Genomic DNA, 57287 nt, shown 5'->3' on the forward strand with positions numbered 1-57287 from the left:
CCGCGACACCGCCTGCGAACGAGGCGGACATGGCGACAACGGAAAGGACCATAAGTGCGGCCAGGAACACTGCGCGTCCCTTTTCGCGGAAGTTCGTTTCGTTTGTCATGTTATGTTGTCTGTTGTTTGGTCGTATAGCTATTCTTGGGGCGGACCACCACAGCGGCCGATCACGCGATCCATACGATCACGTGATTGGAGACCTGTGATGGACTCCCGGTGTAGGGGTATCTGGTTCGTTTTGGGTTGTCTGTAATAAGTCTTCTAGTTTGATACCGGATTCGCGAAACCAAGAGAGTCCACACCACATGGCAAGTCAGTGGACGTTACAACCGTTCAACGCAACATATTAGTGAATCCACAGTGGAAGACCAGCTGTGGGTTGACCCACAGCACATGCACGCGTACTTACGCGGAATGTATATCACGTTGTCTTGTAGAAGCCGCGATGCGGGGAACGAGGCAGCACCCGGGTAGGGACTGAGTGCTTTTTATCCTCCCCCGCCGGGGCTTTTCGAAGTGAACTGCACTCTCGAAGTGAGACACATCTCCCGCGTTCCGCTACTCTGCTTTCCGAATTATTACCACGAAAATCGATTCCGAACTCGGTGCCACTCGGTGAATGCCTCTGACAAACCGGCCCTACTGGAGGGCCGGGGGGCAGATGATGGATCAGGAATCTATCCATCGAATGGCTGTCTGTGGGTGTGCAAGGGACTGGCCTGTGAACAGGCCCGGTCGTTTGTGAACGACCGATGGTGGATGTAATCCCCCGCAGTTGCCCATTTGTCCGATAACCCGTAAGTGTATCGATGAGATTGGTAATCTTCTATAGAATCGCCTTCGAAATAGAACTGTATACAAAAAGAAGAATTATATTAGATGAATACTAGTTTTCCCTATTATTGATGGATATTATTTTTGCGGTTAGTGAGTTGACGTATGTGCATACTACCTGATATACTGGCGAGGTGTCAAGGATTGTTGTTGTCATCAACGGCCGTCTGACGAGACAACTCCCTACTGTCCGATATTTTCGGACGGAGATACACGGTTGTGACTGTCTCTAGGACGTGTTATAAACCCTTCAGTTGCAGCAGTTCTCTTACTGCACTGCTGACAATCACATTCTCTGTGCACGGTTCAAAACTCGCTTGGACCGGTGAAGGGCTCACGGACGGCCGCGAATAGTAATGCAGTAGTAGTGAGGATCTGACATGGTGATAGACAAAGTGTACTCCTGTGGATTTACATGCCTCTCAAGACTATTGAGGTCAAAGTGGACAAAGATTATAATTCCACAGCTGTTGAGGTTACTGTCTTTCGTTGGCCTTAGAGAACAGTCACCTCTCGATCTTCAACGAGTATCTCATAACCACAATACTCAAATTTAACAGCAATACCCTTTGATTCCGCAAGTCTAGTAAGGGCATCCACATCAATTGAGTCGCTTAAAGGCGGTAAATCGGCAATATTGCGAGTCTCTTTCTCACCAATTTCTTCTAAGATACTGAACAGGAGTTGGGTTTCCATAGATAGATTGTCTGAACTTTCCATATGGTGGCCTGACTAACTAGTCAGTTAATGGTTTTGGACAATATCGGAAATGAATAATAACAATTACTTATGGTTGTGATGGTAGTAGGTAAACTCCGAAATCACCCCTAACCTACTAGACCTACTTCTCACGAAGGCAATCAAGTTATGTTTGTTTAGACAATAAATTTGACCAGTATACTGCACCGATGGTGAGTGGTAGTCACCATCAGACAACTCCGTTGTATCTTTCATGTAAAAATCCCCACGGTAGTAGTTGAGTACCGCCGTTGGCCGATATTTCCACCCACTCTATAATATATTTGGTGAGAAATTGGTGAACGTTTGCTCTTGTATTGAACTGTCATCCGGTGTTTCATATCTGGACTCCGTATTCGGGTTCTGGCTTTTGAAATTAAACCGTTGGGAACACATTCACGGATCTCGTCAGACGAACGTCTGCCAAAGGATTATTAGTAATCACCAATAACAACTACCTGCCCATCCAGACGAATTCGTCTGGCGGCATTCCATCCCCCATCCGCTGTCACTCCATCCCCCATCCAGTGAGACACGCGGTTGGATTCGAAATCTGCGAGAGAGACAACCCACTCTCGCGTCTCCCCCCTTCTGCTCCCGTCCAGTGTGTTGTCCGTGACCCGGTTTGGCTAGCAGTCATCTCGGGCGCTCAACCAGGCGACACCATCAGAGCAGTGCCGACACTGCGAGTACGATTGCAATTCCAAGTGCGGGCGCGTCGAGCCGCGAAAACGACAGCCGCGGCAGCGTCGGATTCCAGGCGAAACACCGCGCCTGGAGGGCGAGCGACAGCCGATCCGCCCGGTCGAACGCGCGCTCGAGTCCGAGCAGTGCGATCGTCCCGGCGCGCTCGTGGGTTGCTCGCTCGGTTCCCAGTCGGGCCGCCATCGCGTCGCTGATCGTCTTCACGTCTGCACGAAGGACCGGCAGGAACCGGAAGACCAGCGCGACGCCGATGCCGAGCAACTGTCCCGGTTTTCCGGGAATCGTCCGCTGAATCGCCGCTCGCGAGTCCCGGACCCGCGTCGAACGAACGTAGGCCGCGCTGACGAGTAAGATGAGGAGCACGCGAGAGCTCGCGAGCAGCGAGTCCACACCAGCGGAGAGATCGACCCACGGCGGCCCGAGTGTGATGGACGCCAGCAGGGGTGCACCGCCGAGGAACACGAACGCGAAGCGATACGCGTAGAGCGTCTGCAAGAGTCGCACACGAGCAGTTGCCAGAATCGCGAGCGTGATCAGCGTGAGCACGGCGAGTGCGCGCGGAGCGGTATGCGAGAGCGCCGTCGCTGCGAACCCGATCTGGATCGCGAGCTTCGAGCGCGGATCGAGTCGGTGGGCGAGCGTATCGTCTGGTTCGTAGGTGAGCATGTAGCGGTGGGGATTTGTACTCGTCTCGTGCCGGTACCGTCCGCCAGCCTCAGTCTGCGGGCTGCCGGCGAACCGAATCCGGAACCGCAATCGGCAGCTCTGAAAACGCCTCGAGTGCACGCGCTGGCGCGTCGTCCACGACGACCCGTCCGTCCTGCATCGCGATCAACCGGTCTGCAAGTTCGCAGACGTCGCGCAGGTCGTGCGTTGCGAGACAGATGCCCGTCCCCGAGTCGGAGAGTGACGCGAGTCGGTCGAGTACCGAGCGACGAGCAGGGGCGTCGAGGCCGGTAAAGGGTTCGTCGAGGACGAGGTGTACAGGGTTCATCGCGAGCGCGCCCGCGATGGCGACGCGAGCCTGCTCCCCGCCGGAGAGCGTGTCGATTCGCTCGTCCGTTCGGCCCTCGAGATTCACGGCTGCCAGCGCATCCGTCACGCGCTGGTCGATCTCGTCGCGGTCGAGTCCGAGGTTTTCGGGCCCGAAGGCGACGTCGGCACCGACCGTGGCGGCGACGAACTGATCCCGCGGGTGCTGGAAGACCATGCCGACCCGCGAGCGGGCGGCGATCAGGTTCTCCGAAACGGGTGTCCCATCGACCCGAACGGTGCCGCTGTCGGGCGAGAGCAGTCCGTTGGAGTGGCGCAACAGCGTGGTCTTACCGCTCCCGTTGGCCCCCGCGAGGACGACGAACTCACCGTCGTCGATCGTCAGCGAGAGGTCTTCGAGTACCGGCACCTCGTCGAACCCGTAGGTAACATCGTCGAATTCGATCATCGACTCGGTCACCGACCAGACTGGTGTTCCGGGGTCGGCAGCCGGCCACTTCTGACGATTGCGACCGCCGCGATGATCTTCAGAATCTCACCTGGAATGTACGGAACGACGGCAGCAGTGATCGCCTGCCACGCGGTCAACTCGAGTAGCATCGCCATGTAGGCAGACCCCATCCCGTAGATGAGTGTGGTGCCGGCGACGAGGGCGGCGACGACGAGCGGGAGCGAGGCGGTAGCGGGGTCACGAAGCCCGTGGCTGCGGTAGTCGCGGTGGACGAGGAGTCCGATCAGGGCTGCGGCGAGGGGGTACGACCAGAGGTAGCCGCCGCTCTGGCCGAACAGGATGCCGATTCCGCTCCCGAAGTTGGCGAAGATCGGGACACCGATTGCGCCGGCGGTGAGGTAGAGAATCATCGAAAATGATCCCCAAACCGGCCCGAGGATGAGGCCGGCGAGGAAGACGAACAGCACCTGGAGGGTGATCGGTGGTGATGGGCCCGGGATCGGGATGGCGATCTGTGCGGCCGCGCCGAGCAAGACGGTGAGCAGCGCCGCGCGAGCGAACTGGCTCGCGACGGTGGCGTCGACGAGCTCGACCTGTCGCTGGTCTGTTTCCATGCCAGCCGCTCGTTCGTAAACCGTGATCAAAACTTCGGTTTCCGAAGTGTGTGTTCGGTGGACAGCGTGGTCGACCCACCGACTGAACGGACAACGCGCTGACGAAATCGATCATCACCGGCCGAACGTGTGTCGAAATGAACCGCTTCCTGTCGGCGCTGGTGATCGTTCACACCCGGTTGTGACGGGCCACCTCGAAGCCCGGTCGGCGGGTCATTGTGGGTCAGTAGATCTCGCGTTCTGCCCGTCGTAACAGGTGATTGTGTCAGCACGAGCAGCGAAACGAGCGGCGCGCTTATGCGCCGATTCGGACGGGTGTCGAAAACGAATGGGAGTTAGTATCACGGATGGGGTGAGGAGGGGGTATTGGATCCGAAGTCGGTCCGTCTGGCAGCCACTGGCGCGTAGAGACGGAGAGCGGATACCGGTGGCTGGTGGCGCGCCCGATCCTCGCGGTTGCGTTGCGAGGGGGGCTGACAGTAGTCCTACCGGCACTGGCACTAGCACTGGCTGTGCCGCCAACACTACCACAGACCGTGCCATCGACGCTACCGCTGGCTGTGTCGCCGATACTATCACAGCCCGTGCCAGTGCCACCAATACTACCGCTGGCTGTGTCTACAACCGGGGTCGCCGCGACGGTGGTCGGCGATGACTCGCCGCCACCGACTGGGACCACGCACACGCGGCGCACTCATTGTCGCGCTCGTCGCCGGCGTGCTCGTCACGAGCCTGATTGCACTGCCGCTGCTCAACGGCGGCCTCTCGGGGCTCGGTGACGACTCGACACAGTCGAACCAGTACGGCGAGCAAACAGAGGCGTCACCGCCGGTTGCAGCCGCCGGTGAGACGGGAATGGCTACTCCTGGTGAAATGGGAGCGAACACCGCGCCGCTCGCGCCACTCGAGTACCCGTCTCCAGTCCAAGTCCGATCACCAGCCCCCGCCCAGGCCGATGCGGCGGCGGGGGGTGAAGGTGTGACGGACGGTGCGGCGATGGGTGATACAGAGACAAACGCTGAGTCGCCAGCGCAGGCACAGGCACAGACGCTCCAGGAGCACGAGGACGCGGTCGAAGCGGGCGTCGACCAGGGGATCGAACTCGTGCAGGCCCAGGGCGTCGAGGTGAGTCAGGAACAGCGTGCGGCCGCGGTCGAGGCGGCTAGCGAGTCGGCCGCACAGCATCAGGAAGCCGAGGTTGAACAGGTGCAGGAGGCGACGGCAGGAGCGGTTCACGGGACGCTCATCCAGGAGCAGCGCGTGAACGTGACCCAGATCCAGCACGCCGTCGGTGGCGCGACTGACGGCGCGCTCGCCCAGCACCAGACGGCGACCGCGAGCCAACTCCAGAGTGCGACCTGGGGTGCGACCCACGGTGCGATTGCCCAGGAACAGCGCGTTACCGTCGAACAGTTGCAGGTCGCCACCTTCGGCGCGGCAGCGGGTGCGGCGAGTGAGGCCGCCGAGTACGAGGTCGACGAGCAGCCAAAGATTCAGGAGGCAGCCCAGGGTGCGGCCTACGGCGTCCTGACGCAGTACCAGAAGCTCACTGCCGAACAGCGCCAGACGGTCACGATCGAGCACGTCCAGCACGCGGCCGCGGGTGCCGCCTCGGGTGCACTCGAGGGCAGCTCGGAGCTAGCACTCGAGCAGGAACAGCAGATCGACATCGAGATGGAGCAGCGCCAGGCGGTGACGATCAAGGAGATCCAGACCGCCGCGAAGGGGGCGGCGAAGGGCGCGCTGGTGCAGAAGCAGACGGTGACCGTCGAACAGACCCAGTCCGCGGCGTGGGGAGCGAGCGCGGGTGCGCTCAAACAGGTCCAGTCGGTCCACGTCGAGCAGGTCCAGCAGATTACGACGCCGAAGATCGAGGAGGCCGCGAAAGGGGCGGCGACGGGAGCGATCACGCAGTCCCAGGAGGCGACCGTCGAGCAGATTCAGGCGGCGGCTGACGGCGGCGCGCAGGGTGTGCTCGTCCAGCGCCAGGACGTGTCGGTCACGCAGATCCAGTCGGCCGCGACGGGTGCATCGAAGGGGGCAGTCGCGTCGGCGATCCAGTACCAGGTCGTCGAAATCGAGCAGATTCAGTCCGTCGCGTTCGGCGCTGGCGAGGGCGCGGTGATCCAGAAGCAGGTCGTCGACATCACGCAGGTCCAGCACCTCGCGATGGGCAGCGCAGAGGGCGCGCTCGCCCAACATCAGGAGGCAACCGTTACCCAGCTTCAGGTCGCAGCGTCGACCGCGAGCCAGGAGACCGCGCGGGCGATCCAGTACCAGCGGATCAGCGTCACGCAGCTTCAACTGTTGACCGCAGAGACCGCGGCCGACGCGACGGGGTACGCCGTCGACCAGGGTATCGACGACGGCGCACAGCTCGTCCAGTACGTCGAAATCGAACTCGTCCAGCGCATCGAACTGATCGACGAACTCGAGGGCACCGCCTCGCTCTCGTTCCCCGATCAGAACACGACCGGCGAGACGGTCGAGATAGCGAGCGTCGACCTCTCCGAAGGCGGCTTCGTCGCGGTCTACGACGATACGACCGCGGCGCTCGATCCCGAGGACGTGATCGGCGTCTCCGGCTACCTCGAGCCCGGCGAGCACGGAGACGTGGAAATCGAACTCGAGGAGCCCCTCGAAGACGACCGCTCGCTCGTCGCGGCGGTCCACCACGATACGACCGACGACGAGACGTTCCGGTACGTCGAACGCGACGGCGGCGACGACGAGCCGTACGTCACGGAAGGCGGCGCACCGGTGCTCGACATGGCCTTCGTCACGGTCGACCCCGACGAGCCTGACGAGCCCGAGGCCGACCTCTCGGTGAGCGACCAGAGCGGCGACGGCGAAACGCTTGTAGTCGACGAGGCCTCCGCTACCGTCGACTACGTCGTGAGCGCCGTCTACGACGACCAGCGGGTCGACAGCGACACAATCGAGGCCGGCGAGACTGTCTCAGAACTCGAACTCGATCTCGACCCGCCGATCGAGTCTGACGGACCGGTCTCAGTCGCGGTCCACGCCGCGGCGGACGACGAAGTGCTCGCGAGCGACACCATCGAGTACACGCTCGATGACCCGTTCGATCCCGACTCGACGCTCAGCGTCAGCGACCAGACCGGCGACGGCACCAGCGTCACCATCGACGAAGCCAACGCCTCCGTCGAGTACGCGCTCACCGTGACCGATGGCGACGGCGACGGTGACGGCGACCAGCTCACCGAAACCGAGCCGTTCGCCGCCGGCGAGGGTATCGAAAACGAATCGATCGACCTCGAGACGCCACTCGCAGAGAACGCGCTCCTCGATGTCTCACTCGTCGCCACCGAGGAAAACCAGACGCTCGAGACGGCGTCACTCGAGTACACCGTCGACGAGGAGTTCCAGGTCGAGTTCGTGGGCTGTACGCGCGCGGAGGTAACGGGCTCGTTCGAAGAGGGTGAAACAGTCGCCGCGAGCACGGGCTTCTACGACGGTGCCGGCTTCGGCAATACGATCATCGAAGACTTCGTGACGGTCGGTGATCAGGTCGAGGCACCGTTCACAGGGACGATCGTCTTCGAGATCGGTGCGGAGGACGACTTCGAGGGGGTCGAAGATGGTGAGGGCACCATCACAGTCGGTGTGCCGGATTACGGCACGTTCGGGACCTACATCTCCGGCATCAGCTCGGACGAGGCGATTCCGTTCGCCAGTATCGACCATCCGAATCCGCAGGGTCAGGAGTGCAACGAGGACGCACGGCCCGACGAGCCGTCGATCTCCGTTGCGGAGACGGAGCCGGGTGAGCCCACTGGCGACGACGGCGAGTGGGCGTGGGGCGAGGACACCATCGACGTGACGTTCAGCTCCGAGAATCCGAACGAAGAAGCACTGCCCGGCGTGAGCGAGTTCGTCGCGGGAACGACCGAGGACGAACCAATTGGCGGGCTCGAGCCCGGCAACCAGACGTTCACCGTCGAGTGGACGCCCGTAGACGAGGACGAGCAGCTCGTCTGGGAGTTCGGCCTCGTTCCGTTCGGCTACGAGGAGGCGCTGATCGCCGAGACGGATCCCGCTGGCGAAGTCGTCGACATCCCCGAGCCGGACGACCCTGCCACTTTCGAGGTCGACATCACCGACACCAACTCGCCGGTCACACAGGGTGACGCCCTCGAGGTCGAGGCGTTCGTCGAAAACGTCGGCGACGAACCCGGCGAACAGGAGATTCAACTCGCACTCGACGACACCGCAGTCGACACGGAGACACTCGAACTCGGCACGAACCCGACCGAGACGATCACGCTCGAAGCGGACACCACCGAGTTCGAGCCCGGCGAGTACACCGCGACGGTCGAAAGCGAGAACGACACCGACGAGACGCCGGTCACGATCGAGGAGCCAGCCGATCCCGCCGAGTTCGCCGTCGAAATCACCGGTACGAACTCGCCCGTCGAACAGGGCGACGAACTCGAGGTCGAGGCGCTTATCGAGAACGTCGGCGACGAGGCCGGCGAGCAGGCACTCGAGTTCACCCTCGGCGAAACGGTGGTCGACTCGGAGGCAGTGGCACTCGAGTCCGGCGCGAGCGAGACGGTTGCGTTCAGTACGCCGACCGACGAGTTGGCACCCGGCGAGTACACGGCGGTAGTCGCGAGCGAGAACGAGAGCGACGAGACGATCGTGACGGTGACCGAGCCGGCAGCCGCGGAGTTCTCGCTGGTCGATGTCTCAGCGCCACCCACTGACGTGGCCGGCCAGCAGACGACCGTCGTCGCGACGATTATGAATACGGGCGACGACGGTGGCACGCAGACGGTCACGTACAGCGTGGACGGATCAGTGATCGAAGAGCGAACCATTTCGCTCGAGCCGGGTGACACGACGGTCGAGCAGTTCACGCCGACGGTGCCGGAGGGCGAGTCGACGCATACGATTGCAACCGAGGATGCGGAGCAGACGGTGACGATCGAGGGGCTTGCAGTGCTCCCGGATGAAGCGCCAGACGAGGAGTCCCCCGAGGAGGAGCAGCCAGACGAAACGCCGGACGAACCGGAACCTGACGGCGACTCACCGGATAACGGCTCGCCGAGCGAAGAGACACCCACGGAGTCGCCAGTGAACGGAGACCAGACCGGCGATCAAGATCAGAACGGAGCCGAGACTGACGGAGCTGACAGCGAGGGAGACACCGGTGACGTCACTGCTGACGAAGACGGTGACCTCGCTGGCGATGGACCCGACGATGTCGATGAAGACGACGGAACCGCAGACTCAAATGCCGCCTCAGTTGCCGAATTTGGACTGCTGTAGCGGTGACAGCGTGACAGTAGACTGTTCTGTTGAATAGCAATCAGTCACTGCGTCAGTCCGTTGATGTACACTGGGAACACCCGTTCGCGAGCAGGAACTACCCTTCCCCTGACTGGGATCGTACTCCCCCGGATGAAATGAATACGAGATCGTTTCCACAGTAAAGACCTTCGCGTCGATGGCGTCGGCGGTTTCGGCGGTCTTCGAGGCAGTGTGGATGCGTACAGCTGAGAAATCCGCGTTCATCTGGTTCTCCATCGTCCGCTGGATCGACCGCTCGAGGGGCAGACCGCCGTTCCCGAGCACCTAGTTGGGCTCCTCGTCTTGGGTGGTGTCGGTGCGGTCCAGTGCCCGCTTGATGTGGTTCTCCTGGCCAAAAACGCCGCCGTCGTCTCGGTTAGGCACGAGGTCGTGGGGATCGTAGGCGAGTTTCGAGCCGTGTAGACTCGTCTGGACCTCACGACCACCGGAGTACCGAACCCCGGGTTCGGTCCGCTGGCGTGAGATCACCTCTCGCACTGATTTGGGTACGACCGCAACTCTCGCCCGCGGGGGATTTTGGTTCAATCTGTCGCAAGAAGACACCATGGATCGGTCACTGGAAAACCGGCTTACGAACGGGTCGGACGCCAGTTCGATGGTGATTCGGAGAAGAGATAGTACGTGTCGTACATGTCGTTAATCTGTTTCTTAACGGTCCCTCGATACGTACCAAAGCCCTGGTGCTGGAACGCTTTCGGCGACCCTTCGCCCATCATCAGGAATCGATCGCGAACCTGTGCGCTCAGATTCGTCACCAGCAGGAGTTTGAACAGGTCGAACTGCTCGAGATTCAACGGCGGGAGTTCAATCCGCGCATCCGGTTCTCGATCCAACGGTGCGTCTGGCTCCGTCGTTTGCTCGGAAAATCCGTCAGTGTGAAGGGTGTGCATTTTAGAGACGGCTTCGAGTTCAAACGACGGCAGTTTGGTCTCCAATCGGTCCTCGTGATCGAACAGAGAGAGTATCTGGTGCTCGAGGTCGTCCGATTCGTCGAAGACTGCGCCCAGATCTGTTCGGATCTCCGTCGCGAGGTCGTTGTACTGCTCGGCCAGCGGCGGGTCGACAGCAAGTGGATCGGGTGAGAGATAGAGGTCTTTGCGGTAGACGAACACGTCGTCTGAACGGGCGTCCTCGAACGGCAGTTCAAGCGCCGAATCGTCGGAGTGGCTCTCGAGTTGGCTCTCGAGGTCGCCAAAGTGTTCCTCGACAGCGTCGCCAGAGAGTGCCGACACCGCAATCATCGCCGCGACCAAACAGTCCGGATTCTCGTGGCGCGGCATCGTCTCGTAGCCCCGCTCGCGGTAGACGTGCCACTTGGCGTACCGGCGTGCCTGCCGGATGTGCTCATTTTCTTCCTGCGTGCGATCGTTCGGGTGGTCTGGGTAATCGGGTGCTTGGTGGTATACGATTTCTCCGTTATCCTTCGAGAACGATATTTCGTGTTTCACTCCAACATTGTCAATAACATCAACACCTACACCGTCATCATTTTCACCAATGATTTCACCTCGCATCAGTCACCACCTCTGACGCCAGTTGGGTCGTCACCCTCATTGATGAGATAACCATCCTCTTCGAGTTCTTTGGTGAGCTTCTTAAATCGTTCTTCGATATCGCCATCTAAGCTCCCAAACCGATTTTTGAGGCCTGCAATACCGAGTCCAGTGGCTAGCCCTGCAAGCGGACTGAGCACCACTCCCAACACCGTCGAGCCTACAGGCGTCCCGTAGTCGACCCATTCGCCGGTGTCGATACCCTGTTGGAGTTTCTGGCGCTGGTCGTCAGTCAGCGCGACATCCTCGAGTCTGTCCTCCAATTTCTCGTTGAGTTGTTGCAATTGGTCTCCGACTTCGTGTTCGATTCTGTCGACCAGCCCTTGGACTGTGCTCTGGTCGTCGACGGCATCTCTGGCCGACTCCGCTTCTGCGTAGAACTCGTTGATAATCTCTTTGAGGTAGGCAATGCGATTTGCGTTCTGGTTCTGGCGGAAGTCACTGATCCCGTCCTCGTCTTCGTTTTCGAGTTCCAGCATTGCCAGCGTCTCCAGCGCATCGCCTTTTGCTGCCCGCTGGATGTGGACGTCGGTTCCTAATCGATTGACAGTCAGTGGCTCCTCGCCAGACAATGCCTCCTTGGCAGCCTGATCTGCCGCGCGCTCTAACTGCGGATCCGGATCGATCTCGAGATCGGCCCCTTCCTGAGGCATCATGCTGATCGTCGCACCGCCATTCTGCTGTTTGACGTGCGCCAGCTCGTGGGCCAACAGATGCTGGCCCTCCGGACTTTCAGTATCGTACTCACCGGCGTTGAACACGATATCGTTCCCGCACGTGAACGCCTTCGCGTCGATCGCCTCCGCTGCCTGCGAGGCATTCCCGCCCGTGTGAACCCGCACGTTCGAGAAGTCCGCGTCCATGCGCTCCTCGAGTGCCCGTTGAATCGGGCCGTCTAACGGCTCCCCTCCCTGGCCGAGCACGTCGAGGACAGTGTTGGGTACCTCGTCCCGCGTGGTGTCGGTGCCCTCGAGTGCACGTTGAATCTGCGCGTCCGGACCAGTCGGGAGTGGTTCGAAGTCGGGCGTGTTCGACCCGGCCATCGCATCGAACCCCTCTGGTTGGCCGGTTAGGGCGTTGATATCGTTGCCGATCCCCTGATCGACTACCGCGGTTCCGGTCAGTGGGCCGCCCGTCTTCGATCGAGTCGAACTCGAGGAGTGACGCTTTGTCTGTGACTCCGATTCAGACTCGTCGGCGTCGGTCGACTTCAATGCTCGTTTGCGTGTCCGCTTCCGTCCCATCTACCGACTCACCGCGTTTGTGGTCGTGAGTTCCCGGCGTTGAGAACCAGTCCAGCGACTCATTTTGTTAGAATTGAATTCAATGGTGCTTAATAGTTACTCAGGAGATTTTGGAATAGAAGTCTGCACCTCGGCTGAGGACTGGGGCCACATACGCCGTTTACTCGAGTACACCCACAGCTACAGCAAGCCAGTACCAAGGGTCGGACAGTGGCGAATCTATCTCGACAGCGGTTTCTCCAGAGAATGCAGGGTGAACGCTCGGGATCGTTCGGAGAACGGTTCGTCTCTGCGGAACAGCATCACATCCGGTCTGCTGAAACGGTTTAGCGGAGTAACCGCGAGTCGTCCAAGGTACTCCGGAAATGACTTCCAGCAGTCCGTCTCAGTGCTGGTGACCGGTCGCCTCGCCGAACGTGACGCCGAAGCGCTCCTCGAAGAGATCCATGATGCGCGCTTCCTGCGCCTCGAGGTCCTCGTCGGACTCCTGACCGTGGTGGACGATGTGATGAGCGCGGCTGGCGAGAGAAAGCAGCGTCACGTCGCCGACGGTTTCGGCTGCGGTCTGGTCGCCCTCGGCGACGAGGTCGAGGAGGCCGGTCGGAACCGTTACCTCGTCCGTGGTGTCGTCGTCGGCGTTGATCGAGATGGTCGTCGTTTCGACGTCGTTGGAATCTGCCATACCACTACGGTCGTGGAGCGTGCCTAAAGGTGCTGTGGGTTTCGGTGCCGTCTGAGGGGCCGACACGACTATCCGACCGCTAGCCGCCCGCGAGCTTTTATCCCTCAATGTTGTGTGTATACACATGCCACAGATAGAGCTAGACGAGGAAACGATCGAACGACTCGACGGCATTCGCATCGAAGACGAGTCCTACGACGAACTGGTGATGGAACTGATCAACATCTACGAGGCCAGCGAGTTGACGCTGTTTCACGCGGGCGATTGAGCGTTGGTACTCACCGTCCGACAGTTGGGAGAAGCAACGGTCTGGGACAGACCGTCCCGTCGTGACCCGGTCAGTTCGCTGCGTCAGCCTCGTCGTCGGCCGTCTCGGCCGCAGCAGCCTCACGAACCGACTCCCAGCGACCGCTCGACTCGAGATGCGTCTGTAACTCGTCCGCGTACTCCTGAGTGAGCTGTTCAGCCGCCTCGCGCTGTTCCTCGTGGTCGTTTCCACCGCCACCCATGCCGAGTGCGCCCTTGATGGAGTCGACGAGGCCGCCGGAGCCGCCGGAACCCGAACTACCGCCTGCGCCGCCCGCACCCCCCATCGCACCCATGCCCGCGTCGACGTTCTCGAGTTCGGGGATGATCTGCTCGAGTTTCGACGTATCTGCGACCAGTTGCGCCTGCTCCGGTTCGTCGGCGTCTTCGATCTTGAACTCCGTCGCAGTCATGATCAGACTCCACTGCTGGTTCGAGAACTGCGAACTCGCGACTCGCGAGGAGAACTCCTGATCGACGGTCATCCGCTCGCCGACGATCTGGTCCGTCCACGATGACTTGCTCATGCGCGTGGCTTCGGCTGGTGGCTGTATCAGCGTTTCCCTCGTTGTCCCTCGAAACGCCCCCAAAAACTCTCGACGGGCGCACTCAAGTTCGATCCCTACCAGCCATTCACTCGAGTCGGGTCGACGTCTCGGCGTGACGCTGCGAGAGTTCGACGTACCGATCTGCGGTTCCCGCGAGGCGCGCGTCGTCGATTTCGGTCTTGGGCTCCGCAGGTGTGCCGACGACCAGCGTCGAGGGTGGGACCTCCGTTCCCTCGGTGACGACGCTGCCGGCGGCGACGACAGCTCCCTCGCCGATGTGAGCGCCGTCGAGGACCACCGCGTTCATGCCGACCAGCGCGCCCTCGGCGACGGTGGCGTTGTGGACGATGGCGCTGTGACCGACCGTCGCGCCGGACTCGAGCGTCGCGTGCTCGTGGAGGACGGCGTTGTCCTGGACGTTGGCTCGCTCGCCGACGACGATCGTGCCGTGATCGCCGCGGAGGGTGGTGTTCGGCCAGACGCTTGCCTCGGATTCGATTCGGACGTCGCCGATGACGACGGCGGCGTTATCGACGTACGCGGAGTCGGCGACCTGGGGTTCGGTTCCGTCGAACGACCGTAACATGGCTGGTGCTGTCTCGCGAGCGGTATTGAATGTGTCTTCCTCTCACGGTCTCCAACACAATTTGGCACTACGGCTAATACACAAGCGCCGGAATGTGTGAGTACAGCGGGCGAGTTGGCTTCCCCGGCCGGCGTTCCGCTGACGTGTCATCCACCATCCGACTCCACCATCCACATCACATCCACCCCTACCCACCGGGTCCACTTCCACCCACCCCACCCACCCCACTTTCAGCCATCCACTGGAACCAGGGTGTTCCCCCACTGCACCCGACGGTTCCACTCCACTTCCACCCCACCACCCACCTTTCCACCCCGGCACCGCTCACCACTGCGGTGAGCGGGCTTTTCGATTCAGCGTGATAGCTCTCTGTGAGAGCTACTGCCCCGTTCGAACTGACACCACTGAGCGCCGCTCTCAGCAAAACGCCGCTCCCTCGGAACAACACTCTCTACAGAGAAAACAAGGCGAGTGCCTCGGGGCTTGACCCCGAGGGTGAAGCCGACACTTAGACGTGTTCTGTCCGCTCGATGTACCGCTCAATCGTTTCTGTTGAGACTGTTCCTGCCGTTCCGATGTAGTACGACTGTTCCCAGAATCCACCACCCCACAGATACTCCTCCAAGAACGACTCGTGCTGTTCCCACATCTCCCGCGCCGTGATGCTCTTGACAGTTCGTACAATCTCGCTCGGGGCGTGCTTCGGATGAGCTGACAAGAACAGGTGTACGTGGTCGGGTGAGATGTGGAGCGACAGTATCTCGTAATCGTACTCGTCGCACACGTTGCGAAAACCCGCTTCCAGCGAATCCTCGATGGGTTCGAGAATCGAGTGGCGGTATTTCGGACACCACACGAAGTGGTAGTTGACGTTGTACACCGTGTGATTCGACCGCTTCTCGCCCATATCGAACCCACTCCACCAACACAGTTAAGTATATCCAAAATATATACATTGGTGTGGTGAATCGCTTTGAAATCGACGGCGAGGAAGTTCTCGACGGTGAGGTCAAACCGTTCGGGAACAGTGCCCACGTCACCGTTCCTAAACGCTGGCGTGGGGCCGACGTGAAAGTCGTCCGAACCTCAGAACCCGCCAAACAAGACGAAGAATGACAGGCTCACAGGCTCTCGTCAAGACTCTGGACTTCCAACTCAACATCCAGAGTGACAACAAGAGCCTGTTGTACGACGCCACGCTCGAAGCCCGACGAGTGTACAACGAAACCATCCGTCTCGCCAAAGAAGGTGTGGACTGGAATACGATTCCCGACCGCGTGGCAGACGACGCCAACCTTGTGAAGAACACGACTCAGCGCGTTGTCGCCAAGGCTCTCGGAGCGATGAAGAACTACTACGAGTACGACGACTTCGGGCTCCCGAGCCACACCAAGGACGGTGCGTACCCGCTTCGTGCGAACTACGAGGAGGGGTACAATTTGTCGCTCACCGACGATGGCAACGTGGCGTTCCGAATCAGCGCGAAACCGTACAACCACGTCAAGGGCGTCCTCGAAGGGAGTGACGCTCACCTCGATATTCTCAAGACTGCACTCGAAAGTGACGAGTGGAAGATTGGGACGGCGGAGGCCCTGTTCCATAACGACACTCCTGAGTTGCACGTCAACGTCACCAACACCGAACAAACAGTTCGGGACAAGCAGGACTCACGGACGGTTGTCGGCGTGGACGTGAATGAGGACAACGTGGCTCTCACCGCACTCTCCGAGGATGGCGTCGAGGACTCGTTGGTCATCGACTTCCCCGAAATCAAGTTCGAGCGCCACCGCTACTTCACGATGCGGAAGCGCGTGCAGAACGCCGGGAAAGACAGCATCCACGACACGTTGGAAGGGCGCGAAGAACGGTTTGTCCGCGACCGACTCCACAAGGTATCTCGGCACATCGTGGAGTGGAGCCAACAGTTCGAGAAGCCGTGCATCGTCTTTGAAGACCTCAAAGAGATGCGCGACAGTATCGACTACGGCACGCGAATGAACCGACGCTTGCACCACCTCCCGTTCCGCGCCCTACAGTTCTATACGTCGTACAAGGCGTCGTTCGAGGGCATCCCGACCTCGTGGATTGCCCCTGCGTACACGAGCCAGCGGTGTCCGATGTGCGGACATACGGAACGTGCGAACCGTCACAAGAAGCGGTTCAAGTGCAAAGACTGTGGGCATCAAGACCACAGCGACCGTGGTGCAAGCGTTAACATCGCCGTAAAAGGCGTGAAGAAACTCGATTGGAATGTGCCTGCTCTCAACAGCCTTCCCGTTGTTAGGAAGGTGCGACGTTCACAAGAGCGAAGCTCTTGTGCAGCCCGCAAAGTCGCGTAGCGACTTTGAGACGGCAGGCATCGGGGGCTGTGGACGCCCCGACCGTGACCCGCCCGACCGTTCGAGGCTATCAGGCCGATGATCGGATGGGAGTGTCCGACTAAACCACGGGAAGCCTCGGGGCTTGACCCCGAGGCAGTTCACGAAACACCACTCCCAGTGACAACAATTCGCTCTCGCTCCGTTACTGATCCGACAACCGCTCTGACAACTCGTCGAATCGATCCTGTGCCGTTTCGCGTCGCGCTTCCGTCTCGTCCGGTCGGTACGCGAGCGTCTCGAGTGCAGTCACCTCGCCGTCGTCGTCTCGCTCGACGGTCGCCTCGAAGACGGCTCCGTCGTGTCGGCCGTCAGCCGGCACGCGCTCGACGGCGAGTTGTATCTCGTCGCTGAGTCCGCGCTGTGTCTCTTCCCCGGTACCCGCCGTCGCCTCGTCATCGGTACGCTGCTCCTCGCCGTCGTGATCGTCCTCGAGTAGCAACACCGCTGTCTCTCCGTCGACGATTCGATCGAGCACCGCAGTCACTGTCGTCGATGATGTGTCTGCTGTCATGGGTATCCTGCTAGTGTGTCTGCACCTCCTACTGTTGCGTCTGCACCTGCCGTCGGCCCTCCTGGCTGTCCTACCTCAGCCAGATCCGTGTCCAGCCCCACGTCCAGTAGAGACGGAACACCGGGAGTCGAAGCGAGCGACGGCGATGATTGCGCAGTCTCCTCGGCTTCATCTTCATCTTCATCTTCATTTTCGTCTACATCCTCGCTCGCCTCGTGCTTCAACTCGAGTAGGGCCGCCGGATCAGTCGGTGCGTCGGCCGCGGTCGAGACGGAGATGTCCTCGCCGTCAGTCGTCATCACGATATCGCCGTGGGCCGCCGTCCAGTACGTCTCAATCTCGCGTTCGTCGAACGACTCGAGTACCTCGTCGTGTGGATGGCCGTACTGGGACTCGAGTGCACTCGAGATGACCGCAATCTCGGGTTCGACGGCGTCGAGGAACGGCGGGGTCGACGAGGTCGTCGAGCCGTGGTGGCCGGCCTGGTAGACCGTCGACGGCAGGTGGTCGGTCTGTTCGTCGACGAGGCGTTCCTCGGCATCTGCCTCGGCGTCGCCGGTGGTCAGATAGGAGAAGTCGCCGAACTCGACGGCGAGCGTGACGCTGTTGTAGTGGAGGTCGCTACCGGAGTCGCCTGCAGGCGGGCTGAGGAACGTGGCAGTGACGCCCTCGGTTTCGTTCGCAGTCTCGCTTTCCGCCTCACCAAGCGGTAGTTCGTCACCCTCGGCGACTTCGAACAGCGTCACGTCGTACTCCTCGATCGCGTCGAGGTAGTTGTCGTACGTCTGGCTCGTGTGCGCGACACCCGAATCGTAGGCTGCGCCGACGCCCTCGCCGTTCTCCTCGACGTGCTCGATGACGGCCGCGTGGCCGCCGATGTGATCGGCGTGGGCGTGCGTCGCGATCAGGTGGTCGATCCGGTCGATCCCCTGCGAGTCGAGATAGTCGATGACTTGCTGGCCGTCGGGACGCCAGTCGCCGGTGTCGATCAGAATCGTCTCACCGCCGGGCGTAACGAGCAAAGTCGCGTCTGCCTGCCCCACGTCGATGTGGTGTAACTCGAGTTCGCCGTCGGTATCAACGTCGGAACCATTCCCCTCGGAATCGTCAGCGTTCGTCCCGACGTCGAGACCGGCCCCACAGCCGGCGAGGGCCACCATTCCGACGACCGCGACGATCAGGAGCGCTCGCTTCACGAGAGAGACGATGGGGGACAGCGGCATGCATGTTCGGATTTCGGGGGTCAGTAGCACCAGGCTACCGACCGAAACATGACTCTATAGTTACTCGAGTGGGGGACAGACGAGGGCGAGCAGACGCGAGTACTGCGACGACACGAGCGGGCGTTGCCGCCTCATTCTCGGATGACAGGTAGGAAGCCGTTACGCTCGTCACTGATTTACACCGGAATGTGGAACCGCGGGACATGCACCCTGCGTCTTCACCCTCTGGCGATTCCGGTCCATCCTCCTGCAACTCCGAATCTGCCGGATCGAACGCTGGCGGCTCCAGGCGCTCGGAGTCGGCCGCAACGCGGCGCCGATACCTCGAGCTCACTGCGGGCGCCGGTTTCTTCGCAACCGTCGCCGGCTGCGCGTCTACCACCCCCGACGGATCGGCGGCGGAATCCCAACAATCGGAACCGACCGACAGGACGCCGGACGAGCCGGAGACAACCGAGGACGATATGGGGGCCGACGAAGATGAGACGGAGACTGACGAAGACGATCCCGACGCCATGGACGACATCCCGCTGTTCGACGCGCACACGCACGTGATCCCGGCGGAAGCTCGAGGTCACGACCCGCTCTTCGCCGACGACCTCGTCGACTGGATGGATACCCACGGCGTCGACCGTGCGGTCGTCCTCGCGTTCGATTCTCCCGAGGGCTACCCGGTCCAGGCGCCGAGCTGGTGGGTGCTCGACGAAGTCGAGGCGTATCCGGACCGACTCGTTCCCTTCTGTTCGGTCGATCCGCGCACCCTGGTTTACGGGGAGGACACCGCCGACGAACTCCTCGAGCGCTACATCGACCGCGGGGCGCGCGGGTTTGGCGAACTGAAAGTCGGAATGGATATCGACGACGAGCGCCTCGGGACGCTCTACGAACGCTGCGCTGACCACGACTTGCCGATCCTCTTTCACACCGATCGGCAGTCGTTGACAGACGAGGTCGGTCTCCCGCGACTCGAGAGCGTGCTGGCCTCGTATCCGGAGGTCGACTTCGTCGCTCACGCCAACGGCTGGTGGTCGCACATGGCTGCGGACGTGGAGCCGGGTGACCTCGGCAGGATTCCGGAGGGGGCGATCGAGTCCCGCGGCCGCGTCTGGGAACTGCTCGCGGAGTACGACAACATCTACGGCGATATCTCGACACTAGGGGGGTGGAACGCGCTCACCCGCGACGAATCGCTCGGACAGGAGTTTCTCGAGTCCCACCACGACCGGCTCGTGTTCGGGACTGACTACCTCTTCCCCGGTCAGGACGTCCCGCACTTCGACCTGTTCGCCCGGTTCGAACTCGATCTCGAGGCGTGGGCGAACATCCGCCATCGAAATATAGAACGTCTGCTTCGGTGACTCAACGGTCGGTCGAGACTGTTATCGATCGCCGAACGTGACGACCGCGGTCACGCACGCATCGAAGCGAGCAACGCAGAACGCGCCGCACAGTTTAACGCCTCAGAAGGCGCCGCCCTCGATACTCGCGTCCGCGTGCAGACTATCCTTCAGCGCATCGTGGACCTTACACAGCTCAAATGCGCGCTCGATAATCTCCTCGCCCGTCTCGTCGTCTATGTCTTCTTCAACCTGGATGTCGAACGAGATGGACTCGAGTTTGTCGTCGTCGTTGAGTTCTCCATCGGTGTCTATCCGAATCTTGCCGAGGTCGTCAGCGCCGCGCTGTTGCCCGCCAACGCGCAGCGCGGGCACGTAGCACGAGCCGTACGCTGCGAGCAGCGTCTCGAGTGTGTCCGGTCCCTCCTCGCCGTTCGAGTCGATCGTCGTCTCGAAATCGCGGATCTCGTTGGTCGCGCTGAACCCCTCTTCGGAGATAGTGGTCGCCTGTTTCGACATGGCAGTCGTGACGACCACAGCCGGTGCTGTAAACGTTGTTCACGGGAGCAAAAGCGTCCGGGATGGTGATACGAGTCCGTGACCCACCCGGCCGCGACGTTGTGGGACCACCCCAGAGCGGCTGTCGTCGCTCAGGACTCGAGTGTGAACGGTTCGTCTGCGGCGAGCGTGTGCACGTCGGCATCGCTCACGTCGCTCGCGAAGTCGTCGGGATCCTGTTCGATCGGCGGGAACGTATCGTAGTGCTGTGGGAACGCGTGGTCCGCGCCGGTCCAATCGACGGCAACGGCTGCCTGTGTCGGCCCCATCGTGAAGTGATCGCCGATCGGGACGATGGCCGCGTCCGGTTCCAGAATGTCGCCGATGACGTCGCGCATCTCCGAATGCAACGCGGTGTCGCCGGCGTTGTAGAGCGTCGTCGACGCTGCGTCGGTTGGCTCGCCGTCCGAAATCACGAAGCCGGCGGGCATCCCGGCGCTCGTGTCGTTCTCGGTCATGATACCGTTCGTGTGGTCCGCGCGGACCATCGTGACGAAGGCGTTACCGCATTCGACGGTGCCACCGAGGTTCATCCCCATGCCGCCGACGGCGTCCTCGAAGCCGAACTCCGCCTCACAGTAGGAAACGAGTTCGGGCGTCGCGACGAGCGTCGCCTCGGAAAACTCGCCCGCGTGGGCGATGTGATCTGCGTGCCCGTGCGTGAGCAGGACGTAGTCGGGCGTCTCGACGTCCGACGGGTCGAGGTCCGTCTTCGGGTTGTCGAAGAACGGGTCGATCAACAGGTCGGTGTCGCCGACGGTGACGTGCCAGGTCGAGTGGCCGTGCCAGGTGAGTTCCATAGCCATACCACTCGAACTGTTCGTCGTGTAGGACTTAAAATTGGGTGCGACCGACGCGTTTGCGGGAATCGGTGTAAGTGAACACGTGGTGGTAGCCAGGAGATGAGACCCTCTCTTACTCGTCTGTCTCCCCCGACGGCGAGCCGTCGGCCACTAGTCTGCGTTCCGAGCAGACAAGCGTTCCGTCCGGGGAATAAACGATCCTCACTATTTATTCAGCTGCTCTCAAACATATCGACTACCGTCTGCACGCTGACACACCGTGCAACGGTCTGGCCCTCGTTGACCCGGGGTCCGATGCGGTCGACGCCACGCCGCGAATGCCGTGGCGTTTTTTATCCGGCGTCCGTACGAGGCGTATGCTCGCACTGACTCTCGAGGAGTTCATGCTCGAGTTGAACGACGGCGCGATCAAGAACATCGGTCCGAACAACAAGGAGGCGACCGTCAAACTGTTCGACGTCGACGGCGCTGAGGCCCGTGAGTTCGGGGACAAACGCGTCAAACTCGTCTTCGACGACGAGGACGGTAACGAGGTACAGGTCTCGCTGTTCCCGGAAGACGTAGAGAAACTCGTCGGAGACATCGAGGACCTTCAGGAAAACTCCGCAGTGTTCGAGTAACGGCACCACTCCCTGTTTCCGGAGCCTATCGCCAACGACCAGCTACTGTGCCCCCCTCGGGCGAGGGCTAGCAAGCTACAACCGGTCGTGACCGGTCCTACCGTCGCGTTTCCCGGACCGTCTCGGACTGTGACAACCCGAACGCATTTCGACAACCGTTTTAGGACGAAACTGCTTGCTAGGGGTAGATGGGTAATTGTATCATCTGCGGCATACCCGTTGACGGCGAAATCTGCGAGAGCCACGAGGAGGACGCAGTCTTCGAATTCGAGGGCACGTCCGCCTCGCAGCTCTCCCCCGGCCGATACTACCGGGGCACCGTCGACGGCTACGCCGATTTCGGTGTCTTCATCGACATCGGATCACACGTTACAGGCCTGTTGCACAGAAGCGAACTCGACCAACGACTCGAAAGTCTCGACTGGGATGCCGGGGACGACGTCTACGTCCAGGTGCTCGACGTTCGAGACAACGGCAACGTCGACCTCGGATGGTCGATCCGTCAGCGCGAACGCGAGTTCCGCGGCAAGCTAATCGAGACGGCAAACGACGAGTTCCGTCCCGAAGAGTACGGTGAGGACGGATCTGACGACGATTCGTCGTCGGATGCTGGTTCTGATACTGAATCCGGCTCCGGCTCCGACGACAGTTCCAGCGCAGACACCAGCGCAGACACCATCGATTCCGCCGCCAACGAATCAGGCGATTCGAGCGGCAGCCAGCCGTCACCCGACGCACCGGATGCATCGGACACGACCGAAGCCGTCGCGAACGGCAGCGGTTCCGTCGCAACCGAGTCCGCGTCGACTGCTACGTCTGCCGGCGCTACAGAAACAGACGCAAGCGCTGACACTGCCGCCGACGCCGACGAGGAGCCCGCACTCAAGCGCACCACCGTCGACGCTATCGAAAACCAGGTCGGCAGCGTCGTCCGACTCGAGGGCGAGATCACCGGCGTCCGCCAGACCAGCGGCCCCACCGTCTTCGAACTGCGCGACGAGACCGGCACCGTCGAGTGCGCCGCATTCGAGGAAGCCGGCGTCCGCGCCTACCCCGATGTCGATGTCGACGGCGTCGTCGCAATCGAGGGCGAGGTTGAGCGCCACTACGGCGACTTGCAGGTCGAGACCGAAACGCTCGACCAGCTCGAAGACGAGGAGCGCCAGACCGTTGTCGACCGACTCGAGAACGCACTCGAGCGCGAGGCGAGCCCTGACGACGCATCGCTGCTCGCCGAGCACGACGCCGTGGCCGCCGTCGAGGACGGCCTCGTCGACGCCGCGACCGCGATCCGCCGTGCCGTCATGGAAGCACGACCGGTCGTCGTCCGTCACGGCGCGACCGCGGACGGCTACGTCGCTGGCGCTGCCATCGAGCGCGCCGTGCTCCCGCTGATCCGCGAGAAGCACACCCGCGACGACGCCGAGTACCACTACTTCGAGCGCCGACCACTCGACGGCCGCGTCTACGACATGGACGCCGCAACCGACGACGTGACCTCGATGCTCGAGGCACGCGAGCGCCACGGCGAGCAACTACCGCTCGTCGTCCTCGTCGACGCCGGCTCGACCGCCGAGTCCGTCGACGGCTACGACCTGCTCTCGCTGTACGACGCCGACGCACTCGTCGTCGACGACAGCAACGCCGACGAGGAGGTTGTCGACGCAGTCTCCGTCGCCGTCGCACCGTCGCTCGCCGGCGAGGACGTTTCGGACGTTACGTCGACCGCGCTCTCGGCGAACATCGCCGCGCTGGTCAACGACGATGTCCGCGGGGACGTCGAACACCTCCCGGCAATCAGCTACTGGGAGGACACCCCCGAGGCCTACACCGACCTCGCGACCGAGGCCGGCTTCGACGAGACGGCGCTCTCGGAGCGCCGCGAAGCCGTCGCACTCGAGTCCTACTACCAGTCCTACAAGGACAAGCGCGAGCTTATCGCCGACCTGCTGTTCGATCACGACGGCGACCTCGCAGCCCACGTCTCCGAGCAGTTCCGCTCGAAGCTCGACACCGGACTCGAGACGGCACGGGAGAACCTGACGACCGAATCCGTCGACGGGAACACCGTCGCCGTGCTCGACACGGCGGCGTTCACCCACCGCTACAACTTCCCGACGACGACGCTCCTGCTCGATGCGCTGCACCGACGCGAGCGCGAGGACGACTCGTTCGTTACCATCGGCCTCGGTGACGACGAACTGCACGTCCGCGCGACCGAGTCGCTGAACGTTCGCGACCTTGGCGACGCGATCGCCGAGGCAGTCCCCGACGCCGGCGTGCAGGTCGTTGGCGGCCAGGACGGTCACGTCGAGTTCCTCCCCGGCGAGCGCGACGCCGTGCGCCAGGCCGCACTCGAGGCGCTCGACGACACGCTCGCATAGAGCTCTCGCGGCGCGACACAACGCAGCCTCGTTCTCCGACCACCCTGATACTAGATACCCGATTCCGAAGTGGCAACGCTGAGAACTGCCCAGTTTCGGCATGATCCCACACAGCGGTCACGGACCGAAACCGAAGCCCATCGGGCATGTGAGTGCAGAAACAGCTTTCTGGTCGGGAGCATAAACTGTACACCAACCGATGGCCGACGACGCCGTCACCCGTCTGCGAGAACACGTCGTCGAAGTGGTGACGCTGGGGCTTACCGGGCTCTGGTTGTTCGGACTGTTTATCGGTGCGTCGTGGTGGCTTCCCGTGTTGCTCGTGAGCTACACTGCCGTGATTCCGATCGTCGCGCTGCTGTTCGGCGACGACGAGGATCGCGCAGAGTGGTGGGACGAGTCGACAGCGGAGGAGTCAGCGAGGGTCGACAGCACGACAGACCCGACACCGGAAGCTTCTCAGTCCTCACGTCACTCCGCAGCTCATCACTCCGAACCACACACCCACACGACCGCCAGCAACGACACCACCAGCGACACATCGGCCGGCGACGCACTCGAGACACTCCGCCAGCGATACGCCGCCGGCAAACTCACCGACGCCCAGTTCGAGGCAAAACTCGAGCGGCTACTCGAGACGGAGACGATCGAAGCGGCAGACCAATGGCGTAAAGAGCCCAGTAGTGATGGGAGCTACGTGACTGAGGAGCGTCGGCGGTCTGCCGATACTGGGGATGGCCACCGCGACCGCGGTCACGACCACGGCCGCGACCGCAAGCACAATCGCGACACGGAGTGGGAGCAAGAGCGCGAACACAACCGGACGTAGCCACCTACCAGACAGTCCAGTGGGGTGCAGTCGAGTTTCTGATTCTGACTTTCTGGCAGCCGTTTACCCAGCTTCCTGACTACCCGACTACCAGACCTCATGGCTACCGGCTCCCCGAATGCCAGACAATCCCACACCCCAACCAGCCACCCAACCCCTGAGAACACGACTACCCACATCGTTGACAGCCACCCCGCTCACTTATCCTCGGCCGTCTGTTTTGTCACCCATGAGCGTCATCGCCGAGTTCACGATTCCCGCCGACGCCTTCGCTCTCGGAGACACGTTCGACCGCATCGGCGAGGCGACCATCGAGGTCGAGCGACTCGCAACCCACAGCCGCGAGTGGATCATGCCCTTCCTCTGGGTCTCCGACTGTGACATCGATGCGATGGCTGCTGCACTCGAGTCCGACTCGAGCGTCCAGGAGTTTGACCTCCTCGACCAGGAGGGAGCTGTCGGCTATCTCAACATCCACTGGGCCGAACCAGTCCAGCAACTGGTCGACGAAATCGTCAACCAACACGGAATTATGCAGGAGGCACAGGCGACCGACGGTCGCTGGTTTCTCAAACTCAAATTCGTAAATCAGACCGCAGTCAAGGCGTTCCAGCGCTACTTCCAGGAGAAAGAGTACACCTTCGAACTCCAGCGCATCTACGACGGCACCGCTCCGAGAGAACGCGAGTACGACCTGACGAAAGAACAACGCGAGGCACTCGTCGTCGGACTCGATCTGGGCTACTTCGCCGTCCCTCGAGACGCCCAGATTGGCGACCTGGCCGACGAACTCGGCATTTCGACGAACGCCGTCTCACAGCGACTGCGCCGCGCGACGGCGAATCTCACGCAGAATACGCTGGTCGTCTCGGGAGAGCGTGCAGAGACGGCGTCCGTTGAGAGTGATGAGCAAGAGTGAGAGGGAGGGGTGGGATGGCAACCGATACCGGAGGGCTGCGTGGTCTGGCCCGTCCTGACGAACGGAGACGGAGCCGCGAAGTCAGAGCCGACGTGATATAAAGAGACTCACGTTCAAAGGGATAGCCGGATGCCCGTCCAGGCCCCCGCTGTTACTGTGCCATCCAGATCGCCATCGGAGTCCACGTCTGCGTCTGCGTCCGACTCAGACCAACAGGACGCGGAACAGACGAACTCGCAGGAGCGAGCGCGTTCGGCGAAACAGGGTGAGAGCAAGTCACAGGTCAACTCGATGCCTGAAATCGAGGTACAAACGGAGGACCAAACGGAGACGGGAAAGCGGAAAGTTGCGGTCGTCTGTGCTGACTGCCAGACGGCGTACGCGGCCGAGAAGTGGCCCGACGGCAAGACGCGCCTGATCGGCCGACCGGCGGGCTGTCAGTGTGGGTCCACGGAGTTCGACGAAATCTCAGACTGAGCCGCAATTCGAAACAGGGACTGTCAACCGCGAGCGCGTGGTAGGGAGTCCGACACGCTTATTCACGCTGCGGGACGAAGGTCGTGTAGTGAGTACCGAGACGCCCGACCACGAGCCGACCGAAACCGAGGCGTTCCAGCAGGTCTGTGAGACGCTCGTCGAGCGAATTCTCGCCGGCGAGGTCGAACGCGACGAGGTCGAGAAGGCCAAACTCGAGGCCTGTTCGGAACACTCCGCGCCGAAGGTGCCGAAGAACTCGGAGCTGCTTGATCACGCGCCACAGGAACACCGCGAGGACTTAGAGGCGGTGCTCCAGCGCAAGCCCGTTCGCACCGCCTCGGGCGTCTCACCGGTTGCAATCATGACGTCGCCCGAGCGGTGTCCCCACGGGAAGTGTCTCTACTGTCCCGGCGGCCCCGACTCGGAGTTTTCCTCCTCCCAGAGCTACACCGGAAACGAGCCCGCCGCCGCCCGCGGCGTCCAGAACGACTACGACCCGTACGGCCAGGTGACGCTGCGACTCGAGCAACTCCGGGAGATCGGCCACCCGATCGACAAGGTCGAACTCATCCTGATGGGCGGGACGATGACCGCCCGGAGCCACGACTACCAGGAGTGGTTCGTCAAGCGCGCCCTGGAGGCGATGAACGACTACGACGTCGACAAGGAGCCCGAACCGGCGGAGGGCGTTAGCTTCGCGGAGGACCCCGAGGAGTACGAGTGGCAGTACCTCGAGGACGTGATCGCGGAGAATGAAACCGGCACCGTCCGCAACATCGGGACGACGTTCGAGACGAAGCCTGACTGGTGTGACCCCGAGCAGATCGACCGCATGCTCGACCTCGGTGGGACGAAAGTCGAGGTTGGCGTCCAGACCACCTACGAGCGGATCAACCGGGAAATGCACCGCGGCCACGGCGCGCAGGCGTCGATCGACGCCAACCAGCGACTCCGTGACTCGGCGTTCAAGGTCGGCTTCCACATGATGCCCGGCCAACCGGGGATGAGTAAGGAGATGTGTCTGGAGGACTTCCGGCGAATCTTCGAGGAGGAGCAGTGGAAGCCCGACTACCTGAAGATTTACCCGACGCTCATCGTCCGCGGGACGGCGACCTACGACTGGTGGCACAAAGGCGAGTACGATCCCCTGGACAACGACGAAGCCGCCGACCTGGTCGCCGAGATCAAGGACATGATTCCGCGCTATACGCGCCTCCAGCGGGTCCAGCGCGACATCCCGGCGGACTTCATCGATGCCGGCGTCTGGAAGTCGAACCTCCGCCAGCTCGCCCGCAAGCGCATGGACGAACACGACTGGTCCTGCGAGTGCATCCGCTGTCGCGAGGTCGGGATGAACGACGCCGAGCCCAACGAGGTCGAACTCGACGTTATGACCTACGACGCCTGCGGCGGCACGGAGCACTTCATTTCCTTCGAGGACTTCGAGCAGGACCTCCTGATCGGCTTCTGCCGGCTCCGGTTCCCGAACGATCCTGTGCGACCGGAACTCGAGAACGCCGCGCTCATTCGCGAACTCCACGTCTACGGGTCCGAGGTCACGATGGGCGAGGACAGCGAATCAGGGCAGCACCAGCATCAGGGCTACGGCCGCCGCCTGATGGAGCGCGCAGAGGACCTTGCAGCCGACGCGGGCTACGACAAGGTCAGCGTCATCTCGGGTATCGGTGCGCGGGAGTACTACCGGAACAAGCTCGGCTATCATCAGGACGGGCCGTACGTGAGTAAGCGGCTCTGAGTGCGATCAGGCGGACTTCTCCGGACTCGTACCAGTAACTAGTCGTACGGTTTCTGATCCACCATAATGACTGAAGTTGAGTAGGGAAGTTCGCTCAGTACAGACCAAGCACACATCGATCACTACGGATGGTTTTCGCCCTAAGCTCCTGCACCAGATACTCTCTTCCATAATAGATAAAATAGCAAGAGAATAATCTGGGCCACCAGTGGAGTCACAATACTATCAAAAGTAAACACCCCAACTATTCCGAGTGTGAAAATTCCGACGCCAAGTGTGATTGCTCCCACTAGCGATTTTCCATATATTTCATTTATAGCGTAACCAGAAATAGCCGACTGTCCAATCAAGAATGCAGGGGCACCAATTCCAATAGCAACCATACTAATTACATCACCTATTGATATAAATATCTTACTCCCCACTCAGAATTCTATTCTGTAGAGAGAGGCTTGAAAGGTTATTAGGAGGTAAGCGGTCAGCCCGCAGCGCGAATGTGGCACGGAATCTGGTTTGAGTTACATGGGTCGATGATCGCCCAGTGCAAGTGATACTCGAATCAGGAGGTAGATGTCAAGCGATGTCGTTCTCTGGCAGTAAACGACGAAGTGTTTCCAAAGATATGCCAAGAATAGCAGCAATTCCAATAGCCGTTATTGACACCATTAGTTCTCTCCCGAGCTCCCAGTAGTCTGCAGCATGTTGAGCGATAAGTGGAACAAGCGCTCCTGCCGTAAGAACAGATAACACAGTGACTGTAGCGACTTTGATCCTACGGTTAGCAGGCACAGAGTACACTATTCTACCACCAATTAGGGCAACCACACCGAGTCCAAGCGTGAACACAAATATGAGGGGGTCAGACAGTACGTAGAAGGCTAAGAGTACTATTGCAATGATGCACCAGATCGATAACTTGGTTATGGTTGCTCGTGACGAGTCAGAGTGAGTGTACATATTTAATATCTAATACCTAATTGTAAATACTTTTTGACACTACGTTCACACAGGTGTGTTGTGTGGATAGTTCACCGCGTTCGGTGTGGTAAAGATGTGGTCGGTGTGCTGCACCACCTCTCTATATTTAGGCGATGTCGGAATTGCTGTCGTCCACTGCATCCTCGAACGCCGCCAGCGCCTGCTCACTCCCCGCTCGCACGTAACTCACGTCGACACCCGCTACCACAAAATCGAATCCGCGGGCGAGCCAGCGCTCCACATCGTCCCCACCGAGCGCGAGCGTCGACACCGGCTTGTCTTCGGCGTGGCCCGCCTCAAGTACCCGGTCGACCGCGTCGAGGAATCGGTCGGACTCAAGTTCCCCCACGATACCGAGCGCCGCCGAGAGATCCGCCGGGCCGACGAAAAGGCCGTCAAGACCGTCGACGGCGGCGATGTCGGCGACGTTTTCGAGGCTGGCCTCGGTTTCGATCTGGGCGATCGTCACGGGCGCTGTCTCTGGATTCTGGACGGTCTCGGGGAACGTCGCGCCGTACTTCGTTGCGCGACCGAGGCCGATTCCACGCACGCCCTCGGGTGGATAGCGGGTCGCCTCGACGAGGTCACGCGCCTCGGCCGCGGTGTCGACCATCGGTGCCATGACGCCGTCGGCACCGGCATCCAGGACGCGCTTGATTTCGGTGGGGTCGTTCTCGGAGACGCGGACAATCGCACCGGTGTCGGCGGCCGACGACTCCGAAGCGCCACTCGCCGCCTCGACCGCCCGAATCATTTCGGTCACCGTCTCGAGTGACTGTGGCGTGTGTTCGATGTCGATCACGACGGCGTCGAACGCGAGTTGTGCGCTGATCTCTGCAACCGCCGGGTCCCCGAGCGAGAGCCAGTTGCCGACGAGCGGCTCGCGCTTTCGAAGGGAGGGAGCGAACGTCATGGCGTCGAGTTCTGCGATGAGTGAGAAAAAGTCACCGTTGCCGCTGTGTCCAGACGAGCGACAATGATAGTCGCCACTGAACGTCAATGGGCGTGGGCACCCGATCGCACGAAGGAAGTGCGGTTCGGACAAGGATTTGCCTGAATACGACAACGGCCGGCGTAGCGGCCCTCATTTCGCTACAAGCCGCTCTCATCACACCGCGAGCACCGTGTCCACGATCAACATGAGCCCGAAGCCGAGGATGAACGCGGCCGTCGCGGTGTCGGCGTAGCCGTGGCCGTGACTCGAGGGGACGAGTTCGCGGAAGACAACCGCGATCATCGCGCCCGCGGCGAAGCCGGCGGCTACCGGAAAGAGCCCGGAGACGAGCGTAACGAGTGCGAAGCCAGCCGCTGCGGCGAGCGGTTCCGGGACACCACCGGAGAGGGTCGTATAGAGCAGCGTTCGTCCCCGAGAGACGCCCGCCCGAACAGCGGGAACGGCCATCGCGAACCCGTCGGGGACGTTCTGGACTGCGATCGCGGTCGCGATGGCGAACCCGATCGCGGACTCGCCGCTGGCGAACGCGATGCCGACCGCGAGCCCCTCGGGCACGTTGTGGATCGTGACCGCGCTGCCGACGAGAGTGGCACGGCGAAGGTCGTCGCCGGTTGTGCCGCCGTCCTCGCCAGTTCTGCCGCTGTTGTCGTCACCAGTTCCGTCGCTGTTGTCGTCGGTAATGTCGGCTCCAGTGTCGTGATCCCCATTCGAACCACCCTCAGTAAGAGGATCGACCGACGGCTCGACGATCGCCGTTCCCTCGACCCGATCCCCTCGAAAACGGAGGTGAAGATGGGGCAACACCGCGTTCCCGATCAGCAAGAACGCACCGCCCGCGAGCACGCCAGCGACGACCTCGAGTGGCGAACCCAACTCGAGTCCAGGCACGATGAGCGCGAAGACGGCTGCGCCGACCATGATCCCAGCGGCGAGTCCGAGTGCCCCGTCGTAGACGCGGTGGCTGATGCGGTCGGTGAGAAAGAGCGGGAGCGCGCCGAGTCCCGTCACCCCGCCCGCGACCGCGGCGACGAGGACGACCTCCGCGAGCGAGACCATAGCGGTCGTTCACCGACGAAGGGGAAAGGCGTACCTGGCTTTCTCGAATATAACCAAATTATAGCACTAGATTATAATACTGTGCAGTGCCGTCGATACCACATGGCATTCAGCGACCAGCTTCTCGAGGAGGGCTCCCACATCTGGGACGCACAGAAGAATCACCCGTTCGTCACCGAACTCGCCGCCGGCACGCTCGACGAGGCGGCCTTCAAACACTGGGTGAAACAGGACTACCGCTACCTGCTCGACTACGCCCGCCTGTTCTCCATCGCCGGGGCGAAGGCACGCGACGAGGCGACGATGACCCACCTGCTCGGCGTCGCTCACGAGGTACTCGACTACGAGATGGATCTCCACCGCGAGTTCGCCGCCGACTACGGCATTTCGCAGGCCGAACTCGAGTCCACCGAGAAAGCGCCGACCTGTATTGCCTACACCAGCTTTCTGGTGCGAACGGCCCACGAGGGCTCGCTCGCCGAAATTGCGGGTGCGCTCTACCCGTGCATGCAGGGCTACCTCGACGTCGGCGAGCACACGGCCGACCTCGCCACCGACGAGCACCAGTACACCCCGTTCATCGAGATGTACACGAGCGACGAGTTCCGCGAGGCCACAGCGTGGTGTCGTGACTTCGTCGACGACTGCGGCGAGCGCTACCCGGGTGAGCACGATGCAATGCGTGAGGCGTTCCTGACGAGCGCGAAACTCGAGTACCGGTTCTGGGAGATGGCCTACACGCAGGAGGGGTGGGGACTGTGACCAGCGCCAGCGATGGAATAACTGACCTCGACGGGGTGCCCGCGACGTTCGAAGCGTACGCCAGGGCTGTCGACGATGGCGGCGATGGCGGCGATGGTGGCGACGGTGATGACGCGCGGTTCACCGACTGGCTCCGTGCACGATCTGAACCGGCCTGGACCGATGCCGTCACCCATCCGTTCACGCGGGACCTCGGCTCCGGTGAACTCCCCGAAGACGTGTACGCCGAGTACCTCGTCCAGGACTACGCGTTCGTCGACGAACTCGTGGGCGCGTTCGGCCACGCAGTTGGACAGGCTCCGGGGATGGACGCGAAGCGGCCGCTGGTCGAGTTCCTCGACACGCTCACCGACGAGGAGAACGACTACTTCGAGCGGTCGTTCGACGCGCTCGACGTGTCCGAGGACCGGCGACACGATCCCGAACTCAGTGACCCGATCGCCGCGCTGATCGACCTGCTCGGTCGCGCGACCCACGTGGGCGGGTACGCCGAGACGCTGGCAGTCCTCGTTCCCGCCGAATGGATATACGAATCGTGGGCGACGGCGGTTGTCGACGAGTACGCAGACCACGAATCGACGCAGGTGTCCGAAATCGACTCTCTGCCGAGTGCCGGCACCGATCTCCCGTTCTATTACGCCGAGTGGGTCGACCTCCACGCGATCCCCGCCTTCCGTGAGTTCGTGGACTGGTTGCGAACCGAACTCGACGCCATCGGTCCCACGCTCTCGCCGCGACGGCAAGCCCGCGTCGAGCAGCTATTCCGTCGGACGGTCGAACTCGAGGTCGCAGTGTTCGAGTCCGTGACCCCATGAGCGCTCGCCCCGGTTCGGTCGCACTTGTAGCTGTACGTCCGTTGTTCGTTCTTAACTTCTAAGATGTAGCGCTCAGTTGGCTACGTCATGGGTTCTCTTGGCGGCCAAAAGGGTACGCGTCTCACTCTCGGTGCCATCTCGCTAGCGCTCTTCGGGCTCCTTCTCACGATTCCGTTCGAGGCTGTAACCGGCTGGTCGCTCTCCGGCGTCGACGTGGCCGTCTACAAGTGGGTTCTCGCTGGGGGGCTCTGTCTGTTCGTCGTCGGGATCGAGAACCGCTCGCTGTCGTCGATCGGGTTTCGACGGCCCAACCGATGGGATCTCGCCATTACCGTTGGGCTCTGGCTCACCATCATGCTCTCGGTCGGGGTGATGCAAGCGCTGCTCGCCCAGTTCGGGCTACTCGAGACGGCCACCGGCAACGGAACACCCCCTGACGGCACCGAACTGTACTGGACGCTGTTCATCGCCGCCACCGCCGGCGTCACCGAAGAAGTGCTGTATCGGGGATACGCACTCGAGCGACTCGAGGCGGTCACGGCGTCGACGTGGGTCGCCGGCATCGTGACGGCGACCGTGTTCGTCCTCATCCACATCGGAGATGGGGTTGTCGGAATGCTCGTCTTCGTGCCAGCGGCCATCCTGTTGACTGTGGCCTACGTCTGGCGGCGAACCCTCTTCGTGGTCGTGGGTGCACACGTCGCGGTCAACACCGTCCCGCTCGTGTTGTTTGCTCTGAGTGCGTGAGAGTGCGGACCAGATGTCTGCACCCGTCCGCGTATCGATACTCGAGCGCTCTGTCTCAGTCGATCGTCACTTCGAGCTCGAGAAGCCCCAGATACGAGGGCGCGTTGCCGCTCGTCCGGAACTCCGTCGGCGAGGAGTCGACGAGCTGGAAGAACTCCGACTGCGTCGAGGGATGCATCGTCGAGCCGTCCTCGCGCTGGAGGTACGCGGGCGCGTTCGTCCGGCGCATGTACTCGAGTTGCTCCTGCCAGGCGTCGCCGCCGTAGAGGAAGATGCCGAACGAGAACCGGCCGGCGGCGACGGCGTCCTGTTTGGTCTCGAACTGTTCGGCTTCCTCGACGCGGTACTCCTCGTCGCTGATCCAGGCGAGCGCCGCGATGCCGGGCGCTTGCACGAGGTAGACGTCCCAATCGTGGGTTTTGTCGAAGACAGCCCAGGTGTTTCGCGATCCGACGGAATTGACTTCGACGCTGAAGGCGGGCCGGCCGCGCGACCCCGTCGGCTCGTGGACGAAGGTTGCGTCGTAACCGGGCACACGGATCCCGCGGTCGTGATAGGCGACGCCCTCGGCCTCGATTCCGAGGTCGTGTCGCTCCGAGAGCTGTTCGACCAGTTCGAGCACCGGGATGCCGCCGGAGTCCTCGAGTCGCTCCAGGATGGGAGGTAACTCGAGGAGAGCCTGCCAGGAGGCGTTGTCCTGTGGCGCGCTCATGGCTGTCGGTCGCCCCCGTGTGCGGCGGTTCGGGTCGTCGACTCGCTCGCAGCGTTCATACCGGTATGCAGTGGGTCGGGCGGGATTAGCCTTTCCGACTGGCGGGCTGAGCGTCATCCGACGGACTCCGAGTGGCGACCCAAACCAGCGGACGCCGACCGCCACGGAGCGACACGCCTTTTTGACCGCGCGGGGCACTCTGTTGTATGGATCCAAAGCGGGAGCTGACGAGCGTCGATCTCGCCGCCCTCGTCCGCGAGTTCGGCACCTACGAGGGCGCGAAGGTCGACAAAGCCTATCGCTACGGTGACGACCTCGTCCGCCTCAAGATGCGCGACTTCGACCGCGGCCGCATCGAACTCCTACTCGAGGTCGGCGAGGTTAAACGCGCCCACACGGTCGCCCCCGAGCGGGTACCGGACGCCCCCGGCCGACCGCCCCAGTTCGCGATGATGCTTCGCAACCGGCTCTCCGGGGCGGACTTCGCCGGCGTCGAACAGTACGAGTTCGACCGGATACTCGAGTTCACCTTCGAGCGCGACGACGGGACGACCCGGATTATCGTCGAACTGTTCGGGCAGGGGAACGTTGCGGTCACAGATGGCGAGTACGAGGTGATCGACTGTCTGGAGACGGTGCGGCTCAAGTCACGAACGGTCGTGCCGGGCTCGCGCTACGAGTTCCCCGACACGCGGACGAATCCGCTGACGATTTCCCGAGACGTGTTCGGTCACGAGATGGAGGAGTCGGATACGGACGTGGTGCGGACGCTCGCGACGCAGCTCAACTTCGGTGGACTGTACGCCGAGGAGATCTGTACCCGCGCAGGCGTCGAGAAAGCGATGGATATCGGCAATGCCGACGAGGAGACCTACGACAGGCTCTACGAGGCGATCGAACGGCTCGCACTGGATATCCGGAACGGGAACTTCAATTCGCGACTGTATCGCGAGTCGGCGGACGAAAGCGAGGGTGCAGACGACGACAACGACGGGGACCGTACGAACGACGACGCCGACACCGGCCGCGTCGTCGACGCTACGCCGTTCCCACTCGAGGAGCACGACGAAGCCGGCTTCGACGGCGAGCCGTACGACACCTTCCTCGACGCGCTCGATGACTACTTCTTCCAGCTCGAACTCGAGGATGAAGAGGAGCCGGACCCGACGAGCCAGCGCCCCGATTTCGAGGAGGAGATTGCCAAGCACGAACGGATCATCGAGCAACAGCAGGGTGCGATCGAGGGCTTCGAGCAGGAAGCTGAGAACCTGCGCGAGAACGCCGAGTTGCTCTACGCCGAGTACGGCCTCGTCGACGACATTCTCTCGACGATTCAGGAGGCTCGCGCGCAGGACCGACCCTGGGACGAGATCGAGGCACGATTCGAGGAAGGTGCCGAGCAGGGCATCGAGGCAGCCGAGGCGGTCATCGACGTCGACGGCAGCGAGGGAATCGTCACCGTCGATGTCGACGGCGAGTACATCGAACTCGTCGCACACGACGGCGTCGAGCAGAACGCGGATCGCCTCTACACCGAGGCAAAGCGGGTCGCGGAGAAGAAAGAGGGTGCGCTCGCGGCCATCGAGGATACCCGCGAGGACCTAGAAGACGCGAAGCGCCGTCGCGACGAGTGGGAGGAAAGCGACGGCGAATCGGGTGCAGGCAGCGGAGGCGGTGACGAAGATGAGGGGGAGGGCGAGGACCGCAACTGGCTTGCCGAGTCCTCCATCCCCATCCGGGAGAACGAGCCCTGGTTCGACCGGTTCCGCTGGTTCCACACCAGCGACGGCTACCTCGTGATCGGCGGCCGGGACGCAGACCAGAACGAGGAATTGGTGAAGAAGTATCTCGAACCCGGCGACAAGGTGCTTCACACTCAGGCACACGGCGGCCCGGTCACGGTACTGAAAGCGACCGACCCGAGCGAGGCCTCCTCCTCGGACATCGAACTGCCGGAGTCGAGCATCGAGGAGGCCGCCCAGTTTGCGGTCTCCTATTCGTCGGTCTGGAAAGACGGCCGCTACGCCGGCGACGTCTATGCCGTCGACTCCGATCAGGTGACCAAGACCCCGGAGAGCGGCGAGTACCTGGAGAAAGGCGGCTTCGCCGTCCGTGGCGACCGAACCTACTACCGCGATACGCCCGTCGGTGCCGCGGTCGGCATTCAGTGTGAGCCCTACACCCGGGTCATCGGCGGCCCGCCAGCAGCCATCGAGGGCACCGCGGAGACGACGATCGAACTCGAGCCGGGTCGGTACGCGCAGGCCGACGCGGCCAAGCGACTCTACCGTCGCTTCCGCGAGCGCTTCGAGGACGAGACGTTCGTGCGGAAGATTGCCAGCCCGGACCGCATCCAGCACTTCATGCCGCCGGGCGGGAGTCGGATTGCGGAAGAGTAGACCAGTAGACCGGTCTGGCCGCCGTTCGAGACATAGAGGCACAAGACGGCCCTGAACTGTCTTGGATGCTGGTTTTGATGAGGTTGTTGCGTCGCTGCCAGTTAGTTTCGGTGTGACTACGACCTGTAGGCGGCTGGCCAGTGATCTGTTCGACCAGTCGTAGTGGAGTGCCTGCGTGTAGTGGCGGCCTCCCATCCTCCTCTTGCCTCCTGTTTCTCCGCCTGTGTCGGTAGCCGTGATCGAAATCCGTTACCACAATATCCAATAGTTATTAGTGTAAGCGTCGCATGACTGTCATTCTATGTGCCTTGATTGCACTGCACACGATACAGACCGAGAACAGCACTCGAGTACCGACGACCGAGAGACGACCGGCCATAGCAACTGGAAACGACGGTCGTTCCTCCAGGCGACCGGCGTTGCCGCCGGAACCGGGACGATACTCGGAACGCAGGTAGACCGCGCGGCAGCGTCACACACCGAATGCGACGCCGCGGACCGCTGGGTCGAAGCGGCGAATCATAGTTCGCGCGACTTCGGCATTGACTGGATCGTCATCCACGTCACGGCGGGTGCCTATCAGGGCGCACTCAACACGCTCACCAGTTCGGACTCGGGCGTCAGTTCTCACTACCTTGTGAAGAACTACGACTGGACAGACGGGCCGTCAGCGGGTCACGTCGATCAACTGGTCCACCACGACCGCGCTGCCTGGCACGCCCGCTACATCGCCAACCACCGTTCGATCGGCATCGAACACGAGTGGTTCGACGACAACGGCATCTCCGACGCCTGCTACGAGTCCTCGGCCGAACTCGTCCGTTGTATTGCGGACATGCACAACATTCCACTCGAGTTCTACACGAGCAATACCTGCATCCAGAACGAGTCGGGCGGGATTATTGGGCATACACACGTGCCGGATGGCGACTGTAGCAGTTTCCACCACGGTGGTCGAACCTGTCCGTATCCGGACTGGGATATGGACCACTTCGAGAGTCTGGTGAAAGAGGAGGATGGCGGCGGTGGCGGTGGCGGTGACCAGTTCCAGGACGGCGACCAGGTCGTCACGACGACGGATCTGAACGGGCGCGAGCAGCCGTGTCTCAACGACGATGTCGTGCTGACCTTACCCGAGGGAACCCAGGGGGAGGTCATGAACGGCCCCGAGGAGTGTGACGGCATCACCTGGTGGGGGCTGCACGTCCCGGCGTACAACGAGTGGGTCTGGTGCTCGGAGAACTATCTGGCTCACGCCTGAGCCCACAGTGCCCTCCAGTTGCCAATCGCCGATTCCTGAATAACAGCACCTTTTACCGACCCTCCCGGACTGACAGGTATGCAAATCAAAGACCGGGAACCGCTCGACGGCGGGTGCGAGCGGGTTACCGTCGTCCCCGAGAGCGTCGACGACCTCTGGCACCTCCAGTACGTGCTAGAGCCCGGCGATCGCGTCGCTGGCGATACGACCCGGCGCATCCAGCGTAACGACGACCAGATGCGCGACACCGGCGGCGAGCGCGAGCACATGTGGGTCGCCATCGCCGTCGAAGATATCGAGTTCCACAAGTTCGCCAACCGATTGCGCGTCGGCGGCGAGATCGTCGCCTGCTCGCGCGAGGACCAACTCGGCTTCCATCACACGCTGAACGTCGAGGAACGCGAAGAGCTCTCGATCGAGAAGCGCTTCAAACCCGACCAGGAGGCCCGTCTCGAAGAAGCCGAGGAGGCCACCGAGAACCCGGACGTCGCCATCGCCACCGTCGAGGAAGGACAGGCCCACGTCCACACGGTCGCCCAGTACGGCACCGAGGAGCGAGCGACGATCACCGGCCCCACCGGCAAGGGCGAGTACGCCCGCGAGCGCTCGGAACTGTTCGCCGAACTCGGCGACGTGCTCAAACGACAGGACGCGGACGCGATCATCCTCGCCGGGCCGGGCTTTACGAAACAGGACGCCAGAAAGTACCTCGACGACAACGAGCCCGCGGTCGCCGAGAAAATTACGATGGTCGACACGGCGAGCGTCGGCGACCGGGGCGTCCACGAGGTCCTGAAGCGCGGTGCCGTCGCAGACGTCCAGCAGGAGACGCGCATCGAGAGCGAGGCCGAGTACATCGACGAACTCACCGAGCGCATCGCCCAGGGCGCGAAAGCAGCCTACGGCCCCGAAGCAGTCCAGCAGGCCGCCGAGTTCGGTGCGATTGAACGGCTGCTGATCCTCGACGACCGCCTCCGCAAGGAACGCGGCCCCGATGGTGAGTGGGCCATCGACGTCGACCAGGTCGTCCGCACGGCCGAACAGAAAGGCGGCGAAGTGACGGTCTTCTCGAGTGAGTTCCCGCCAGGCCAACAGCTGTCGAACCTCGGCGGCATTGCGGCACTGTTGCGGTACCGACTCGAGTAGGACCAACTCTAACTCTCACCGTCTCACCCGATGGCTCTCAGTTCGACGCTCTGGCTTGCCGCCGTGCTCACCTACGGCGTCGGCGATCTCGTGACGACCGCGGTCGGCCTCAGACACGCCCAGATCGAGGAAGGGATGCCGTTCGCACGGCAGCTACTCGGTGAGCCGCCGTCGGCGTGGGGGGTCGTCCGCTTCGGGCTATTCAAGATCGCGCTGTTCGCGGTATTCTATCTCGGCGCAGTGGCGATGACTCGCACAGCGCCGGGTACTCGAGTCGACCTGCTCGTGCCGGTGGCGATCACGGTGGTCGGCGCGGCTGCGGTGGTGAACAATGTGCGGGTGATTCGGCAGGTTCGTGGTCGCCGTCGTCGTCGCCGCCGCTGAGGCACATTCTGGTGTTCCCGGCGCGTCAGCGGATCTCCTCGCTCGCCTCGATCAGTTGAATCAACACCGACGCGAACAGCGAGCCCGAACTCCAGATCGCGGTTTCGCCGCCGCTGTCGTCGACGACGCTCAGCAACAGTGCGTCGTCGTCGACGATGAGGATGCGTCCCGATCGCTCGTCGTCCTCGCGGTGTGTCGGCGGGAGTTCCGCGGTGACTCCCTCGAGCGAGCCGAGTCTGTCTCGGACGCCCTCGTCGCGGCTGACGACGGTGACGGCCACGTTCTCGGCAGCGCGGCTCTCGAGTGCCTCGCCCAGCGCGGGGGTGACGAGGTCGGGGAGCCGGGTACCGAACAGGATGCGTTCCTCGGCGTTCGAGACCAGATCGACGACGCGGTCGTCGACGCGTTCGCGGCCGCGAATCGTCCAGATGTCCTCCTGGGTTTCCTCCTCGACGGAGTCGCGTTTGACCTGCTCGACGTAGTCGAACGCCCGTTCCTGTTCGCGTTCGAAGCGGTTTCGAAGGGTTGTCTGGGCTTCCTCGATGCTGACCGGCCGGTAGCGGATCGGGCTCGCTTGCTGGACGGCGAGGAGACCACGTTCCTCCAGGCTCTCGGCGACGCTGTAGACCTGCGAGCGCGGGACATCAGTGGTTCGGGCGACATCCCGGGCCGTACCGGAGCCGAGTTGCTGGAGGGCGATGAAGACCTTGGCCTCGTAGCTGGTGAGGCCGAGGCGTTCGAAGGCGTCGATGGCGGCACTCTCGTCGCCGGTCATCGGTCGTCACCTGCGGGCGGCGTTCGGTCGTCTGTTTCGGGTTCGGTTGTCGTCTCGCCGGTGTCTGTTTCGGTTTGCGTATCTCCACCTGCATCGACGGCTGCGGCCGAGTCCGCATCCCCGTCCCCGTCCCTATCCAGCGTCTGCCCACCATCACTCGCCGTCGGCGTCGGCTGCCGGGCCTGCTCGATGTCGAACGACACGTCCGGGCCGAAGTACCGCGTCCACAGCGCGAGCAGCGTCGGCAACACGACGACGCTCGCGAGGAACGCGTACGTGATCGTCAGTCCCGTGATGATCCCGAACTGGCGGAGGACGGGCAGGATGGCGAACGCGAGCGTCCCGAAGCCGCCGACGGTGGTCACCGCGCTGCCGAGCAGCGCGCCGCCGGTGCCGGTGACGGTGGTGTGCATCGCCGCCCAGACGTTGCCCTGGCGCTCGAGTTCGAGCGTATAGCGCGAGCTAATGTGGATGCTGTAGGCCACGCCGAGCCCGATCGTAAGGCTGGTGATCATCCCCGTCAGGACGTTGAAGGGCATCCCGATGAGGTACATCGTGCCGAGAATCCAGCTGACGGCGAACGCGACCGGCAGCAGGGTGACGGCACCGAGACTCGCGCTGTTCCCGGTCAGCCAGTAGGCCACCGAGAGGAACGTGAAGACGGCCACCAGCGTGATCAGCAGGCTCTGTAGGACGGTATCGAGCAGGTCCTGTTCGACGAGGTAGTTGACGATCGGATCGCCGGTCGCGATGGCGCTGACGGCGAGTTCGTCGTCGGTGTCAGCGTCGGCTTCAGCGCCGGAGCCGTCACCGACCTCCGTTTCGACCGTTCGTTCGTCACCAGCACCCTCGCTGTCGATGCCCGCTGCGATGGCGCGCATCTCGTCGGTCGCGTCGCCGAAGTCGGCGTCGCCCTGGATGGCGACGATCAGCCGGACGGACTCGTACTCGCCGTCGTCGGTCTGGTGGATGACCTCGCTCGCGCCCGCGTCGTTCGCCTCGAAGAGTTCGTCGTACAGCTCCGGGATGTCTTCGTCGGGTACGCCGTCACCGGTCGTATCCGCCGCAGTGTAGGTCTCGTTGAACGACTCGTTCTGTGCCGCGGTGTCTTCCATCACCGAGAGTGGGCCCTCAACGTCCGCCTCGCCGGTCGCCAGCGTGTAGGTGACCGGACTCTCAGCGGCCGCCTCCTCGGCGGCGTCGAGACGTTCTAACGTCTCCGCATCGGTTACATCACCTTCCACGAGTATCTGGGCCTGCGTGTCCTCGCGCTGGAAGTTCTCGTTGACGAAATCGAGGTCGTCGGCCGCCTGGTACTCACCGGGGCTCATTCCGCCGGGCAGATTCTCGGTCCACGCCGGCGGACTCTCCGCGAGGAACTCCTCCTCGTCGAAGCTGGTGTCGACCTGGCTCGCGCCGTAGACGCCGCCGGCGGTCAACAGCAGGACCGCGATCAGGACTACGAGCGGAATGCGCCGCGCGGCAGTCGAACCGATCGTGAGCACGCTACTGAAGCGTCCGCCACCCGTCCCGAAGGCGCGCCGGTGGCGGTCGTAGCCGCGGGACTCGAGTACCGAGTCCAACTCGACTTTGGCGGCCGGGATCAGGCCGCCGAAGACGATCAGCGCGGCGATGATCCCGACGGAGCTGACGACCCCGAACTCCTGAATGGGGGCGATCGGACTGACGAGGTTCGCGAGGAAGCCGATGGCGGTCGTCGCGGTCACCCAGACGAGCGCGACGCCGACGCCGGCGAGGGCGATGGACATCGAGCCGCGAACGGTGTCTGCCTCGCCCGTCTCCCGGTCGGTGTCGGCGGAGCGGACCGCCTCGCGTTGCTCGCGGTGGCGCATGAAGACGTGAATTGCGTAGTCGATCGAGAGCCCGATCAACAGCACCGGGACGGCGATCATCATCTGGTTGAACGCGATTCCGGCCCAGCCCATGAAGCCGAACGTCCAGAGCAAGACTGTGCCGATGCCGACGACGCCGAGCGCGATGTCGAGCGGGTCGCGGTAGGCGAGTATCAGCGCGGCGACGACGAACGTCAGTGCGAGCGGCCCGACGATCGAGAGGCTGTCACCCATCGAGCGATCGATCTCGTCGGTGATGACGCCGACACCGAAGACGACGTACTCGTGCTCGTGCTCGCCCGCGAGGTCGCGCAGATCGAGCTGTGCGTCGATCACGGCGTCGTCGCCAGCGCCCATCTCCATCTCGCCTGCCGCCTCTTGGGAGAGTATCGTCATCCGCGCGTCCGCCTCAGCGGTGCCGGGTTCGTACTCCGACGGCATGAACGCGAGTGCTGCACCGTCGTTCTCGTCGTCGTCGGAGAGCGTGTCCGTGAGGATGTCTTCGAACTCGTCCTCGTCGAGCTCCTCGAGTGCTTCGATCTGTTCGTCGAGCGTTGGATCAGGTTCGCCCTCCTCGAGTTCGGCCTGGTCTTCTTCTAGCTGGTCACCATCCTCCTCGAGTTGCTCGTACTCGTCTTCGAGGACGCCCATCGTCGCACCGGTGTAGACGTCTTCGAGATTCTCAGATGCCTCCTGGTACTCGGGAACCTCCTCGGGGTTCTCAGCCTGCTGTTCGATCTGGAACAGCTGCGACTCGAGTAGCCGCGCCTGGTCGGCGAACTCCTCGTACTCGTCAGCTTGCTCGTCGTCGAGCTCGGCTGTCACCTCGTCCAGCAGGGTGTCGTACTCGCTCTCGAGTTCTGCTGCACCCTCCTGGTACTCTGGGTCGTCCTCGTCGTACGTGGCACTCAGTTGCTCGTACTCGCGCTGAATCTCGCGCGCGTCGTCGATGCCCGCTTCGAGCTGTGCGCTCGTCTCCTCGAGTTCACCTTCGCGCTGTTCGAGTTCCGCGCCGCGCTCTTCGAGGTCTGCGGCCTGTTCGGTGGTGATCGCCGTGATCGCGACGATGTTCTCGACACCGGTGATCGGGTCACCGTCGCCGTCGTGGGCGAGCGTCGCGTTGATCGACTCGTTGTTACGGATTTCCTGCTGGAACTCGAGTGATGCGATGAGTGAGTCCTGAGAGAGGACGTTGTCAGCGGTTGCGTTGGTGTCTACGCCGTCATCACCGCCGCCACCGCCATCACCGCGGTGGATCAACTGCACGCTCGTCGTGTCTTCTTGATCTTCCGCGACGAATCGCTCGTCGATGTCCTCGAGCGCCTCGGCTTCGGGCGAGTCGGTTTCGAACTGGTCGAGCGAGGAGTCGTCGTCGACCATGGGGACGCCCGCGCCGACGAGGGCAGTCAGCACGAGAAGGACGACGAGAACGAGTCGCGAGTGGGTGGTCAAAAGGTCTGCGACTCGTTCCGGCGCGCTCATTTGGCTGCCTCCGTGCGGAAGGGGATCGGTGTCATACGGTTCCCTCGGCCGGTCAGATGGGTGTTACGCGTGTCTGTGATCGTTCGTATGCGTGTCGCTGGTCGGTCCGTTGCGGTCGAGGGCGGTGATGTGTCGCTGGGGACCATGCTGTTGTTATGATCCTACAAACGGGCCGCTTATACGTGTTTGGAGAGTTACATATTCGTGACTGTCACGAAAGCAGGTGTATTGAACAAGCGCGAAAAGAACCACAGAACGTGTTCGGCTATCTCACTCGATTGAAATCGTTTTGAGGTCTTCGGCGAATCGAACGTCGCCGTCGTACTGCCGGCCGATCGACTCGAGCATCTCCTCGTGGCGGCCGTCGGTGTGGGGATAGAGGTGTGTCAGGTAGACGCGGCCGATTTCCCGACCAGCGAGTTCACGCCCGAGCGTTTCTGGTGTCGGGTGGTTCGATACGTCGACGTCGTCGGGGAACGAGCAATCGTGAGCCAGGATGGCAGCGCCTTCGGCGAAGTTCGCCAGTCCGGCAAAGGCCTCGCTGTCGCCGCTGAAGACGAACCGATCGTCGAACCGATAGGCCAGACACGGCAGCGAGTGGCGCGTCTCGTAAGCCGAGACGTCGAAGCCTGCGACGGTGAACTCACCGGGGACGACCTCCCGAACCTGCAGGTCGATCTTTCCCTGCATATACTCGTGGACGTCGAGGAGGTCGTCGAGCAACCCCTTGGTTCCCTGCGGGCCGACGACCTCCAGATGCTCCTCGCCGGCGAGCCAGCGGGCTTTCATCAGCGGGAGGAGGTCGGCGACGTGGTCTAAGTGATGGTGGGTGAGCAACACCGTCGAGACGTTCTCGTAGCCGACGCCGGACTGCTGGAGGCGGTGGAGCACACCGGAGCCGCAGTCGATCAGTAGCTGTCGGCCGTCGTTCTGGACGAGAATGCCGGTCTGGAAGCGTTCACCGGTCGGCATCGCGCTCCCGGTTCCGAGGAACGTGACGTGCATACGCGAGTGTGTGACGGCCCGCCCGATAAGGGTAGTCCCTTTGAACCGGTAATCAGCGGTCGCGTGCGGTTCCGATCCGGTGGCCGGGAGTGCCGAATACCGACGACTTTAGTCAGCACCGCCGGTAGACGCGGGTAGATACCAATGCCCACCGACTGCCACGTTCCCGAGCGCCTGCGCATGACGCCGGGGCCGACCGAAATCCCACCCGCAGTTCGAGAGCGCCTCGCCGAACCGGTTCCCAACCCGGACCTCGAACCAGAGTTCTTCGAGTGCTACCGCGCGTTGGCCGACAAACTCACGCGAATTCATACGGCGGATGCGGACGGCTCCACCGCCACGGACGGCAGAGACACCGCCGTCCTCGCCGGTGAGGGTATCCTCGGTCTCGAGGCCGCCATCGACTCGCTCGTCTCTCCCGGGGATCGCGTTCTGTGTCTCTCGAACGGCCGCTACGGCGACGGCTTCGCCGACTTCGTCACCCAGTACGACGGCGACCCGGTCACGTGCGCGGTCCCCTGGGACGAAACCCTCGACCGCGACACCGTCGAGACATCCATCGAGGACGCCGACGAGCCGTTCGACGTGGCAACGATGGTCCACTGTGAAACGCCGACCGGCACGCTGAACGACCTCGGGCCGATTCTGGACGTGCTCAACGACCACGGGATCATCAGCGTCGTCGACGCCGTCTCCTCGCTCGCCGGCACGCCCGTCCCAACGGATCGGATCGATGTCTGTCTCGGCGCGAGCCAGAAGTGCTTCAGCGCACCACCCGGCCTCTCGACCGCAACGATCAGCGAGCGCGCCTGGGACCGCATCGAGACCGTCGAAAACCGCGCCCACTACACCAACCTCACGCCCTGGCGCACCGCCGCCGACGAGGACGAGGAGTGGTTCCCCTACACCCACATGGCCGCGAACATCCGCGCACTCGACGCCGCCGCCGACCAGATCCTCGAGGAAGGCCCCGCACAGGTCTTCGAACGCCACCGCGAGGTCGCCGCCCACTGTCGCGACCGCGCCGCCGACCTCGGCCTCGAGCCCTACCCGACCGCAACCGACGACTGCTCGCCGACGGTGACCGCACTCGAGTACGACGGCAGCGCAACCGACCTACAGGAAACCCTGCGGGAGGAGCACGATATCGTCCTCGCGACGGGGCTCGGCGATCTCGAGGACGACATCATCCGCGTCGGTCACATGGGCTACAACGCGCGGCGCGAACTGGTCGACGAGACGATGGACGCGCTGGCGACGGTACTCGAGTAGCGCTGGGTCCAGCGCCCAGAGCGCACGGCGCTGCCTGCGCACTTCAACCGCGGCCGGAACCTGCAGGTAGAACCGTTTCCCGTGATCCCGTTCTACTGGTTGATATGTCCGACCGCGACTCCAATCTGGATCCTGACGCCGGCACCGATCAGGATCCAACCGAGAAACCGACGCACGACGCGGAGGAAGCCCAGCAGGAGGGTGCGCAGATGGCTCGCAACTGGATCGCGATCGCCGTCGTCTCGATCCTCGTGTTGCTGTTGCTCGTCATTGGCATGATGCAGGCGACCGGGCTGGTCGACGTGTTCGCACCGATCGCGGACACGCAGACCCAGCAGTGGGGTGCCTTTGCCGTTCTTGCGCTGATCGTGCTGGCGATTGCGGGCTGGAGTTGGACGACGCTGGCCCGGTAACTCGTCTCGAGCGGCCGAACTGAGCGGTTGTGCGTCGAATTTTCTTCGCAGTCGAGTGTGTGCTGGTTGTGTACCGATTGTGTGTCAGTTGTGTGGCACTCAGGTACCGATTGTGTACCAGGCGTGTGCTAGGGCCAGCCATAGCACGTCGACGGCAGACAGAAACCCGTTTAGGGCTGGTTCGCCAGACTCTGATAATGAGTACGAGTTACCGAATCGGACTGGTTGGTAAACCGTCCGTCGGGAAATCTTCTTTCTTCAACGCTGCGACGATGAACGACGTGCCCGAGGGGGCGTACCCGTTCACGACCATCGATCCGAGCGTCGGCGAGGCCTACGTCCGCGTCGACTGTGCGGCCCCGGAGTTCGACGAGGAGTGTACGCCGAACGTCGGCTACTGCGACCACGGCACCCGCTTCGTGCCGACGAAACTCGTCGACGTTGCAGGCCTCATTCCCGGCGCACACGAGGGCAACGGCCTCGGCAACCAGTTCCTGAGCGACCTGAACGAGACGGACGTACTCGTCCACGTCGTCGACTTCTCGGGGGAGACCGATCTCGAGGGTGAGCCGACCGAGGGCCACGACCCCCGCGAGGACATCGCCTTCCTGGAGGAGGAACTCGACCAGTGGTACCTCGACATCCTCGAAAAAGGAATCAAGCGGTACGAATCGGGATACACCACCGAGGACGACGCTATCGAGGAAGAACTCGCCGAGCAGATGAGCGCGTTCAAAACCAACGAGGACGAGATCAAACGCCTGATCCGCCGCACCGACATCGGTTTCGATCTCGACGACTGGGAGGACGAGGACCAACTCGAGTTGGCCCGCGAAATCCGCAAGGAGACCAAGCCGATGGTCATCGCGGCGAACAAGATGGACACGCCGGAGGCGCAGGCGAACTACGAGGAGATAACGTCCGATCCCGAGTACGAACACCTGACGATCGTTCCCTGCAGCGCACACGCCGAGAAGGCCCTCAAGTCGGCGGACAAGGCCGGCGTCCTCGACTACCGGCCGGGTGACGACGGCTTCGAAATCACGGGCGATGTCTCCGGCGAGCAAGAACAGGGTCTCGAACAGATCCGCGACTTTCTCGACGAGTACGGCGCAACCGGCGTTCAGGCGGCCCTGGAAACCGCGCTGTTCGACGTACTCGGCGTGACGCCGGTGTTCCCCGGCGGCGCGAACGGCCTCGGAAACGAACGCGGCGAGGTGCTGCCCGACTGCTACCTGATCCCACCGAACTCGACCGCCGAGGACTTCGCCTACAGTCTCCACTCGGACATCGGCGACGGCTTCCTCCATGCGATCGACTGCCGGTCGAACCGCCAGCTCGGAAAGAGCTACGAGGTCGAGCCGCGGGACGTCATCGAGATTATCACGACGAACTGAGCGGGTGTCGGTTCGCTGGCTCTCTTCTCTTCTTTCTCAGCACCCAATCTCTTAGCACCAAGCGCCTCAGTTCCCCCAGGTGAGCTGCCGAACGCGCTCGCTTACTCGAGTCGAAACGCCAGAGAGCCAGCCGTCGGGTGAGAGTCGCCGGAGCGTCGACTCCTCGACTTCGATGCGGGCGTCGCCGTAGGGATCTTGTGTCGCTCGGTCAGTGTCGGACTGTTCGGTCTGTGCGGCCTCAACTGCGACGGACATCGAGCAGCGGCCACACGCCTCGCGTTTTCGTGCCATATGTGATGGGGTCGGTTACTACTCGTCGTTGGACGCTATGGTATGTAAACACACGGGTCGTCCCGACGGCTTTTTGGTCTCCTCGTGGCATTCACCCACATGGAACGAACGGCGGACAGCCACACCGAAACTGGCGTGAGTCCCCAGGACGACGGCTCGCCGGCCGACGGTGACCTCGCGGACGTCCCCGACTGGGACGACGAGTACATCGATAGAGTGAGCGACCGGCTCATGCACAACTACGACCTGGAGAAGGACTACCAGGTTGCGGGTGAGTCGTTCACGCTCTACGGCGAGCTCTCGCTGGTAAGTCAGAAACATTTCCTCCACCCATCACTCTCGTTCGCCGAACACGAGTCGAACGAACACCTGTTCGTCAGTCGTGTCGACCGCGTCGACGACGACACGCTCGATCGGTTCGCGGCTCTCGGCGACGACCTCGCAGACGAGTGGATCGAGGCGACCGAGGAACACTTCTGTACGGAGTTTACGTTCGTGCTCATCACAGACAGCATCCCAGACACCGTCCGGAGTCGTGTCGCCTCCTACGACGGACGAACACTGTTGAAGTACGGCTATCACGGCCACTACGAGACGAACGTCGTCGTTGTCGCACCGGACGAATCGGAACTGGTTGCAAGCGAGAACGCAGACGTTGCAACGGCGTTTCGGCTCTGGGAACCGATCGAACACGAGGAGCCGGGACTACTGGGGTTGCTCTCGCGACGGCTTCAGTTGTAGTTACAGCCAGTCGACGGATTCTCCAGACTGGTGCTGTCGGTACTCGACACACTCGGTCTGCAGCGGTCAAAAATGAACCACACCACCGAGCCGCGAGTGCGGCTCGACTAGTCGTCGTCCTGACTTACGTCGGCTGCGACACCCGTTCCGCTGTCGCGAGCCGTCTGTAAGTTGTCGTAGCCGATCTTGAACAGCGACAGTGCCAGGTATAGCAGTGTCGCGATGATCAGGACCTGAGCGATTGCCGAGCCGATGCCGATGATGCCGGTCTCGGCCTCCGCGGTAATCCCGAGGAGGCGACCACCAATGATCTGGTAGCCACCGACCCATACCAGGCCACAGACCGTGATGAAGCCCATCAGGGCCATCGGCCCACCGGTCGAGACGAGTTGCTTCGTCTTGCTCCAGTTGGCCAGCCAGATCGTTCCCGTGAGGAGTGCAAGCGACGCCAGCAGCTGGTTTGCGCCGCCGAACAGCGTCCAGAGGTCCTCCCAGCGACCGCTGCCGAGCAGGAAGAACGCCACGATGGCGATCACGGACGTGTTGACGTAGCGGTTGGCCGCGTACGCCTCGACCTCGGTTTCGGGCGTGCCGATGAGTTCCTCGAGCATGTACCGACCCAGCCGGACGGCCGTGTCCATACTCGTCAGCAGGAAGCTCGCGAGGACGAGCGCCATGAACGGCGCACCGTACGCCATCGGAATACCGAACGCCGTCAGGATCGCACCGCCACCAGTTGCAAAGTTCGGCAGTGCGAGGCCGATTCCGCCGTCGGCGGCGGGAATCGCGATGATCGTCACGGTGACCAGCGCGACTGCAGCGAGCAGTCCCTCCGCGAGCATGCCACCGTAGCCGATCAGCTTGGCGTCAGTCTCCTTGTTCAGTTGCTTCGCCGTCGTTCCCGAGGAAACCAGCGAGTGGAACCCGCTGACGGTTCCGCATGCGATAGTGAGGAACAACAGCGGGAACAGCGGCATGAGCGGGATTAGCCCCTCCTGTGCGATGGGACCGGCCTCGCCGAAGAAGCCGTACCAGGCACCCGTCTCGATCTGGAAGCTCAGTGCGTCTCCGGTGTCTGGATGCACTGCATCGCTTCCCATTCCGGTGATGAACGTCCCGACGATGACTGCGAGCAGCCCCCCACCGACACCCGTGTACAGCAGGAACGACGAGAGGTAGTCACGCGGTTGTAGCAGCATCCACACCGGCAGGATACTCGCAAGCGCCCCGTAAACGAGGATGACGAGCACCCACGCACCGATGTTGACGCTCTGGAGTAACTCCGGAATGAAGAACGGTGTCGACTCCAACAACACGATTGTCCCCTCAGGGTACTCTCCTGGAACGAGTGCGAGCGGGTACTGGATACCAGCCCAGACCGAGCCGAACACGCCGCCCACGAAGACGACCGTTCCGACGGAAAACGGCAGGCCAAGCTGGTAGAGCCAGACCCCGAACAGGAGCGCGAGCGTGATGTAAATCAGGCTCGCCGTTGCTGCCTGCGGATACGCGTCCAGGACGACCCCGATGACGAGTGCGAACACCGCCACGACCAGAATCGTCAGCAAGAACGCGAACCACAGCAGCATGTTCTTGCCGCGTTCACCGACGTACTCGCCGATGATGTAGCCGATCGACTTCCCCTCGTGTCGAAGGCTGCTCGACAGCGAGACGAAGTCGTGAACCGCGCCGATGAGCGGGTTGCCGATCGCAACCCACAGCACGGCTGGCACCCAGCCCCAGACCAACGCCGCCGTAATCGGTCCGACGACCGGTGCGCCGCCCGCGATACTCGAGTAGTGATGCCCCAATAGGACCGGCTTTTTCGCCGGTACGTACTCCTGACCGTCCTGATACTTGTGCGCCGGTGTCTCACGACTGTCGTCTAAGTTGACGAACTGCGAGAGATACCGACCGTACGTGATGTACGCGACGGTAAACGTCGTCAGTATCAGTGCAACGATCCAGATCACACCTGCCATGTTATTGTCTCCCGCACCAACCGTTGAACGGCAACACCATAAATATAATTTATTTAGATTCGACAAGCCGGCGATAGAAGGGATTATTCGCCGCCAAAATAGGAGATATTTCCGACACGGTCAGATCGAATCGACAGATGGTCAGAGTGTTTCGGGTGAACAACCCACATTCAGGCGGGTTATGGGATAAACGGGCACAAAACCTCGCGCTGCAGCGCGGGGAGGATGTCAAAGCTGCTCACTCGGTGGATCCGCGCTCGAGCCAGCGATATCGAGTTCGGCCGCGACATCGTCGAGAATACTGCCTCGAACTTCCTCGACGCGTGTTTCGATCGTCGCCACGACCGGGACGTCGAACTCCTCGTCAATCTGCTCTAGACGGTCGCGCTCCGTCGCAACACGGTCACGAAGGTAGCGTGCGCCACGGCCCTCCTCGTCCGGGTCAGGTTCGGGAGTCAGCCGATTGACGACGAGTCCGCGAACGGGTAACTCGGCCTCCGTGAGCGTCTCGACCGAACGGTGTGTTTCGCGAATCGATAGTTCGTCCGGGTTCAAGACGAGGTAGAAGGCAGCCTGCTCCCGCAGCACGTCCCCAGCAAATTCGAACCGTTCCTTGCGTCCCTGTAATCGCGCGAGCACCGGGTCGCCGTCCATCACGCGCCGGGGCTCCTGATTGCCGATCGCAGCTTTCTCGTAGAGGTCGATACTCCGCCGACGCTTCGCCATCAGCCGGTCGATCCACTGCTCCAGGAGTTCCGGTAGCGCGAGCAATCGCAGCGTCGAGCCAGTCGGCGAGGTATCGAAGACGACTCTGTCGTACGCCTCGGCGTTCTGCATCACGTCGACGAACCGATCGAACAACGCGGCCTCGTACGCCCCCGGCGTCTGGTGGGCCATCTCGAGTTGGATGTCCACCTCGTTGACCATCGCCGCCGACAGCTGTGCGTTCAACTGTCGCTTGAGATCGAGCAGGTGCTCCTGTACGACCTCGTCCGGATCGATCTCCATCGCAGAGAGCCCCTCGTACCCGTCGACCGACTGGGGCTCGTCGCTAAACTGCTGGCCGAACACGTCAGTCGTGCTGTGGGCCGGATCCGTCGACACGACGAGCGTCTCCTCGTCCGCCCCAGTGCACTCGAGTGCGTACGCGCTGGAGACGGTCGTCTTGCCGACACCACCCTTCCCGCCGAAGAAGACAAAGTCGGTCATCGGCAGTTAGAAGTGGTACTGGTGGCCCTTGCGTTCGACGAGTGATTGGCGGTCCCACATGCGCCGTTCCCAGGCGCTGAACTCGTCTTCGAGGTAGGGGAGCAGTTCGGCGGTGTAGTACGAGACCGGACTCGGAATGCCGAAGGCGTCGGGGAAGCACGCGAGCATGAACGCGTCCTCGGTGTCCTCGGCTTCCTGCTCGATTTTCTCGTAGGCCGGGTGCGTGAACAGTCCGTGGTAGAGCCCCCTGAGCCACTCCTCGAGCGTGGTCCGGAACGACTCGATACGATCGGCAAGTGTCATCGTCGGTCATGCTCGGTGCTGGAGACTAAAATGTATCGCCCTCGCGGACTCGCGGACTCGCGGACTCGCAGACTTGGGAGCTTGCGGACCGACTCAAAAACAGTTACCCCAAGACTGAGAGCACGTTCGAACCCGACAGTGAGCGTCGCTTACCGGTCGGGAATCGCAAACCCGACACGGTGGCTATCGTACCGAAGCGAGACTTCCCGGACCGTTCCGAACTCGCGGTCGTCGTCCGCAGCCTCATCCTCGCTAACCGCATCGGCATCGACGGCGAACGTCTCACCCTCTACGAACTCGCCGTCGATCTCGTCAGCCAGTTCGATCTCGAACCGATCTCCATCCGTCCACACATCCGCGGTGAGTTCGGATGCCGGGAGTGCCTCGCCACCGACGTGTTCGACCGTTCCATCGTCGTACTCGAGTTGAACCGACGGCCGAACGCGCGTCCAGCCGATCCGAGCATCCGTCCCAGCCCAGACGACTTCGATCTCGGTGCCGACGTCGACGTCGTCGATGTCGATCGTCGTCCCGGAGGTGACGGTGTCGTACTCTTCCGCCCACTGGGTCGTCGCCCGTTCGCCGTCGACCAGCAACTCGTACTCGTCTGCCGAGCGTTCGGTGTCGTCGGTGTCGGTTTCGTCGTCCGTAGCCGCAGCCGTTTCTTCGGCCGCTGCCGTATTTGCCGCCGCATACTGCTGGCGGTCACCGAACTCGATCGTCGCCTCGACCGTCTCGCTCTCGTAGTCGTACTCGAAGCTCACTGAGCCTGGCGGCTGGGCCTGAAGTGATCTGATGCTGTCGCTGTTTTCGATGCCGTCCCAGCCGACGAGAATTCGGTCGCTGGGTTCGACGCCCTCGAGCGTCGCCGTCGCACCTTCCGAGAGGGTCTCATCCGTCCACGGCTGTGCGGACGCCTTCGGCTCCGGTGCGTCCTCGGTCGGTCGGTAGTACGGACGCTCGTCGTAGGCGGCGAGATGAAGCCGGTCACCGTCGAGCGGGAAGTCGTCTGCGTAGCTGACAGTGAACTCGCCGGTATCGACATCGAACTCACCTCTGAACCCGAAGTTCGAGAGGACGGTCGTTCCGCTACTCGAGCCGCCGAGCTCGTGGTCGTGGCGCAGCCTGACGGACAGGTTCGGCTCGACGTCGTCCATGTCCAGCACGATCGTATCGCCTTCCTCGAGTTTACCGTGGCCATCGGCCCAGATGTCGCGGTCGTACTCCTCGTCGCCGACCTCGAAGGTGAGGTCCTCGATCGGTGTCGGATCGCCGCGGCCGAGTTCGATCTCGAGGTAGTCGTCGTCGAGGTCGATATCCCGGTCGACGCGAAGAAACCCAGGACTGTCGTGCTCTCTGATGGCGCGTTCGGCGGCGAGGTCGCGTTCGACGGTCGTGCTGACGAACGTCTCATCGACATCAACCGAGGGCTCCTCGGTCGCGGCGTAGGCGAACTCCGCCTCGAGCGATTCGATCAGTTCGTCGCTGATGTCCGACTCGTCCTCGAACTCCAATCCGATCGACTGTTCCATCGTATCCGCGTCGATGACGGTCTGGGCGTGCGTGAAGTACGTCGGTACGGCGTCCGTCTCGCCCGGCGTCAGCAGCTGTTCGTCACCGGTGCGCACCAGACGCATGTGGCTGTCGCCAAAGGCCGACATACCCGCTTCGAGTGTCGATTCTTCATCCAGTAGGCGGGTTGCTTCTGCCGCGTTTGCGTCGACAGCCGCATCGAGCGTCTCGAGTTCGTTGGCGACGATAAGTACGTCGCCGTCAGAACCGAGGACAGCATCCTCGTCGTCGAGTTCAGTGTACTCGTACTCGAGTCCGGCGTCGGTTTCGCGGGACGAGGTGGACTCCTCTAGCTCGACGCCAGACAGGACCGTCAGTGGCTGTGTGGACGCATCGGAGTAGGATGTAACGAGTACGCTTTTCGAGATGTCTTCGGCGTCGAGGTCGAGGACGTTGACGTTCGGATGTGGGTCGTTGGGCTGGTTGGCCTCGAGCAATCGATCGTAGTTCGTGGCCATCAGGACCATCGAGTCCTGTGCGATCTCGGAGGGGAGATACGCGAGCAGGTCGTCGAACGTCGCTTCGGCGGTCGTGGAGGCGGTCGCGGTGTCGGTGCTGGTGTCGGTATGCTCGTCCGTCGCGGCGACGGTCGAACCCGCAACGGCGGCAGCCATCGTCGCACCGATTCCACCGAGGACCGAACGGCGGGGACACTGTTGCATGTAGCAACATTTTAATTCCATCGGTACAAGTAGGTTATCATTACTTTCTACCCCAGAAATACGTCATCGTGACTGTGGTGGTGCCTGGAGAGATCGCATCGCAGCACCCAGCTATTCAGCTATTGGCTTGTCGGAGCGCCGTCGAGACGACGGGTCTTAATCCGTGCAATACAATGACTCCCGATATGACCGCGACGATTCCAGTGACGATTCTTGCTGGCAGCCTGGGTGCGGGAAAGACCACACTCCTCAATCACTTGCTACAGAACGCTGGAGACCGTGATCTTGCCGTCCTCATCAACGATATGGGCGAGGTGAACGTCGATGCCGAACTCGTCGCCGAGGGGTCCGACCTCGACGTCGACAACGGGATCGCCGAACTCTCGAACGGCTGTCTCTGCTGTGAACTGCAGGACGATCTCGAGACGGCCGTCGTCCGGTTGGCTCGAAACCGGGAGTTCGACCACCTGATCGTCGAATCCTCCGGCATCTCTGAACCGGCACCGGTCGCTCGCCTCTTTACGACGACGTCGCGCGTGGCCGCCCGCTACGAGGTCGATTCGATCGTCACGGTGCTCGATACACGGCTGTTCGTCGACACCTTCGGCGGGGAGGCGGTCCCGCAACGAGAGACGGATCCCGCTGCGGAGTCGGACCGCCCGCTGTCGGATCTGTTGATCGAACAGTTGGAGGTCGCCGATGTCGTTCTCTGTAACAAGGCAGACCGCTGTTCGCCGGCGGAACTCGCGGAGGCGACGGCACTCGTCGAAGCGCTCCAGCCCGACGTGCAGACGATTCAGACCGAGTTCAGTGCGGTCGATCCGAATCAGTTGCTCGGTGTCGATCTATTCGATCCGGCCCAACTCGACGAACGCGAGAGTCTGGACCGAGTGGCTGCGGCGGCCGATGATGGCCAGTATCAACACCAGGACCACAACCAGGGCAACGACCACCACCAACACCGACACCCCAACGACGTCTACGGCGTCGACTCCTTTGTCTACCGCTCGCGTCGTCCCTTCCACCCCGAGCGATTCGCTTCTTTCCTCCGGACGCTTCCAGAGTCCGTCGTCAGATCCAAGGGAACCGTCTGGGTCGCGACCACCGACATGCAGCTCACCCTCTCCCAGGCCGGCCCCTCGAGTCGTCTCACCGCAACCGGCCCCTGGATCGCCGATCTCCCCGACCTCGAGCGCGACCTCTATCGCTCGAACCGACCGGCACTCGAGTGGGACGACGAGGTCGGCGACCGGCAGACGGAACTCGTCTTCATCGGGACGGGGTTCGACGACGGTGGAGAGACTGTAGACACTTCCACGGCTGACAACGGTTGCGAGCGCGAAACAGCAGGACTCGAACAGCGACTGCGCGCGCGCCTCGCAGCGTGCCTGGTGTCGGATGCTGAATGGGAACAACAGACAGCTGGTCAAGAGACGAAGTTTCCCGATGATACGGGGGAAGAAGCCGTCTTCCGGACGAATACGTCGTAGCTATCAACTGGTCAGAACGGCCACGACAACCGAGACTCAGAATCACACGAATGTCCTATCTTCCTTGGTCTTAGCTTCTGTACTGTACCACCTTATGAAGATGTTAGATTCGCCAATACACCACTAACAACCGCTTTAGGACACTAATACGTGATTAACAGCGACAGTCTGGTTTTTGAAACGTATTGCAACTTTTACTGTTTTTCTCGACACGACGTACAATAACGTTTAGGTAGGCGCAGTTCGCCCGACCGAAGTAGGTAGTATGAGCATCACCGACCGCCCAACCCCCGCCGATCCTGAAACGGAGTCGGCATCCCCGTCGGACGACACGACAGCGGAATCGACAGCCCTCTCCGACGACGACGTGTTCCACATCCTCCAGACGTCGCGCAGGCGAGAGGCGATTCGGTACGTGTTACAGAGCGACGACACCGTCAAGATGGGTGCACTCGCAGAGCACGTCGCCGCCCGCGAGCACGATACCACCGTCGCCAAACTGACCTCGACGCAGCGCCAGCGCGTCTACATCCCACTGTACCAGTCCCACCTCCCCAAACTCGACAAGGCGGGTGTCATCGAGTACAACAAATCACGCGGCATTATCCGCCCTGGTGAGCACCTCGAAACGTTCAGGCCGTATCTCGAGGTTGCAACACCGGACACACCAGCAGACGACGCCCAATCGCTGCGGACGCGTCTCGACGGGCAGATCGACACCGACGAGACCTACTACGTGGCCACCGCGGCAGCGAGCGTCGGCCTGCTTCTCGCCGCCGCGTTCGGCCTGCTCCCCATCTCCGGACTCACCCTCGGGACGATCATCACGACGCTGTTCGTTCTCACGACGGTCGCGTGTGCGGATGACCACCGACTGATCCTCACTCAGGTCGCCGGTCGCCGTCGCAGCTAACCGAACGGAACGTCACCCGTCAGAATCAGGACTCGACTCGGAACCGGACCTCGATGTCGTCCGGTCCCGTAACAGCGACCCCGTCGTCCAGTTCAGTGGCCGTATACTGACCGGCTGCGAGTCGATCTCGAATCGTCTCGAGTGCCGCTGCGTCTGAGACCACAACCTCGAACCAGGATAGGCCGCGCCCGCTGGCTGGTTCGGCACGGTGATTCCACGTGTTCCCGGCAACGTGGTGGTGGTAGCCACCAGCACCCACGAACACCGCGTCCGGCACCGTCGCCTGAATTTCGAACCCGACAGTGTCGACGTAGAAGTCC

General features: G+C 62.2%; 54 protein-coding genes and 1 pseudogene (1 of these 55 running past the window's edge). 24 read left to right on the forward strand and 31 right to left on the reverse strand.

The window, feature by feature from the left end:
- The 5 genes from BBD46_RS23540 to BBD46_RS13425 all read right to left on the reverse strand — a co-directional run.
- On the reverse strand, positions 1 to 109 hold a 109-nt coding region (locus tag BBD46_RS23540; protein ID WP_216094830.1), incomplete at its 3' end, for a surface glycoprotein.
- Positions 110 to 1332: 1223 nt separating this feature from the next.
- Positions 1333 to 1557 carry a HalOD1 output domain-containing protein gene (locus tag BBD46_RS13410; RefSeq protein WP_084777753.1) on the reverse strand — a complete coding sequence of 75 codons (225 nt, stop codon included), beginning with the start codon at positions 1555 to 1557 and terminating at the stop codon, positions 1333 to 1335.
- Between the two features lie 684 nt (positions 1558 to 2241).
- Positions 2242 to 2946, reverse strand: coding sequence for an energy-coupling factor transporter transmembrane component T family protein (locus BBD46_RS13415; RefSeq protein WP_071402287.1), 705 nt, complete (start codon positions 2944 to 2946; stop codon positions 2242 to 2244).
- A gap of 49 nt (positions 2947 to 2995) precedes the next feature.
- Positions 2996 to 3721: an energy-coupling factor ABC transporter ATP-binding protein gene (locus tag BBD46_RS13420; protein WP_071402288.1), complete on the reverse strand. Its 726-nt coding sequence runs from the start codon at positions 3719 to 3721 to the stop codon at positions 2996 to 2998.
- A gap of 8 nt (positions 3722 to 3729) precedes the next feature.
- Complete coding sequence (locus BBD46_RS13425) at positions 3730 to 4338, reverse strand: biotin transporter BioY (protein ID WP_071402210.1); 609 nt, start codon at positions 4336 to 4338, stop codon at positions 3730 to 3732.
- Between the two features lie 651 nt (positions 4339 to 4989).
- Between BBD46_RS13425 and BBD46_RS13430 the strand changes: the two genes are divergently transcribed.
- Positions 4990 to 9633 (forward strand): DUF7282 domain-containing protein, encoded by a 4644-nt coding sequence (locus BBD46_RS13430; protein WP_171908206.1) that lies wholly within the window; start codon positions 4990 to 4992, stop codon positions 9631 to 9633.
- Here the strand turns inward: BBD46_RS13430 and BBD46_RS21665 are convergent.
- From BBD46_RS21665 to BBD46_RS13450, 5 genes are all read right to left on the reverse strand, one after another.
- Entirely contained in the window at positions 9607 to 9939 is a 333-nt protein-coding gene (locus tag BBD46_RS21665) for a DUF4157 domain-containing protein (RefSeq protein ID WP_084777755.1), read from the reverse strand. The genes BBD46_RS13430 and BBD46_RS21665 overlap by 27 nt on opposite strands.
- Positions 9940 to 10143, reverse strand: coding sequence for a hypothetical protein (locus tag BBD46_RS13435; protein WP_071402211.1), 204 nt, complete (start codon positions 10141 to 10143; stop codon positions 9940 to 9942).
- Between the two features lie 101 nt (positions 10144 to 10244).
- Positions 10245 to 11189, reverse strand: a complete 945-nt coding sequence (locus BBD46_RS13440) for a hypothetical protein (protein ID WP_071402212.1) — start codon at positions 11187 to 11189, stop codon at positions 10245 to 10247.
- Positions 11189 to 12472 carry an eCIS core domain-containing protein gene (locus BBD46_RS13445; RefSeq protein WP_071402213.1) on the reverse strand — a complete coding sequence of 428 codons (1284 nt, stop codon included), beginning with the start codon at positions 12470 to 12472 and terminating at the stop codon, positions 11189 to 11191. The genes BBD46_RS13440 and BBD46_RS13445 overlap by 1 nt, the downstream gene beginning before the upstream one ends.
- Positions 12473 to 12857: 385 nt before the next feature.
- Positions 12858 to 13154: a DUF7545 family protein gene (locus BBD46_RS13450; RefSeq protein WP_071402214.1), complete on the reverse strand. Its 297-nt coding sequence runs from the start codon at positions 13152 to 13154 to the stop codon at positions 12858 to 12860.
- A gap of 124 nt (positions 13155 to 13278) precedes the next feature.
- Between BBD46_RS13450 and BBD46_RS22690 the strand changes: the two genes are divergently transcribed.
- Positions 13279 to 13422, forward strand: coding sequence for a DUF7557 family protein (locus BBD46_RS22690; protein WP_006652320.1), 144 nt, complete (start codon positions 13279 to 13281; stop codon positions 13420 to 13422).
- A 70-nt stretch (positions 13423 to 13492) separates the two neighbouring features.
- On the opposite strand, the gene BBD46_RS13455 is transcribed toward BBD46_RS22690, so the two are convergent.
- The 3 genes from BBD46_RS13455 to tnpA all read right to left on the reverse strand — a co-directional run bounded on the left by BBD46_RS13455 (position 13493) and on the right by tnpA (position 15501).
- Positions 13493 to 13987, reverse strand: coding sequence for a DUF5799 family protein (locus BBD46_RS13455; protein WP_071402215.1), 495 nt, complete (start codon positions 13985 to 13987; stop codon positions 13493 to 13495).
- Positions 13988 to 14093: 106 nt separating this feature from the next.
- Positions 14094 to 14594: a gamma carbonic anhydrase family protein gene (locus BBD46_RS13460; RefSeq protein ID WP_071402216.1), complete on the reverse strand. Its 501-nt coding sequence runs from the start codon at positions 14592 to 14594 to the stop codon at positions 14094 to 14096.
- A gap of 508 nt (positions 14595 to 15102) precedes the next feature.
- Positions 15103 to 15501 (reverse strand): IS200/IS605 family transposase, encoded by a 399-nt coding sequence (tnpA, locus tag BBD46_RS13465; RefSeq protein ID WP_071402217.1) that lies wholly within the window; start codon positions 15499 to 15501, stop codon positions 15103 to 15105.
- A 53-nt stretch (positions 15502 to 15554) separates the two neighbouring features.
- Between tnpA and BBD46_RS21670 the strand changes: the two genes are divergently transcribed.
- The gene (locus BBD46_RS21670; protein WP_084777756.1) at positions 15555 to 15710 is read left to right on the forward strand and encodes a DUF2080 family transposase-associated protein; all 156 of its coding nucleotides are present in this window, start codon (positions 15555 to 15557) and stop codon (positions 15708 to 15710) included.
- Positions 15707 to 17037: pseudogene (locus BBD46_RS13470) on the forward strand (RNA-guided endonuclease TnpB family protein). The gene BBD46_RS21670 and the pseudogene BBD46_RS13470 overlap by 4 nt, the downstream one beginning before the upstream one ends.
- 80 nt (positions 17038 to 17117) lie before the next feature.
- Here BBD46_RS13470 and BBD46_RS13475 read toward each other — a convergent pair.
- Both BBD46_RS13475 and BBD46_RS13480 read right to left on the reverse strand, forming a co-directional pair.
- Positions 17118 to 17486 carry a DUF3006 family protein gene (locus BBD46_RS13475; RefSeq protein WP_071402219.1) on the reverse strand — a complete coding sequence of 123 codons (369 nt, stop codon included), beginning with the start codon at positions 17484 to 17486 and terminating at the stop codon, positions 17118 to 17120.
- Positions 17483 to 18709: a ComEC/Rec2 family competence protein gene (locus tag BBD46_RS13480; protein WP_071402220.1), complete on the reverse strand. Its 1227-nt coding sequence runs from the start codon at positions 18707 to 18709 to the stop codon at positions 17483 to 17485. The genes BBD46_RS13475 and BBD46_RS13480 overlap by 4 nt, the downstream gene beginning before the upstream one ends.
- A 203-nt stretch (positions 18710 to 18912) precedes the next feature.
- Between BBD46_RS13480 and BBD46_RS13485 the strand changes: the two genes are divergently transcribed.
- Positions 18913 to 20067: an amidohydrolase family protein gene (locus tag BBD46_RS13485; protein ID WP_084777757.1), complete on the forward strand. Its 1155-nt coding sequence runs from the start codon at positions 18913 to 18915 to the stop codon at positions 20065 to 20067.
- Between the two features lie 102 nt (positions 20068 to 20169).
- On the opposite strand, the gene BBD46_RS13490 is transcribed toward BBD46_RS13485, so the two are convergent.
- Both BBD46_RS13490 and BBD46_RS13495 read right to left on the reverse strand, forming a co-directional pair.
- Positions 20170 to 20565, reverse strand: coding sequence for an OsmC family protein (locus BBD46_RS13490; RefSeq protein ID WP_071402291.1), 396 nt, complete (start codon positions 20563 to 20565; stop codon positions 20170 to 20172).
- 131 nt (positions 20566 to 20696) lie between these two features.
- On the reverse strand, positions 20697 to 21404 hold the full coding sequence (locus BBD46_RS13495; protein WP_071402221.1) for a metal-dependent hydrolase: 708 nt from the start codon (positions 21402 to 21404) through the stop codon (positions 20697 to 20699).
- 359 nt (positions 21405 to 21763) lie between these two features.
- Here BBD46_RS13495 and BBD46_RS13500 point away from each other — a divergent pair, with 359 nt between their 5' ends.
- From BBD46_RS13500 to BBD46_RS13525, 6 genes are all read left to right on the forward strand, one after another.
- Positions 21764 to 22027, forward strand: a complete 264-nt coding sequence (locus tag BBD46_RS13500) for a hypothetical protein (protein ID WP_071402222.1) — start codon at positions 21764 to 21766, stop codon at positions 22025 to 22027.
- Positions 22028 to 22215: 188 nt separating this feature from the next.
- Positions 22216 to 24411, forward strand: a complete 2196-nt coding sequence (locus BBD46_RS13505) for a DHH family phosphoesterase (RefSeq protein WP_071402223.1) — start codon at positions 22216 to 22218, stop codon at positions 24409 to 24411.
- Between the two features lie 199 nt (positions 24412 to 24610).
- Positions 24611 to 25240 carry an SHOCT domain-containing protein gene (locus BBD46_RS13510; RefSeq protein WP_071402224.1) on the forward strand — a complete coding sequence of 210 codons (630 nt, stop codon included), beginning with the start codon at positions 24611 to 24613 and terminating at the stop codon, positions 25238 to 25240.
- A gap of 229 nt (positions 25241 to 25469) precedes the next feature.
- Positions 25470 to 26159, forward strand: a complete 690-nt coding sequence (locus BBD46_RS13515) for a helix-turn-helix domain-containing protein (protein WP_071402225.1) — start codon at positions 25470 to 25472, stop codon at positions 26157 to 26159.
- Between the two features lie 156 nt (positions 26160 to 26315).
- Entirely contained in the window at positions 26316 to 26636 is a 321-nt protein-coding gene (locus BBD46_RS13520; protein WP_253184567.1) for a hypothetical protein, read from the forward strand.
- An 88-nt stretch (positions 26637 to 26724) separates the two neighbouring features.
- Positions 26725 to 28392, forward strand: coding sequence for a tRNA uridine(34) 5-carboxymethylaminomethyl modification radical SAM/GNAT enzyme Elp3 (locus BBD46_RS13525; RefSeq protein WP_071402227.1), 1668 nt, complete (start codon positions 26725 to 26727; stop codon positions 28390 to 28392).
- Positions 28393 to 28532: 140 nt separating this feature from the next.
- On the opposite strand, the gene BBD46_RS22240 is transcribed toward BBD46_RS13525, so the two are convergent.
- From BBD46_RS22240 to BBD46_RS13535, 4 genes are all read right to left on the reverse strand, one after another.
- Positions 28533 to 28775, reverse strand: a complete 243-nt coding sequence (locus BBD46_RS22240; protein WP_139173602.1) for a hypothetical protein — start codon at positions 28773 to 28775, stop codon at positions 28533 to 28535.
- A 190-nt stretch (positions 28776 to 28965) separates the two neighbouring features.
- A complete protein-coding gene (locus tag BBD46_RS21675) occupies positions 28966 to 29349 on the reverse strand; it encodes a hypothetical protein (RefSeq protein ID WP_084777758.1) in 384 nt (127 codons plus the stop codon).
- 127 nt (positions 29350 to 29476) lie between these two features.
- Positions 29477 to 30283 (reverse strand): HpcH/HpaI aldolase family protein, encoded by an 807-nt coding sequence (locus BBD46_RS13530; RefSeq protein WP_071402228.1) that lies wholly within the window; start codon positions 30281 to 30283, stop codon positions 29477 to 29479.
- Positions 30284 to 30478: 195 nt separating this feature from the next.
- Positions 30479 to 31381 carry a ZIP family metal transporter gene (locus BBD46_RS13535; RefSeq protein WP_071402229.1) on the reverse strand — a complete coding sequence of 301 codons (903 nt, stop codon included), beginning with the start codon at positions 31379 to 31381 and terminating at the stop codon, positions 30479 to 30481.
- Positions 31382 to 31483: 102 nt separating this feature from the next.
- Between BBD46_RS13535 and tenA the strand changes: the two genes are divergently transcribed.
- The 3 genes from tenA (at position 31484) to BBD46_RS13550 (ending at position 33705) form a co-directional block, all read left to right on the forward strand.
- A complete protein-coding gene (gene tenA / locus BBD46_RS13540; RefSeq protein WP_071402230.1) occupies positions 31484 to 32143 on the forward strand; it encodes a thiaminase II in 660 nt (219 codons plus the stop codon).
- Entirely contained in the window at positions 32140 to 32958 is an 819-nt protein-coding gene (locus BBD46_RS13545; protein WP_071402292.1) for a TenA family protein, read from the forward strand. The genes tenA and BBD46_RS13545 overlap by 4 nt, the downstream gene beginning before the upstream one ends.
- Positions 32959 to 33045: 87 nt before the next feature.
- Positions 33046 to 33705 carry a CPBP family intramembrane glutamic endopeptidase gene (locus BBD46_RS13550; RefSeq protein ID WP_071402231.1) on the forward strand — a complete coding sequence of 220 codons (660 nt, stop codon included), beginning with the start codon at positions 33046 to 33048 and terminating at the stop codon, positions 33703 to 33705.
- A 55-nt stretch (positions 33706 to 33760) separates the two neighbouring features.
- On the opposite strand, the gene BBD46_RS13555 is transcribed toward BBD46_RS13550, so the two are convergent.
- Positions 33761 to 34417, reverse strand: coding sequence for a hypothetical protein (locus BBD46_RS13555; protein WP_071402232.1), 657 nt, complete (start codon positions 34415 to 34417; stop codon positions 33761 to 33763).
- A 206-nt stretch (positions 34418 to 34623) separates the two neighbouring features.
- On the opposite strand from BBD46_RS13555, the gene rqcH reads away from it, so the two are divergent.
- The 4 genes from rqcH (at position 34624) to BBD46_RS13575 (ending at position 39607) form a co-directional block, all read left to right on the forward strand.
- Entirely contained in the window at positions 34624 to 36816 is a 2193-nt protein-coding gene (gene rqcH, locus BBD46_RS13560; RefSeq protein ID WP_071402233.1) for a ribosome rescue protein RqcH, read from the forward strand.
- A gap of 301 nt (positions 36817 to 37117) precedes the next feature.
- Positions 37118 to 38077, forward strand: a complete 960-nt coding sequence (locus tag BBD46_RS13565) for an N-acetylmuramoyl-L-alanine amidase (protein ID WP_071402234.1) — start codon at positions 37118 to 37120, stop codon at positions 38075 to 38077.
- A gap of 78 nt (positions 38078 to 38155) precedes the next feature.
- On the forward strand, positions 38156 to 39223 hold the full coding sequence (locus BBD46_RS13570; RefSeq protein ID WP_071402235.1) for an mRNA surveillance protein pelota: 1068 nt from the start codon (positions 38156 to 38158) through the stop codon (positions 39221 to 39223).
- A 30-nt stretch (positions 39224 to 39253) separates the two neighbouring features.
- The gene (locus BBD46_RS13575; protein ID WP_071402236.1) at positions 39254 to 39607 is read left to right on the forward strand and encodes a hypothetical protein; all 354 of its coding nucleotides are present in this window, start codon (positions 39254 to 39256) and stop codon (positions 39605 to 39607) included.
- A 25-nt stretch (positions 39608 to 39632) separates the two neighbouring features.
- Here the strand turns inward: BBD46_RS13575 and BBD46_RS13580 are convergent, their stop codons facing one another.
- The 3 genes from BBD46_RS13580 to BBD46_RS13590 all read right to left on the reverse strand — a co-directional run bounded on the left by BBD46_RS13580 (position 39633) and on the right by BBD46_RS13590 (position 44722).
- Positions 39633 to 40382, reverse strand: coding sequence for a TrmB family transcriptional regulator (locus tag BBD46_RS13580; RefSeq protein ID WP_071402237.1), 750 nt, complete (start codon positions 40380 to 40382; stop codon positions 39633 to 39635).
- Positions 40379 to 43717, reverse strand: coding sequence for an MMPL family transporter (locus tag BBD46_RS13585; RefSeq protein ID WP_071402238.1), 3339 nt, complete (start codon positions 43715 to 43717; stop codon positions 40379 to 40381). The genes BBD46_RS13580 and BBD46_RS13585 overlap by 4 nt, the downstream gene beginning before the upstream one ends.
- A gap of 270 nt (positions 43718 to 43987) precedes the next feature.
- The gene (locus BBD46_RS13590) at positions 43988 to 44722 is read right to left on the reverse strand and encodes an MBL fold metallo-hydrolase (protein WP_071402239.1); all 735 of its coding nucleotides are present in this window, start codon (positions 44720 to 44722) and stop codon (positions 43988 to 43990) included.
- 144 nt (positions 44723 to 44866) lie between these two features.
- Here BBD46_RS13590 and BBD46_RS13595 point away from each other — a divergent pair, with 144 nt between their 5' ends.
- The 3 genes from BBD46_RS13595 to BBD46_RS13605 all read left to right on the forward strand — a co-directional run bounded on the left by BBD46_RS13595 (position 44867) and on the right by BBD46_RS13605 (position 47804).
- Positions 44867 to 45994, forward strand: coding sequence for a pyridoxal-phosphate-dependent aminotransferase family protein (locus BBD46_RS13595; RefSeq protein ID WP_071402240.1), 1128 nt, complete (start codon positions 44867 to 44869; stop codon positions 45992 to 45994).
- A gap of 104 nt (positions 45995 to 46098) precedes the next feature.
- Entirely contained in the window at positions 46099 to 46407 is a 309-nt protein-coding gene (locus tag BBD46_RS13600) for a hypothetical protein (protein WP_004216627.1), read from the forward strand.
- 197 nt (positions 46408 to 46604) lie between these two features.
- Complete coding sequence (locus BBD46_RS13605) at positions 46605 to 47804, forward strand: redox-regulated ATPase YchF (protein WP_071402241.1); 1200 nt, start codon at positions 46605 to 46607, stop codon at positions 47802 to 47804.
- Between the two features lie 66 nt (positions 47805 to 47870).
- Here BBD46_RS13605 and BBD46_RS13610 read toward each other — a convergent pair whose 3' ends face one another.
- Positions 47871 to 48095, reverse strand: a complete 225-nt coding sequence (locus tag BBD46_RS13610) for a hypothetical protein (protein ID WP_071402242.1) — start codon at positions 48093 to 48095, stop codon at positions 47871 to 47873.
- 99 nt (positions 48096 to 48194) lie between these two features.
- On the opposite strand from BBD46_RS13610, the gene BBD46_RS13615 reads away from it, so the two are divergent.
- Positions 48195 to 48836: a hypothetical protein gene (locus BBD46_RS13615; protein WP_071402243.1), complete on the forward strand. Its 642-nt coding sequence runs from the start codon at positions 48195 to 48197 to the stop codon at positions 48834 to 48836.
- Between the two features lie 107 nt (positions 48837 to 48943).
- On the opposite strand, the gene BBD46_RS13620 is transcribed toward BBD46_RS13615, so the two are convergent.
- From BBD46_RS13620 to BBD46_RS13635, 4 genes are all read right to left on the reverse strand, one after another.
- Positions 48944 to 50818 (reverse strand): carbon starvation protein A, encoded by a 1875-nt coding sequence (locus BBD46_RS13620; RefSeq protein WP_006652353.1) that lies wholly within the window; start codon positions 50816 to 50818, stop codon positions 48944 to 48946.
- A 228-nt stretch (positions 50819 to 51046) separates the two neighbouring features.
- On the reverse strand, positions 51047 to 52027 hold the full coding sequence (locus tag BBD46_RS13625) for an ArsA family ATPase (RefSeq protein WP_071402244.1): 981 nt from the start codon (positions 52025 to 52027) through the stop codon (positions 51047 to 51049).
- Between the two features lie 6 nt (positions 52028 to 52033).
- On the reverse strand, positions 52034 to 52330 hold the full coding sequence (locus BBD46_RS13630) for a hypothetical protein (protein ID WP_071402245.1): 297 nt from the start codon (positions 52328 to 52330) through the stop codon (positions 52034 to 52036).
- A gap of 149 nt (positions 52331 to 52479) precedes the next feature.
- Complete coding sequence (locus tag BBD46_RS13635) at positions 52480 to 54564, reverse strand: hypothetical protein (protein ID WP_071402246.1); 2085 nt, start codon at positions 54562 to 54564, stop codon at positions 52480 to 52482.
- A 185-nt stretch (positions 54565 to 54749) separates the two neighbouring features.
- On the opposite strand from BBD46_RS13635, the gene BBD46_RS13640 reads away from it, so the two are divergent.
- Both BBD46_RS13640 and BBD46_RS13645 read left to right on the forward strand, forming a co-directional pair.
- Positions 54750 to 56054, forward strand: a complete 1305-nt coding sequence (locus tag BBD46_RS13640) for a CobW family GTP-binding protein (RefSeq protein ID WP_071402247.1) — start codon at positions 54750 to 54752, stop codon at positions 56052 to 56054.
- 265 nt (positions 56055 to 56319) lie between these two features.
- The gene (locus BBD46_RS13645; RefSeq protein ID WP_071402248.1) at positions 56320 to 56967 is read left to right on the forward strand and encodes a DUF7344 domain-containing protein; all 648 of its coding nucleotides are present in this window, start codon (positions 56320 to 56322) and stop codon (positions 56965 to 56967) included.
- Positions 56968 to 56992: 25 nt separating this feature from the next.
- On the opposite strand, the gene BBD46_RS13650 is transcribed toward BBD46_RS13645, so the two are convergent.
- On the reverse strand, positions 56993 to 57287 hold the 3' end of the coding sequence (locus tag BBD46_RS13650; protein ID WP_071402249.1) for a VOC family protein. Its footprint extends 557 nt past the window's final position; the window shows 295 of its 852 coding nt (coding positions 558-852); the start codon falls outside the window, past its right edge; it ends in the stop codon at positions 56993 to 56995.

The sequence above is a fragment of the Natrialba sp. SSL1 genome, from assembly GCF_001861355.1.
GTDB lineage: Archaea > Halobacteriota > Halobacteria > Halobacteriales > Natrialbaceae > Natrialba.

Coding starts and splice junctions, on each gene's coding strand:
- BBD46_RS13590 (WP_071402239.1), bottom strand. CDS start 44,722: ATGCACGTCACGTTCCTCGGAACCGGGAGCGCGATGCCGACCGGTGAA.
- BBD46_RS13495 (WP_071402221.1), bottom strand. CDS start 21,404: ATGGAACTCACCTGGCACGGCCACTCGACCTGGCACGTCACCGTCGGC.
- BBD46_RS13450 (WP_071402214.1), bottom strand. CDS start 13,154: ATGGCAGATTCCAACGACGTCGAAACGACGACCATCTCGATCAACGCC.
- BBD46_RS13610 (WP_071402242.1), bottom strand. CDS start 48,095: ATGGCACGAAAACGCGAGGCGTGTGGCCGCTGCTCGATGTCCGTCGCA.
- BBD46_RS13505 (WP_071402223.1), top strand. CDS start 22,216: ATGGGTAATTGTATCATCTGCGGCATACCCGTTGACGGCGAAATCTGC.
- BBD46_RS13535 (WP_071402229.1), bottom strand. CDS start 31,381: ATGGTCTCGCTCGCGGAGGTCGTCCTCGTCGCCGCGGTCGCGGGCGGG.
- BBD46_RS13475 (WP_071402219.1), bottom strand. CDS start 17,486: ATGACAGCAGACACATCATCGACGACAGTGACTGCGGTGCTCGATCGA.
- BBD46_RS13565 (WP_071402234.1), top strand. CDS start 37,118: ATGTGCCTTGATTGCACTGCACACGATACAGACCGAGAACAGCACTCG.
- BBD46_RS22240 (WP_139173602.1), bottom strand. CDS start 28,775: ATGGTTGCTATTGGAATTGGTGCCCCTGCATTCTTGATTGGACAGTCG.
- BBD46_RS13575 (WP_071402236.1), top strand. CDS start 39,254: ATGGCTCTCAGTTCGACGCTCTGGCTTGCCGCCGTGCTCACCTACGGC.
- tnpA (WP_071402217.1), bottom strand. CDS start 15,501: ATGGGCGAGAAGCGGTCGAATCACACGGTGTACAACGTCAACTACCAC.
- BBD46_RS13615 (WP_071402243.1), top strand. CDS start 48,195: ATGGAACGAACGGCGGACAGCCACACCGAAACTGGCGTGAGTCCCCAG.
- BBD46_RS13490 (WP_071402291.1), bottom strand. CDS start 20,565: ATGTCGAAACAGGCGACCACTATCTCCGAAGAGGGGTTCAGCGCGACC.
- BBD46_RS13500 (WP_071402222.1), top strand. CDS start 21,764: ATGCTCGCACTGACTCTCGAGGAGTTCATGCTCGAGTTGAACGACGGC.
- BBD46_RS13580 (WP_071402237.1), bottom strand. CDS start 40,382: ATGACCGGCGACGAGAGTGCCGCCATCGACGCCTTCGAACGCCTCGGC.
- BBD46_RS13515 (WP_071402225.1), top strand. CDS start 25,470: ATGAGCGTCATCGCCGAGTTCACGATTCCCGCCGACGCCTTCGCTCTC.
- BBD46_RS13480 (WP_071402220.1), bottom strand. CDS start 18,709: ATGCCGCTGTCCCCCATCGTCTCTCTCGTGAAGCGAGCGCTCCTGATC.
- BBD46_RS13530 (WP_071402228.1), bottom strand. CDS start 30,283: ATGACGTTCGCTCCCTCCCTTCGAAAGCGCGAGCCGCTCGTCGGCAAC.
- tenA (WP_071402230.1), top strand. CDS start 31,484: ATGGCATTCAGCGACCAGCTTCTCGAGGAGGGCTCCCACATCTGGGAC.
- rqcH (WP_071402233.1), top strand. CDS start 34,624: ATGGATCCAAAGCGGGAGCTGACGAGCGTCGATCTCGCCGCCCTCGTC.
- BBD46_RS13585 (WP_071402238.1), bottom strand. CDS start 43,717: ATGAGCGCGCCGGAACGAGTCGCAGACCTTTTGACCACCCACTCGCGA.
- BBD46_RS13625 (WP_071402244.1), bottom strand. CDS start 52,027: ATGACCGACTTTGTCTTCTTCGGCGGGAAGGGTGGTGTCGGCAAGACG.
- BBD46_RS13440 (WP_071402212.1), bottom strand. CDS start 11,189: ATGCGAGGTGAAATCATTGGTGAAAATGATGACGGTGTAGGTGTTGAT.
- BBD46_RS13485 (WP_084777757.1), top strand. CDS start 18,913: ATGCACCCTGCGTCTTCACCCTCTGGCGATTCCGGTCCATCCTCCTGC.
- BBD46_RS13620 (WP_006652353.1), bottom strand. CDS start 50,818: ATGGCAGGTGTGATCTGGATCGTTGCACTGATACTGACGACGTTTACC.
- BBD46_RS13455 (WP_071402215.1), bottom strand. CDS start 13,987: ATGAGCAAGTCATCGTGGACGGACCAGATCGTCGGCGAGCGGATGACC.
- BBD46_RS13570 (WP_071402235.1), top strand. CDS start 38,156: ATGCAAATCAAAGACCGGGAACCGCTCGACGGCGGGTGCGAGCGGGTT.
- BBD46_RS13410 (WP_084777753.1), bottom strand. CDS start 1,557: ATGGAAAGTTCAGACAATCTATCTATGGAAACCCAACTCCTGTTCAGT.
- BBD46_RS21675 (WP_084777758.1), bottom strand. CDS start 29,349: ATGTACACTCACTCTGACTCGTCACGAGCAACCATAACCAAGTTATCG.
- BBD46_RS13630 (WP_071402245.1), bottom strand. CDS start 52,330: ATGACACTTGCCGATCGTATCGAGTCGTTCCGGACCACGCTCGAGGAG.
- BBD46_RS13605 (WP_071402241.1), top strand. CDS start 46,605: ATGAGTACGAGTTACCGAATCGGACTGGTTGGTAAACCGTCCGTCGGG.
- BBD46_RS13420 (WP_071402288.1), bottom strand. CDS start 3,721: ATGATCGAATTCGACGATGTTACCTACGGGTTCGACGAGGTGCCGGTA.
- BBD46_RS13600 (WP_004216627.1), top strand. CDS start 46,099: ATGTCCGACCGCGACTCCAATCTGGATCCTGACGCCGGCACCGATCAG.
- BBD46_RS13595 (WP_071402240.1), top strand. CDS start 44,867: ATGCCCACCGACTGCCACGTTCCCGAGCGCCTGCGCATGACGCCGGGG.
- BBD46_RS13645 (WP_071402248.1), top strand. CDS start 56,320: ATGAGCATCACCGACCGCCCAACCCCCGCCGATCCTGAAACGGAGTCG.
- BBD46_RS13640 (WP_071402247.1), top strand. CDS start 54,750: ATGACCGCGACGATTCCAGTGACGATTCTTGCTGGCAGCCTGGGTGCG.
- BBD46_RS13635 (WP_071402246.1), bottom strand. CDS start 54,564: ATGCAACAGTGTCCCCGCCGTTCGGTCCTCGGTGGAATCGGTGCGACG.
- BBD46_RS13415 (WP_071402287.1), bottom strand. CDS start 2,946: ATGCTCACCTACGAACCAGACGATACGCTCGCCCACCGACTCGATCCG.
- BBD46_RS13460 (WP_071402216.1), bottom strand. CDS start 14,594: ATGTTACGGTCGTTCGACGGAACCGAACCCCAGGTCGCCGACTCCGCG.
- BBD46_RS13425 (WP_071402210.1), bottom strand. CDS start 4,338: ATGGAAACAGACCAGCGACAGGTCGAGCTCGTCGACGCCACCGTCGCG.
- BBD46_RS13430 (WP_171908206.1), top strand. CDS start 4,990: ATGACTCGCCGCCACCGACTGGGACCACGCACACGCGGCGCACTCATT.
- BBD46_RS13445 (WP_071402213.1), bottom strand. CDS start 12,472: ATGGGACGGAAGCGGACACGCAAACGAGCATTGAAGTCGACCGACGCC.
- BBD46_RS13510 (WP_071402224.1), top strand. CDS start 24,611: ATGGCCGACGACGCCGTCACCCGTCTGCGAGAACACGTCGTCGAAGTG.
- BBD46_RS13550 (WP_071402231.1), top strand. CDS start 33,046: ATGGGTTCTCTTGGCGGCCAAAAGGGTACGCGTCTCACTCTCGGTGCC.
- BBD46_RS22690 (WP_006652320.1), top strand. CDS start 13,279: ATGCCACAGATAGAGCTAGACGAGGAAACGATCGAACGACTCGACGGC.
- BBD46_RS13555 (WP_071402232.1), bottom strand. CDS start 34,417: ATGAGCGCGCCACAGGACAACGCCTCCTGGCAGGCTCTCCTCGAGTTA.